Source organism: Sporosarcina sp. P29 (assembly GCF_002743265.1).
Taxonomy (GTDB): domain Bacteria; phylum Bacillota; class Bacilli; order Bacillales_A; family Planococcaceae; genus Sporosarcina.
Genome location: NZ_PDYX01000022.1, coordinates 1 through 44749, shown reverse-complemented (window position 1 = coordinate 44749; position 44749 = coordinate 1). Strand labels below are relative to the sequence as shown.

Below are 44749 nucleotides of genomic sequence, written 5' to 3'. Positions count from 1 at the left end.
ATGCCTATGGCTTTAGACGTTTCGATCACTTTAGGGCGAAAATTTTATTAAACATACAGTATAAAGAAATTGGCGTTCATTTAGGTTGAGGGGTGGATTTAAATTCACTCCACCCCAACATTTGATTTAGAACCGAAAAAACGGATCGATTTTCACTGTTAAAAAAGAATGTCGATCAACGACGACCAATTTCAAAAGGGCTTATTCGTAGCTTGAAAGAAGACTTTTTAATTAAAAATACATATCACTCCAATGCGATTGAAGGAAATAGGCTAACAGTTTATGAAACGAAAGCGGTGCTAGAGGACGGCATAGTTATTGCTGGAAAATCCATGAGAGAGCACCTAGAAGCTATTAATCATAAGGAAGCTATTTTAGTTGCAGAAGAAATAGTGCAGCAAGATCAGCCCCTCTCGGAAATAGTGATTAAAGAATTGCATGGCATCGTCTTGCATTCAATAGACAGAGCAAATGCAGGGAAGTATAGAGAGCAGAATGTAATCATATCAGGTGCCTCTTATACTCCACCTGATGCTGTAAGTAGTTCCACAGATCCATGATGAACTAATTCTACTTGCCATCGACGAAGGGCGTATCAGCGATAAATATGTCGCCTTCGATGCCACACATTTTGAGGCAAGAGATCGAGTCCAAGCCGCCAAAAAGAAAAAGAAGCAGGTACCGAAAAAGCACGGACGGAAGCCTAAGGCCGAACGTGAACAATGGTTAAAGGAAAAGCAGGCTGAAGAAGACGCACGTCCGATTAATGAGAAAGAGATTGCAATAGGAAGAATTAAAGGTTTTGCCTTTTTGAATTTGCATCCGTCAAAGGATTAATATTAATATTGTATTTTATTTTAATGTCCATCTTCTTGTAAAGTTCAATCCATTTTTTTTCATCCATTGGTTTTGAGAATGGTTTTAATGTATGAATGCCTAGCTGTAATGGATCCACATTCAATTCTTGCATCTTTTTTACTAGTTCTTGTGTTTGTTTTTCAAGATTGGATTGGATATCTTTTTTAAAATCTTCTAAATCCTGTGGGTCAAATAATTGCTTTTCTCCCCGGTATTCTTCAATTCTTGAGTCTATATTCACTGTATAGGTCATTGTAGACAAGCTTTTATTGATATCCACTTTCGTTTTAGACCTAACATGACCGAGAACAACTTGTAATTTTGGAATCGGTAAAACTGCTAAGTAGTGATCGTTGTGTAACAGTTGGAAGATACGATCATCAAAAGTTGTTAGGATTTCAACTAGTTTATCATTTTGAAACAGGGCTGTACCTTCATAGCTGATAGCGTCATTTTCTATTTTGAATACAGGTAAGAAAGGATCTGAATAAGGAGTATATAACAAATTTTTAAATTCATGTAGATTAACGACACTTAATTCTCCCTGATTTTTTTCCTCATAGTGCTTCAGCATTTGGTAAAAAGAGTAATCAAGATTTTCTTGTTTGTCCAATTGATTTTCCAAGTATTCTTCAAAATTTCCTTTTACGATAACTAAATAGATTCTCAAAGAAATATCCGGATCAGTCAATAACACATTAATAATGGACATAATCCCCTCGTTTCTTCCGAGGTCTTCATTAATTATCAGCATTCGCATTTGCCCAAATTTCATTTCCTGGTAGAAGTTTAAATTAAAACTCCTTAGTACCTCCTTTATTAAGCTTACTTCTTGCGTCACTACACTCTTTTTTTCTTTGCTTAGAGAAGGCAAAATCGTACTGATTTTTATTTTACCTTCATCCCCTTTACTAAGTGATAAAAATGTCACTGGAGTAAGCTCTTCAATAATGTTATTTTCAGTAAAAGGGGCACATCCAGTTAACCATAACGCCATAAATATGATTGACAATTTTTTAGCCATCTTCTTTCGTAGTCTCATGTTTATTAACCCCCTTTATCTTCATCACTACGATCATAGTAATTGGAACCACTAAGTAACTTAAGCTTCCTGCTAAAATTTGAAGATTAAGTAAAATAACCTGCTTTTCATCTGACTTCCAAATCCATTCATTCACAAGAATCATTCCAATTAAAATAATGAATACACTGAATAAAAAGCCTACTTGACTGGGTGGTCTCTCCATTTTCCCACTAGCTATTTTAGATGCTCCATAAAACAACAGTAGAAAAATTGAAACCGCAAAGACGATGTTAAATAATTCTAAAGAAAGCATGACCATATCAATACGTTCAATTACTGGATTTTGAAAATAACGGGCCATAGTGACAACTGGAAATTGACTTTTGCTTAAATAATTGGAACCGAAATAGAATAAGGACGCCATATATAAGAATACATACTCTATAACGGTTAGAGCATTGCCATAAGACAAATAGCGAAATGTCTTATTATTTGTTTTAAACCACGGTCCCAAAAATACCAGAAATTCAGGCCCTGAAAATGAAGATAAAATTAAAAATATTCCTTTCCAGGAATCCACACTTAATTCCATTGGAATAATCGGATACAAATCACTGAGTTGAGCTATTGGAGGAAAGAAGAAAAAAGCAAAGAATAAGAACATCCAAAATGTACACAAAAATGAAATCACGACAAAACGTATAGTTTTTTCAACGCCCTTCCATGCTACATACAAACAAGACAACAGAATAAAAAAGATAAGCCAATTTGAATCTGTAGCTGGAAACATAAATATTTGAACCATTTCCGAGAATCCTAACAAAATCACGAAAAGTTTAAGCAGGATAAAGAACAACCCGATGAATGAGAGGAGACGTACAAGTTTTTTCCCGAATAATTGGACAAATCCGTTGTATCCTTCGCTAGAAAACCGGGTTAAAAACCATTTGGATAAAAGAAGAATGTTTAGTTGAGACAATATGCCGACCGCTATAATCACCCAAATCATATATGAATGGATCAAAAACCTTGGCATAATCAAAAAAAAGTAAAGCATTTGGAGGCGATTTACCATCAACATGACATAGAACCCATTATAGGTTTCATTCTTATTAAATAATTGAAGGGCTTCCATCAGTTCATCTCCTAGTTTGATATCTCTTCATCTTCAGCGGTTTAAGATGTTCTGGACGCTCCTTCATTTTGACTAAAGGCCCTCGAATGAATAGGTCAAGCCAATCTTTTCCGTAGAAAGGGGCAACAGGAGATAAATATGGCTGCTTGAGTGAAGACAAGCCATTAAGGTGGGCTAAAATGATAATCATTGCCAAAACAATCCCTACTATCCCAAGAAACGAAGAAAATATAAGAAGAATGAATTGAATCAATGAATTCGCCTTTGTCACAAGGTAATTAGGAACAAGAAAAGATCCGATAGTTGAAATCCCTACCATGACAATTAACACCTGACTTGCCATACCAGCCTCAACTGCTGCTTGACCAATTACAATGCCCCCAATAACCCCAAGCGTTTGACCAGTCTTTGTTGGCATCCTTAAACTTGCTTCTTTTATAATTTCAATAAAAATCAACATGATAAATGCTTCCCAAAAAGGAGTGAACGGAAGCTTGCTCCTTGACTCCACCAAGACGAAAAGTGTTTGTAAAGGAATCATTTGATAGTGATGAGTTGTTAATGCCACGTAGAATGGGATCAACGTGATAGACAGAATAAAACTTACATATCGGATGATGCGCAAAAAACTGGCAACTACCCATCGATTAATATAATCCTCTGGTGATTGGAACAAATGAAAAAAAGTAATTGGGGCAACGAGAGCAAAAGGTGTATTGTCTACCAGAATCGTAATTTTTCCTGATCCCAGAGAATAAGCAACAACATCAGGTCGGTCAGTTTGCTGAAACTGAGGAAAAATACTATCTTGATGTTCCTCCATGAATTCTGCTACTTGAGAAGAATCAGATAAGAGATCATAATTAATTTCCGAAATCTTCTTTTTGGCGGTTGAAACAAATTCTGGATTGGTCAGCCCTTCTATGTACAATAAAACCACATTTGTCCTACTTAAAGAACCAACGGTGAACTTCTCTGTTTTCAGATCATGTGTTGGAAGACGCCTACGAATGAGCGTAATATTTTGTTCTAGCTGTTCACTGAAGCTGTCTTTTGCTCCTAAAAGGATGGTTTCAGTATCGGATGGTTCAATTGCTCGTCCAAGTGGATTTTCTAAAGGGATAGCGAACCAAAGATTTGACGAAGAGTCAAATAACAAAACAGATCCTTTAAACAGCTGCTTTTTTGCCTCATTAAAAGTGGAAATGGGGTTTATTGTTGAGTGAACATTGCATTCCTGAATGGATTGTTTGGAACAGTTAGATAAAGGTTTTAGAATGCTTTCATTTAATCTTTCTTGGTCAATCAGAGTTCTTACGTAGATAAGATCAACATGTTGATTTTCAGAAATGTTGATTTCCACAAATTCCGCATCATCCATTTGAACGAGGGCTTTTTTTAGAGTCTCTATTGATATTTCTGATTCTGCATTTGATTGAGAATCAGGCTTATTTTCATCTGATTGTTTTTTCCAAAACATGTACATTCCTCACTTCTATATGTTAAAAAGCATTTTGGAAGAACGGTAAAATTCGATATTAATTCCATTGTTGGCTTTTTAAGCTTGAAATATACGAAACTAAATTAATATGATGCAGAGGCACAAGTAGACATTAAAGAAGCGATAATGCGAGCGGACTCGATTGAATTGGGGCTGTTATTGTCTAATATTTTCGGTTATGAATCTGTGGAAGATGTTTGGAATTATATTCAGTAAGGGTTTAAATGAGAGTTCTCTTATGAAAAACAAGTAACTGATCTATAGTTGTGTACGAAACTGTAATTCTCCATAGCGGGTTGGAAAATACCTCCACTGATGGCAATGGAGCTCGTTTGTTGTTGAGGACGGTATTTGTGTTTTATTAGATAGAGCTCAACATAATTAAAGGTACCTGTATAACACAGATACCTTTTTGATATTAAACCTCTATCCCCGCAATCCCAAATCCTCCAGGACCAGAATGTGACGAAATCATCGCACCCGCTTCCATCCAAAGACTATTTTCAAATCCTCGTTCTCGTGCAATTTCATTGATCCGTTCTTTAATAGTCTCACTAAGCCCGATAGAGTATATAAAATAAATTTGTTGTCTATCAATGTCATATTGCTGTAAATAGTCTAGTAGCAAACTTTCAGCCACTTTGCTCATGTTCCCACGATATTTTTTAGTCGAAACAAGCTTCCCTTCCACTAATTCAATACACGGTTTGATTTTTAACAAAGCCCCGCCTAGATACGCCATATTACTGACTCGTCCGCCAGCCCGTAAAAAGTCTAAGCTACCCGGAAGGAAGGCAAGTCTCGCTTTGGGAACCTTTGCTTCGATCTTTTCTAGCAAGTGGACAGGATCCATTTCAGGTTCTTCCTCCAGCAGAGCAACCGCATACATAATCACCGCAGTTAATCCGCCTGTGACGTTTAATGCATCGATTAAATAAATATCCTCTACATCTTCCGCTGCGGTTAACGCATTTTGATAGGAAACAGACGCCTTTGATGTATAGCCTATATGAACGATTGTATGATCAGGAAATTCCGTTCGAATCTTTTTGAAAAACTCTTGGTACTCATGGGTATTTGTGGCGGCGGTGGATGGTATCTTTTTGGTGCGGTCATAAAAATCAAATATATCTTGTACGAGTAGATGACCGTCTAAATAGTCCTGACCATCCATGATGACGTGCATGGGTACTACTTGTATATTATGCTTCTTCGCAAGAAATTCCGGTAAATCGGCACCGCTTTCGGTTGTTAGGATGATTTTTTTCACTGAATGTCCCTCCAGTTTGTATTTTATTAGATGTGTGAGTTATTGGGTTTAATTTAACTATACAGGATAGATGCGCGATGTATGTTTAGATTAATGGAATATGTAAAGAGTTTTTATTCAATATACTGATTACCAAAATATCTGTGTAAGAGACAAACATGAATGTTTAAAAAAGATTGAAGGTCTTTTAGACAGGGGACTTAACTTCAAACATTTTAAGATTAATTCAACTAAAGGATATAGATATCGAAAACCTTATTTTAATTTGAAACTTATTCCAGAATTCTGCGTCTGTACGTTGCCTGAAAGAGGTATAGACAGAGAGGAAGGAATCTACATGAAAAAAATACAAATGAAAATGTTGATGACAACAATACTTTTACTGACGTTGTTCATCTCGCCAGCAGGAACGGAAGCGGCTGCCGGCAAAGCGTTCAAGGATGTTTCGAAAAACAGCCCCTATGTGGACGTCATCCATGAGATGCGGGATAAGAACATCATTAGCGGATATCCGAATGGTGAGTTCAAACCGAACGAATCGATTAGTCGGAAGCATGCAGCGGCGCTCGTCAACCGCGCTGTAAAGTTGCCGGCACGCAACAAGTTTGTGGCCTTTAAAGACGTATCAACAAAAAATCCCTATTTCACAGACATCAAAAAACTGCAACAAGCCGGCATTTTCACACCGGATAAAAAAGGCAATCTATATCCAAATCAGCCGATCACTCGCGGGGAGATGGCAAAAGTTCTAACGATTGCCTTCAAGTTGGACGTCCAGTCCGACCTGGATTTTAAGGACGTTCCGAAAACCCACCCTGCCAATGAATATGTGCGTGCCATTTATTCGAACGCGATCACGACAGGCGAGGATGGCAAGTATTATCCCGACAGACCTGTCACGCGTGCACATTATGCCGTATTCCTGCACCGGACGCTACATATGCATGATCCAGTAGATCCATCGGAGCCGGCGCAGCCACTGCGTGGGCAGTTAGGGGGCTATTCGGAAGAGGATCTGAAGAATAGCGACCGCCTTGCCTATCTGATGATGCGTCTGCTCAATCAAAAAGTGACCCGCTACCCGGCCGATTCGCTCATGAAGGAGCCACTGAATAAGGCACCACACTGGGATTATCGGGAAATCGATCTGTATCCCGCAGGCCCGAGCTACGGACAGATGACAAAAGAGAACATTCAGTACTTGAAACGGTTCGTAAGGAAGGATTCCGAAATGGAACAGATGTTGGATCGCTGGGCTGCAGGAGATTTTTCACGCGTGCAGCAAGACTATATCGAACTGTACACGATCTATGACTCCGAATATTTTGTCTGGTGTATGGAAGAGACCTGTCTAGATAGTACCACTCTGCATGTGCGGACGAAGCGCGCGGAGGAATCCTTCATCCGTACGGTATTCGGCCAAAGGGGAGTGGAACGACACAACGAACAGTGGACACCGACGAGTAATTCATTGTAAGTTACCTGTGTGAGAAACAAACGTGAATGTTTAAACAATCATGAAAGTTTCATGCACAGGTAACTTCAATGACTGGTGGCAATGGAACTCGTTTGTTGTTGAGAACGGTACATGGGTTTTATTGGCTATATCCTAACGTAAGTTAAGGTACCTGTATAACTCAGGTACCTTTTGTCGTTAAACATTTATCCCCGCAATCCCAAATCCTCCTGGGCCAGAATGTGACGAAATCATAGCACCAGCTTCAATCCAAAGTTTGATTTTTTACAAAGCTCCGCAAAGATACGCAATATAGCTGACTCGTCCGCCAGCTCGTAAAAAATCTAAGCTACTCGGAAGGAAGGCAAGTCTTGCTTTTGGAACCTTTGTTTCGATCTTTTCCAGCAAGCGGACAGGATCCATTTCAGGTTCTTCCTCTAGCAGAGCAACCGCATACATAAAAACCGCTGTTAATCCGCCTGTAACGTTTAATGAGCTGATTAAATAAATATCCTTGAAATCTTCCGCCGCTGTTAACGCATTTTGATAGGAAACAGATGCTTTTGATGTGTAGCCTTTATGAACGATTGTATGATTAGGAAATTCCGTTCGAATCTTTTTGGAGACTATTGACACTCATGGGTGTTCGTGGCGGTGGTAGAAGGTATTTTCTTTGTACGATTATAATAATCAACTATTTCTTTTACGGGCGGATGACCATCTAAATAGTCTTGACCGTCCGCGATGACGTGCATGGGTACTACTTGTATAGTATGTTTCTTTGCTAGAAAGTCCGGTAGATCGGCACTTCTTTCGGTTTTTAGGATGATTTTTTTCACTGAATATCGCCTCCAATTTGTATTTTATTAGATGTGTAGGTTATTGAGTTTAGTTTAACTATACAGGATAGATGGATGAGGGATTGGAATGAATGGTATAAAACATATGTATGAAAACAAACGTTCATGTTTCAAAACACGCTATATTGTTCAAAGCTTATAGATGATATGATTATAGTATGACAAAGACATATACAATAGCGTATTTTGGCTATCGATATTAGGAGGACATTAAAGTGATTACATCAGAAGAAATAAAAAGAAGACTATGGGATGGTGCCAATGAGTTACGTGGATCAATGGATGCCAGTCGATATAAAGATTATATGTTGGGGTTAATGTTTTATAAATTCCTAAGTGATAAAACCATTGATACATTTAGAATCACAAGTGGGATGAAACAAAATACCGAACAAGAAGTAATTGATGCGTATCGTGAAAGCTACGCACAATATCCTGAACCCCTTATAGAGATGATGTCTGGCGTTCTTGGTTACTACGTATTACCACAACACTTATACCAAAAGTGGATTAGCGACATCCGTTCAGGTGAATTTGAAGTTCAAAAAGTTACAGATAGCTTGAATCACTTTGAACGAACAATTGCCGTGACAGGTGACTCAGATGATTTCAAAGGACTGTTCTCCAGTTCATCACTGGACCTGACAGATACAGCTTTAGGCAGCAACTTAAATGAACGTAGTAAGAACATAAAAGAACTCGTTTTACTCTTTGCTGATCTCAATATGGTTGCCTTGCAAAAAGGAGACGTATTAGGGGACGCCTATGAATATTTAATTGGACAATTTGCGATGGAATCCGGGAAGAAAGCTGGAGAGTTCTATACACCATCCCAAGTGAGTGAAGTCATGGCACAAATCGTTGCAAAAACCAAGTCTATTGAAACCATCTATGACCCGACGGTAGGTTCAGGTTCTCTTCTTTTAACGGTGAGCAAGTACTTATCAGAAGACGAGAAGAAAAGCTTAGCGTATTACGGACAAGAGAAAAATACTGCAACGTATAACTTAACGAGAATGAACTTACTTCTTCACGGTGTTCGTCCTGAAAAAATGAATATGAATAATGGTGACACACTCGCAGAGGATTGGCCAGAAGATCCACAGCGTCCAAACGAAGGTGTCCAATTTGATGCGGTTGTAATGAATCCACCATATTCAGTGAAGAACTGGAATAAATCGAATTTAAAAGTGAGTGATCCACGTTTTGAACTAGCAGGCGTGTTACCACCCGATTCAAAAGGAGATTTTGCCTTTCTGTTACACGGCTTATTTCATTTAGGACAACAGGGCACGATGGCAATTGTCTTGCCACACGGCGTATTGTTTAGAGGCGGCGCAGAAGGAGAAATTCGTAAACGCTTATTAGAGAAGAATTATATCGATACCATCATCGGTCTTCCGGATAAATTATTTACGAATACAGGAATTCCAGTAACTGTCCTTATTTTGAAGAAAGGTCGACCGCTTGGCACGCCTGTATTACTAATCGACGCTTCTAAAACGTTTGTGAAAGAAGGAAAGCAAAACGTTCTACAAGAAAAAGACATTGCACGAATTGTAGATACATACGCGACACGTAGAGAAGAAGCTGGCTATAGTCACTTAGCAACGAGAGATGAAATTATTGAAAATGAGTACAACTTAAATATTCCTAGATATATTGAATCGATTGATGAAGAAATCCCGCAAGATGTCGATGCTCATCTTTACGGAGGTATTCCATATGCAAACATTGCAGATTTAAAAGTACTACAAGAATCTGTCCCAACAATTATCCAACAGGCATTGAAAGAAGTACGTCATGGATATGTTGAACTCACAGAAACTGTGGATGAGCTAACGAAAAAAGTATTGACTGATGACCATGTCATTCAAAAGTCAAAAGCAGTCGAACAACAATTAAAAGCGTATATGGACAAGTATTGGGCATTATTGAAGACAATCGATGATGTGAATGTTATCCCTGAACTACGTGATGCGATGTTAGAGGAGATTAAAGAGCTTTTGTTAGCGTTCAACCATATTGATGAATACGACGGCTATCAGATCATTGCAGAAATTTGGAAAGACAAGCTGACAGAAGATACCGAGATTATCGCATTAACTGACTTCTATACGGCTGGTCGCACACGTGTGCCGTTAATGGTCACGAAAGGTTCTGGAAAAACAAAACGAGAAGAGCAAGATGGTTGGGTAGGCAGTATCGTTCCGACTGAATTGATCAAGAAAAAATTATTCGCAGAAGATGTTTCTACTATAGAAGAAATAGAAACCAGACTTCCTGAAATCGATGCTGAATTAACTGAATTAGTCGAAGCAGCCAAAGTGGAAGAAAGTGATGAAGAAGTTGCGTTAAGTGAAGCGTTGAATGACAAAGAAGATGCTTTCACAATAGGCGCGATACGTTCGCTATTAAAAGAAACAGAAAAAGAAAGTACTGAATATACATTGTTGAAAAGAGTAGAAGGCTTATTAAATGAAAAGACAACCTTAAACCGTGACGTGAAGAAGTTAAACCAAGAGTTAAAAGAAGCAACAGAAAACCGTATCGAAACGTTGACGAATGAGGAAATAGATGAACTTATGCATGAAAAGTGGTTCGGTTCACTCATTTCTAAGATTATGCGTTTAATTGAAAATCCTTTAACAGAAGAACTAGCAGTATTAGAGCAATTACAAGACCGTTATTCTGACACGTTATCTACATTGGAAGAAGAAAGTAAGCAATTAGAGCGAGAATTAGAAGAAATGATGCAACAATTGGTGGTGAATGAGTCTTGAAAGCAAAGAAGTTAGTGCCGAAAAGGCGATTTAAAGAATTTCAAAATACTGATGCTTGGGAACAGCGTAAGTATGGCGAGGTTATAGATTTATTGTCAGGACAAGACTTTTCGCCTTCAGAATATAACGATAAGTGTAACGGTATACCCTATATGACAGGAGCTAGTTGTATAGTTGGGAAAGAGACTATCGTTAACCGTTGGACAACAGTTCCTAGATGTTTAGCAGAAAAGGGTGACGTTTTGCTTGTCTGTAAGGGATCTGGTTATGGAGCAATAGCTGTACTGGCGCAAGATAAAGCACATATTGCTAGGCAATTTATGGCTTTGCAAAATCTATCTGATTTGGATAAAATTTTTAATTTCTACCTAATAAATTCAGTAATAGAAAATATCAAAAAAGATGCTAGAGGTTTAATAGCTGGGATTGCAAGGGATGCTGTTATAAAACAAGAAATTTCTATTCCCTCATTAGCAGAACAAGCCCAAATTGGATCATTACTAAAAACACTTGACGATATTATCGCTGTTCATCAGCGTAAGTTAGAAAAATCAAAAGCTTTGAAATCTGCTTATCTTGCTGAGATGTTTCCTGCTGAAGGTGAACGAGTGCCGAAGAGACGGTTTGCAGGATTTACTGGAGAATGGAAACAAAGAAGACTTGATGAACTTGCTGAAGTTAGAACAGGTAAAGCATTTAGTAGCTTAGATTTTAATGATGATGGCGAGTATTTAGTTATTACAAATAAGGATGTAAATGATCAAAGTCAAAAGAATAACAGAGTAAATAGCAAAATAAATATTACTGATGAAAACATTTTAAGTAGATACCTATTGAAAGGTAATAATATCTTAATAACTATGGATGGTAACGTAGGTAGAGTTAGAAAAGTTACTAACGAAAATGCTGTATTAGCACAACGAGTTGCACGTTTAAACTCAGATCAACTTGAATTCGTTTATCAAATAACTAGAAATAATAATTTTCTTTTTGAAATGAATAAAGTTTCTGTAGGGAATATTATTAAACATATATCACTACAGCAAATAGCTGAGTATTCATTTTTAGCTCCTATAAGTAAAGAAGAGCAACAAGCAATCGGTGAGTTCTTTAAAAAGCTAGATGATACAATTACTAACCAACAACAAAAACTAGAAAAATTAAAAGCAATGAAACAAGCATACTTAGAAGAAATGTTTGTCTAAGGGGGTATTCTAATGGGTAATGCACCAAAGAATGTTTCAGAAGCAAGTTTTCAAGATCGTTTTGTGAAGAAGTTGCAACGCTTCAAATGGAAATCTCCTGAAGAACTCGATGGAACGAAAAAAAAAGTAACGACACAAGATTTAATTAACCATTGGCGTAGCGAATTGAATCGGATCAACGTCGATCAATTAGAAAGTGTTCCGTTAACAGATAATGAATTTAATCAAGTCATGGCACAAGTGAACCAAATTGCCAATAGTTTTGAAGCAGCGAAGTTATTAGCGATGGAAGGGTCTAAAGGAAAGATTGATGGCATTTATCGTGATCCTGACCCTCGCATTACGAGAGAACAAATCACGCTGACCATTTTTAAAAAAGCACAAGTTAGTGGTGGAGATTCTAGTTATACGATCGCAAGAGAAGTCACGACACCAAATGGCAATCGCTTTGATCTTGTTTTACTCATCAATGGCTTACCCCTGATTAATATTGAACAAAAACGAGCTGATAAAACCTTTGATGAAGCGTATAGCCAGTTCAAACGTTATTACCAATCTGGGGAATATACGCTGAATTTCATGGCATTTTCACAAATGATGGTTGTGACTTCTGAAGTTGCGACACGTTATTTTGCGACGCCTAAAACGGTGCATGATTTCAATCCGAGTTTCCTCTTTCACTGGGCGGATAAAGACAATATTCCTGTGAACAACTGGGAAGAAGTCATTAGCCAATTTTTAATGATTCCTATGGCGCATCAAATGGTCGGGGATTACTTAGTGATTGATGAAGCAAGAGAAGAAGACAATCGTCGACATATGCTGATGCGTTCCTATCAAGTGCATGCTCTACAAGCAGTCGAGGCAGCAGCGTTTGGCTGGGATAATGAGGACCGCATTCCGCACGGTGGCTTTGTATGGCATACGACAGGCTCGGGTAAAACGATTACGAGCTTTAAAACTGCCCTCTTTCTCTCTACGCGAGCAGGCTTTGACAAGGTAGTATTCCTCGTCGATCGTCGTGAGTTGGACAGTCGTACAAGCGAGAACTTCAAAGCCTATGCAGCGTATGAATCCGTTTCTGTAGATGATACAAAGCATACATATGAGTTGCGTAAAATCTTGCATTCACCGAATAACGGCATTGTTGTAACGACGACCTATAAACTAAGTAATTTAGTGAAAGATTTAATGGAAGCAAACGATACACGTCTCGCTAATAAGCGCATCGTCTTTATTATTGATGAAGCGCATCGTACAACGATGGGTCAAATGATGGGAACGATTAAACAGTATTTTAGAAATAATAGTTTATTCTTCGGTTATACAGGCACCCCCTTGTTTGATGAAAACCAAGCGAAGGGAAAGATAAATGAAAAAAGTGAACTGATTGATACGACTGAAAAATTGTTTGGTCCACTCATCCATCAGTATACGATTGATGAGGCGATTGCGGACAGGAACGTTTTAGGCTTCCATGTCGATTACATTAATACCGGTGAATTTAAAAGTTATGAAGATCTCAGAGACCAGCTTATTGAATTATTTCAGAACCAGAATCCAGATATGGAAATAAAGAAGATAGAACGAGAAATGCAACAACTATCGGACTTAGAGGTTGAAAAAGCAGCAAAAAAAGCAGGATTACTCGTTTACTATGATGAGACACATATTCCGAGAGTTGTCGAAGAAATATTAACACAATGGCACGCCCAGTCTCAAAACCGAGAATTTAATGCGATTTTAACAGTCGCGTATAAAAAACGTGTGCTTGCTTATTTCAAAGAATTTAAAAAGCAAATGGCCGAAAGAAATATTCGACTAAATATAGCTATGACATTTAGTTTTGGCAGTGAGGATGAGACGGAACGTGTAGACCCTGCTGTCATTGAAAACATGTTCAAAGAATACGCAGCGTTTACTGGAATTGAGTTCGTCGCTGGGGACAAAAAGCGCGGAGAAGACGCCTACTTTGAAGATGTAATTGAACGGGCGACAAGAGGGGGAAGTGGACGTAACCCTAAAAATATAGACCTTGTCATCGTAGCCGATCAATTACTAACAGGGTATGACTCCAAGTTGCTCAATACGCTGTATGTGGATCGTTCACTCGAATTGCATGGATTAATTCAAGCATATTCCAGAACGAATCGTGTCTATGGTTCAACAAAAGAATTCGGAACGGTGATTAATTTCCAATATCCTAAAATCACTGAAGAAATGGTCAATATCGCATTGAAACTTTACGGAAGCGGTGGAACGAGTAGTAAAGCAATTGTCGAGCCTTACCCAACAGCGGTCGGGAGGTTAAAACTCGCATTTATCGAGATGGTGAATACGTTACCTGATCCGACAGACTGGCAATCCATTGAACCGGTTGAAGAGCATAAGAAACAGTTCATACAAGTGTACAAAGAAGCTGCTGCACAATTTAACTTAGTTGAGCAGTATTATGAATATGCATGGGATGATACAGCATTTGGAATAGATGAACGCACATGGCTTCAATATACCGGTGCTTACCGCAACTTAACCTTTGAAGAAGGAGAAGAGTTACCTGGTGATATAGCTCCTGCTTTAGTAGGCAGAACGAAACTTGCAGGTTCACAGATCATTGATGCCAATCATATTCTGAACCTCATTGGATCTAAAGCAACCTCAACGAATGGTATTCAAACGGTCGATGCAGAAACATTACGCATCATCCATCAAGAGATCGAGGAGTTGAGTAACTTCGGTGAACATGAACAAGCGCAATTACTAAAAGAGTTTGTGGTGGAAGAATTACAAACTGGAAACGTGTCCAGCGACATCCATTTCGATCAGGCATTTGAAGATTGGAAAAATGATAAGAAGAGAGTACTGATTTATGAAGTTGCTGATGAGTGGGGCATAAACGGTAAAATTTTTGAAAAGTCCATTGATGCTTATTCAACCACTTCTCCACAAGATATTCCGTTCATAGATGACTTGATTGGTAGTCTGGACTTCTCAGCTGCAACGAAGAAACAAGGTGCTAATCAACTTATGCATAACTTTGCCTTAACACCCTATCTCGTAAAGGTTGTTCCGCAGATTAAATCGAAGTTTAAATCGTGAAGAGATATTAACATAGTACCTGTGTGCGAAACAAACGTGAATGTTAAACGGTCATAAAAGTTTCACGCACAGGTACTTTTAATTAATGAAGTAGATGAAGATGAAGATATTTTCACATTAAAGCGACGGTGCTTTACATCAGCTAATGATGACGCGATAGAAGCACAATCCAATACGTGGTTTGTGAAAGAGGATCAACTTCATTTATCGGCAAATCAGTACACGGTGAGATCAGACACCATTCCAAATATCAGAGGTATTCTAGACAGTAAAGAATTCGACGAGTATAAAGCTGAAAATCCTGGAGCGAAGCCGTTGAAGTATGGACCAGAAATGAAGCGTGATTGGATTCATGTGTAGAATGAGGTTATTGTTCCTTTGGGGGATGTGTTGAGGTGAAGTGGCGTTTAAAGTAGATATTAAATCTGCAGACAAATTAGGTATAATTCAAAAGATAAGGGATCTGTTTGTTTCTCACACAGGTAATTTGAATTAAATCTTGAAGAATTCTTTTGTTAGTCTACTATAGAACAGCTTAAAATTTTGGCTAAAATGATTAAACATGGCGAGGGGAGAGCGTCTACCAATTTAGAAAAGATAAGATCTGATTACTTTAAGTCATAAAAATCTGATAGCAATGTGATGAAATCTTATAGAATCGTTTTAGCTGAACAAGTATTTCGCATTAAAAATCTAGATTTTATTAGATTTAATAAAACGGTAAAGAGTTTTTAGGAAGATCTTTCTGAACATCCCTATTGTGAGATTTATGTGGTATAAAGCAATAAAATTATTCTTTGAATCGGAGGTTAATTTAATGGAGAATGTTGTCGAAACTGCACAAGAAGTCATGTCTACTTTAGATGGAGATTTAACAAGAACTGCAACTAAACATACGGCTACATATATTACTGATAAAATTAAGCAATTGAAAGGCGGAAAAGATAAAGACGCTATAATAAGAGGTTATGAAGAATTAATTAATAGTCTATTGGAAGATAAGAGTGAACTTGAAAGAATCGCAAGAAGTTACAAGGAATTATATGAAGGGGTTGAGATTAGTGCCGAAAACCTTGAATATCTTCAAAATACAATTAGAAGTGCTATAAAAATTTTAAGTAATTTCGGTGTGCAATCTCAACAAAACGACATTGCAATGGAATCTTTAGTGCAATTAATAAGTTTAGATACGTTAAGAACAATGCAATTACTTGGTTTTAACTACAAAAAAGCAATTGGTGAACCATTAACAGAACTCTGTGCAGATAAAATAAAAAGCTTAGGTGACAGTAATAATGCTAAAACAACGCAAAAAAATCGTAAAAGATAAAATGTTTGGAACAGGAGATAATAAGCGGTGTACCTGTGCGAGAGAAACAAATGTAAATGTTAAAACAATTATGATAGTTTAACGCACAGGTATCTAGTATTTACATTTAAATCTATGGGGGAATAAAAATGAAATTTAATTTAAGTAACCGTGTAATACTGTTCAGTATTTGTGCAGCTCTAGAATTTGATTTGAGACAAAAAATTATAAGTGGAAACAAAGTAATTATTTCTGATACATTAATTGATAAGGCTAAATCAAGATCTTCAAATAAAGAGATGAACTTATCGGAAATATTATATGAACTAGATTTAGGAGATTACATTGAAATAATACGTGCTAATCCTTATCAAATTGGCTTTAATAACACGCAAATAAAGGAACTGACTAATTATTTTGTTAAGATTATACCAATCAGAAATAGAGTAATGCATACTAGACCACTAGAGGTTGGTGATCGATCAACCTTATTTGAAGTATTAGAGAATATAAGCTATGATTTGAAATTGCTAGATTGGCAAGAATCTAAGCATCTTAAAATTATACTTGATGAGGACCCGACAAGAATTCTCGAATCAAGCATTAATTTAAATACAGGATTAAAAGATAGTATTTTACATAACTTACCTGATCCCGAATTTGATGATACAGGCTATATTGGTAGAAAAAATGAAATTAAGCATCTAACAGATTTAATTAACAATGACAAAGATAAAGTTATTTCTATTGTTGGTAATGGTGGAATGGGAAAAACAGCATTGACTGTAAAGATATTATATGACTTGCTCGACAGTGAGGACTCAGAATATGAAGCAGTGCTTTGGGTTTCATTAAAAACAAGAACATTGTCAGTAGGAGAATTTTTGAATATCGAAAATTCAATAAAAAGTATACCAGAGATTTATAATGAGATTGAGCGAGTATCCATTATGTCAGATTTGAAATCATCTGAAGAAAATATTATCGAATTTTTAGGGGAATTTAAAACTTTACTGGTTTTAGATAATCTAGAGACTATTAACACTGATGAGTTTATTAGCTTTTTAAAGAGCATACCAAGTAAATCAAAAGTTTTAATAACATCTAGGCATGGTATCGGGGAGTTAGAAAATAGATTTTCTCTTAGTGGGCTGAATTCTCAGGATGCAATTGAATACTTTAGAGAACTATCCAAATACTATGGATTGGATCTTCATAAACGGAAAGATGTGGATATAAGAAAAATTATAACTGAGGACCTATACTCAAACCCTTTATCAATTAAATGGTTTATTACAAGTGTGTATAAAGGCATTAGTGAAAAGGAGCTTATAAACAGAAAAGGGGATTTAGTTGAATTTTGTATGTCAAATGTTTATGACAAACTTAGTGATACTGCAAGACATATAATACAACTGTTTCTTGTGGAAAAAATTGAAATGAGTATTGGTGAAATGGATTACTTCTTACGTATTGACCCTGTATTGCTTAGGAATTCGATAAATGAGATGTTGTCTACGAACATGGTTAAACTAAAATTAGGTAAATATATTTTAGACGATATGGCGAGGGATTATTTATCGAATTTTTATCCGCCATCTAATACTTTTTTCTTGGAAATAATTAAAAAAAGAAAAGAATTAAATTCAATTCTTCAGACCGTTAATACGTTAAGAGTTAATGATCCTTACAACCCTGTCGCACTTTCCGGAACAGTTGAGGATACTGATGAAAAAATCGCAACATACTATCTGTATCAATCACTTTCAAAGATGAGCCTAAATAAGAAAAGAAGTTTACTTGAAAAAGCACAAAATATTGCCCCTAGTTACTTTGAGATTTATAAAATTAGGGCATATATAGAAAGTGAACACAGAAATATATATCAAGCTGTTGAAAACTTTGAGATCGCTGTTAATTTGACTAAAACAAAAGAAGACAAAGCTAGAATATTATTATTATATGCTACTTTTTATGTGAAAAATGTTGAGGATTATTTAAAGGCAGAAGAGATAATCGGAGAGGCAGAGGTACTGTCTCCTGAGAATGTTGATATCTTATTAGAAAAAAACCGAATTTTGATGCGGTTGGGAAAATTTGATGAATGCATTAAAAACTTAGCAGTTATAAAAAATATAAATAATCAATCAAGTCAAAATAAAGATAGCCTAATAGTGAAATCAACTGCAGAAGTATATAGAAGAAAAGCAGAAACTATTGATTCGCGCTATGACATTGATGGCAAGATCACATTATTAAAGTCAGCGATTGAAAAGATGGAAAGCCTAAAGAGTATCGATACTAGGAATGCATTTACGCTGCTAAATATAATGACAGACTTATCCTTTTTGTATCTTAGTAATTCGGCTATGATGCTATTAAAGCAAACTATGGCAAAACACTTCGATTCAATCAAATGGATTAAAAGCAATGACTTTTCTAAAATTAGAAGAAATATCGAACAGAATAAAGATGTGATAAATGTTGAAACATTCAATGAATTAATTAAATATGTAACTAATTTCAAGGATGCTTCAGAATCGATACACTCTGAAAACGAAGGAGTGATAACTAATATAAACAATCGTGACTTTGGATTTATAGCCAATTCCTCAAGTAGAGATATATTTTTTCATTTAAATAACACTCTGGAGAAGGTAGAGATTGGTGATTATGTAACTTTTGATACTTATATGAATAAGGTAGGAATTGCTGCTAAGAACGTGAAGAAAAAGTAAAAATGGTGTGCAGCACATACTTATTGTGAAATGTATATTGATGCGTATACAAAATCACTGCAATAACAGAACGTTTTGAGGAATTAGATGCGATAGAGTAGAGGAGTTATCTAAAACATTAAAAAACAATGTCACTAGCGTCGCATAAATATGTTCGAAATATTCCGTCTATAATATTCTGACCTCAAGCAAAAAAACAAAGACAGCTGAACAGAGACAGTCAACATCCATTTTTTTACTATACCTTTTGACTACTGTGACAGAAGCGGATTTCCCGCGTTACAGTACGCTTTTATCTTCAATCTTTCGAATCCAAATATGCGCTGACTTCCATAAAGAAGCCTTTAGATAGCGGCTGATCTGCAAGTAGATTCGCTTACTTTTTGTTCGTAACTGTGCCAGTACATTCAAACAGTAGACGATCATCGCCAAATACACTTGGTTGTGCACACCCTGCTCATTCTGTGCGTAGAATTTCTTGATGTTCAAATGTTGTTTCATCCATTTAAAGAACAATTCAATGGCCCAGCGAGATTTGTACAGCTCTGCGATTTCATCCGCAGACACATCGAAACGATTTGTAGCCAAGTTCAGTTAATTACCTTTGGAATCCAGCACTTACAACAGGCGAAATACATTTTCCGATCGGTTTTGCGAGGTGCCGATCACGACCATTTCATCCGACAATACCATGGTGTCGTCCGGCAGATTGAAGCGTTCGAGCGACCGGACGACTGCATTTTTTCGCAGACGAGAGACAAAGAAATAGCCCACATCCGTCATGCGGTCGAACCGTTAATAATCCAAATAGCCGCGTTCGAACACATATAGGCATTCTTTGTCATCGACCAGTACTTCTAGTTGGCCAGGATCATGTTCCTTGGCGCTTGTTAAAACCGCTTTGTCAGGGTAGGAACAGCCATTTTCCAAGCAGGTGAAGCTTGATACCGGACTTCGTTTTTCGGAATTCTGCTCAGCGGTGGTTGTTCAAATTCAAAGGCAATGTGCTGGAATCGATGATTTTCAGTGGAGTTGTCCGCTTGCGTCGTGTCTGAAAATCCGTCGCTTCATGGATCTGCGACACTAAATCGAGAAAAATAGCCTGGAAGAATTCCGTCGGCACTTGTCGAAGACGCCTGCCGAGCTGTGAGAAGCTGATGGAATCCAAGTTCGTGGCTTCCTGAAGTTCTTTGGAAAACACACTGTCACTGACGGCGCGTAAACTTTCCGTTTCATGAAGCTGCGCGTACAAGAGTAAGTTCATAAACGAAGCCATATGCAGCTTCTTTGTATAGTGATTGAGACAATGAAGCTGAACCTGTTCCGCAAATAATTTATTGGAGATAGGTTCTGCCCATAGCTTAAATGCAGTTTTCGTGTAATCTTATCCATGTGTGAATCCTTTATTTTGGATTTGGGTGGATTACTGCCTCCAAGCTATTATAAAGGATTTTTTCATGGAGAAAATAAGTAAAGAGTATTCAGAAATCAATTCCCTTTCTCGATATTTTAATGTGACGCTAGCGACTTAAGTCATAAAATAGTTTTGTGATTTGAGTGAAATTGAAAGATAAATTAGGAGGTTAAGGAATGGGGAAATCGAAAAAAACTAGGAAAGCTCCTAGAATAGTTCCAGTTAAAAAGCATACACGAAAAAATGGAGAAGTTGTACCAGCACATAAACGAAGTTAAAACAAGGTACCTGTGTGAGAAACAAACGTGAATGTTTAGACAATCATGAAAGTTTCACCACAGGTATTTTTCATAAAAACTCACGCAATAACATGTAGCTACCAGGTCGAACCACTATAATACATGGCGTATTTCCAATAACCCATCACTTCCGAACAATAATCTCATTAGAAAACTGAAGAGTAATATCAATAAAGTCTTGAATAGGAGGGGGGAGATAGCGTTCAGGCTGATAGACTAAATATACTGTTCTCTTGGAAGCGAAGTCTTTTATGAAGACAACGTTTCTTCTTTTCGATGGATTTAGGGCGAGAAAGCTTTCGGGAACAACCGATATTCCCAGTCCATTCTCCACAAGGCTGCATGCAGTTTCTAAGCTTTCTGTTTCGAATTCTACTGACGGTGAAAAGCCTACATGCTCGCACGCTTTAATAAATGTTTCTCTAATTTTAAAACTTTCCAGACTCTGAATAAATGTTTTAAACAAGGAACCTGTGTGAGAAACAAACGTGAATGTTTAAACAATCATGAGAATTTCTCACACGGGTACTTTTTTGATTCGAAATTTAATTAGAGGGATCTGTTTGGATAAGTAACAATGAGAAGTAGAATCTAACGTAAAAATATCTTAACGAGTGTATCGTGACTTATTTCTGATGTTTCGATAATATAAGAGTATTAAAAAACAAGTGCCAGTTCCTTATGCAAATCAGAAACAATTATGAATTGAACTAGAGTTGTGTGAGGACCTGGTATCTTTAAAAACTAAAAATCGTTGTTATTTAAACAACCAGGAAAGTTGCATGCACAGCTTTTTAGTTTAAGGAGTCGAGGATATGGGTGTTGTAAAAGGGGATTATTGGATGGCGATAGACGCATCTGAAATATTGAAGCGTCTGAACGAGAAGAATGTTTTTTTAAATATTGACGATGATTTATTAAATTGCTATTTAACCTATTTAGACACAGAATATACCGAAGAAGAAATAAGATTAATGAAGCGCACACTTGAGAGAGAGATGACAGCAAAAGATAATAGGCAAACAGGCTTTATCGGAGTATCTGGATTGACAATAGCACTGTTTGCCTTACTTATTAGTAGCTTAATGAGTGCAACGAATGGAGTGCTTTTTAAATCGTCATTAGTTGGAATATCTTTTATGGTCTTTTTCTTCTTTTTTACTATATTTTATTATTATTTTTTGTCCAATGACTACTTGTTGACCAAAAAAATAAAAATAATTAATATTTTGGATTTGTATCTAGAATCTAAAGGTAAAAGGTTGAGCGATAGAAATAATGTATAAGGTCCTCACACAATTCAGGTAGTAGAAAACGAAAACTGAAATGAAAAATACAACTACTCGCAACCCATAACATCTGGTGTCATATATCAAGTAATATTTCTAAAAAAGTGCCGGAAATGTGAATAGTAGAAAGCAGTAAGATACCCGTAAAATAATGCATAAATAACGTAGCACCTTCTCTATACAATCAGTGTATCGAGGAGGTGCATTTTCATATTTTCAAAAAAGTCAAAGATCGTTCTCCTCGCGTTTTGTATAAGGTGTGTGAGAAACAAACAATCATGAATGCGTCTCACACAGCTACTGTTATTTTCGCTTACATTTCACTAAATTATTCATATAAGGAATAGATAGATGAATAAAAAAGATCGAGTCCCCAATCAATCAGAAAAAGATTCTAAGTCGCCCTAGCTATTGCTCAGACCCAGCCCACTTCATTCCACCTCAAACGGTACAGCATCCACTCTGTCACACTGAAGTCCCGCCAGGAATGTAGAAAAAAACATCTTGCTTTCGGCCTCCAGATTGTACTCTTTGCCTAAAGATAGCCAATCATACAGTAGCCCGCGCATACATCGTGAAAGCATGCGGATTAGCGCTTTCCTATTGGTGGCTTCCGGCAGATCTCCTTCTTCGATTGCAGTGACGATAAAGTCATCCAGAATGGCATACAATTCTCTGTCGTGTATAGAAAAGAAATTACCTTCTCTTTCCATAAGACCGCTGACATAGACCGTTCGCATCATGTCTTTTCCCAACTCGAATTCGAGGTAATGCATTTGCCGTTCCACTAAATACAGCACTTTTTCATTGAACGTTAGCGCTTCCGGCATAACGGAAACAACTTTTTTGTAATATTGGTCGATCTCTTTGAATTTTTCCATGAAGATATCGTATTTTGAACCGAAGTGGCCATAAAAGGCACCTTTGGAACTTTCACTTTTCTTCACAATTTCATCTACGGTTACATTATCAAATCCCTTTTTCCGAAACAACTCTAGCGCAGTCTCCAATATGCGCTTCTTCGTGTGCCCCGCCTGGATTTGTCTAGTCGATTTCTTCATTGCAATACCCCCCGATCATATTATACCTTACATAAAATAAAACTATTTTTCAGAATATATTGACAAACTTGTGAACATTCAATTAATATATAGACTATAGTCTAAGACTACGGTCTATTCAAATGAACAGGAGGGATTTAATGGATTGTGTAGGCGAAAGAACACTTCGTGACCTGTTAAATGAGAAATTGCATCAGCATCCTGATAAGACATTATTTTTATTCGAAGACGCTGATCGTCATGTCTCACAAAAAACCTATAGAGAATTTGAGGATGAAGTGGATCGGCTGAGCCGATATTTCCTTCACTTGGGAATCCGAAAAGGGGAGCATGTTACATTACACATTCCGAATAACTTGGAGTTTTATACAATTTGGTTTGCTTTGGCGAATATAGGGGCCGTCATGGTGCCTACAAATATTTTATCTCCTGCGAGCGAGATGAACTATATTATCTCTAATTCCCATTCTGTCATGTTGATTACAGAACAGCCTTATCTAGACAAGTTCGCGGATGTGGAAACACACTGTCCCGCTATTCGTTACAGAATGCTTACAAGAAGTCAGCCTGTTGATGGTTACTTATCCTACGATGATGCACTGGTTTTTGAAAGCGGTTACAAATTTGCGTTACCTGAGCTTCATAATGAAGATACCGTTGCCATTCTATACACTTCAGGCACTACTTCAAAACCTAAAGGTGTGTGTGTCACGCATGCCAACTATTTATTCGTCGGTGAACAGATGGCGTTAAACTTACAGCTGACTGCCAACGACCGGACTTTTATCGTGCTTCCGCTGTTCCACGGCAACGCTCAATATTATTCTACCATGTCGGCTTTAACCGTTGGCGCTTCAATAGCTTTAACTGAAAAGTTCAGCGCATCCCGTTATTTTGAGCAGGCCAATCAGCTACAAGCTACAGTCGGTTCACTGTTCGCTGCGCCTATTCGCATGATTTTAGCTAAAAACGAAACAAAGAACGTAATCAAGAACACTCTCCACACAATTATCTTTGCGCAAAATGTCGCTGCAGAACAGTTGAACCGCTTTGAAGAACTCGCCGGTGTCAGATTAAGTCAGCTGTACGGAATGACAGAAACGATAGGTATTCCGCTAATGAATCCGCTACACGGCGTATGCAAGAATGAAAGCATTGGCAGACCGACGCTCGGGTACGAAGTGAAGTTGGTCGATGAACAAGGTAATGATGTTCAAAAAGGTGCTTCAGGACAGATCTTGATCAAAGGCCATGCGGGACGCACCATTATGAAAAAGTATCTGCGGAATCCGCTGTCGACCGAAGAAACGATACAGGACGGCTGGCTACGCACAGGCGATAATGCCCGTATTGGGGAAGATGGATACTATTATTTTGTAGATCGCGTAAAAGACATGATCAAGCGATCTGGGGAAAATGTGGCTACCATTGAAGTGGAAAGTGCCTTAGCCTCCCATACAGCTGTGTACGAAGCAGCAGTGATCGGTGTGCCGGACGATATGCGCGATGAGGCGATTAAAGCTTTCGTCATTTTGAATGAAGAAATGTACGTTACGGAGGATGAGCTGCTGGCTCACTGCCAAGCACAGTTGGCTAAATTCAAAGTTCCTGATTCTATTGATTTTTTAGATGATTTTCCACGAACTTCCGTCGGCAAGATTCAAAAAAATAAGTTGGCAAATTACATTCCAGTTAAATAGAGGGGAGACTTTTTATGAAAAAGATTAAAATATTGTTGGCAAGTTTGTCAGGTTCCATTATTGAATGGTATGACTTTTACTTATACGGAACAGCCACTGGAATTGTATTTACCACACTTTTCTTCCCGAATGAAAATCCCGCCGTTTCTATTTTGATTGCATTTGCCACATTCGGAGCGGGATATGCAGCACGACCGCTGGGCAGTATTATATTTGGCCATATGGGAGACCGGATTGGACGGAAAGCTTCCTTGATGATCACGCTCATCGGGATGGGCGGTAGTTCTTTCTTGATTGGATTGCTACCGACCTACGCGGCAGTCGGTATCCTGGCACCCACCATGCTAGTCATACTACGGTTGATTCAGGGGATTTCTCTTGGGGGAGAATGGGGCGGAGCTGTCCTTCTTGCTACGGAGAATGCAAGCAAAGGAGTACGCGGGTTGTTCGGTTCCATCCCACAGCTGGGCGTACCGATCGGGCTAGTGCTTGGCACATTCAGCTTCACAATTATTAACAGCTTCACTACGGAAGCACAGTTCATGGCATGGGGCTGGAGAATTCCGTTCCTGTTCAGCGGCGTCCTCATCGTACTGGCGCTCTGGATACGGAGTAGCATCGAAGAAACCCCGGAATTTCAGCAACGCAAAGAGTCTGGCAATATCGAGAAGATGCCAGTACTGACGCTGTTCAGAAATAATTCCAAGGATATGTTCCGAATCATCGGACTGAAACTGGGCGACGGCTTTTTCAACGTATTCCTTATGTCATTTATTCTGGTGTACGCTACAACGTATATCGGTTACTCACGGGACACAGCACTGCTTGCACTTTCACTGAGCTGTGCAACGATGCTGATCACGATACCGATTGTGGGATACCTGTCTGACTTCATCGGACGTAAAGTGATTTATATTTCGGGTCTAATCGGCATGTTGGTGCTGACAATCCCTTATTTCATCGGTATTTCCATCAGTACGTCCACATTCTTTATCATGCAGATCGTATTGCTTGGTGTCGTCTGGGCCGCGATTTTTGCGACACAAGGGACGTTTTTCTCGGAGCTGTTCCCCGCGAATGTCAGATATACAGGGCTATCCCTTGGCTATCAAATAGCCGCTGCGATTGTTGGGTTCGGACCGATGTTATGGACTGCCATGGCGGCTAATTACGGTCCATCCCCATGGGTTTTCGGCGGATTCATGATAGCAGCCCTTCTCGTTTCGCTAGTTTTGGCCATATTCTCGCCGGACACGAGAAAAGTTTCGCATTACGATGAAACTGTCCATGAGGAAGAAGAGGTCGTATCGCGTGTATCAGCGGAACCTTTGCTCACTACTGCAGCGGAGGTACGTGAATAATCAATTATCTACGAGCTCCCGACATGTTGACTGTCGGGAGCTCGTATTCTTCAGCCGCATTATACAGTTGTGTGCCATCACCTAAACTTCATAATCCGCAGGAACCTTGATTCCTGCTAGATTTTATTCGCCAAATATTTTTTAAAAGACACAGAGTAGTGGGGTCTGATGTTGAAAAACGGTACCTGTGTGAGAATCTAACGTGAATGTATAAACAATCATAAAAATTTCGTACAACTATATTGCTGTATTAATTATGAAAAGCATCAACGCCACTTATATGACGTTGATGCTTTTCACATATAAAACATAGTAAAATGAATGTAGCTTTAATTTATCATACGCCAGAAAAATAGTCAGGAGGATTCCATATCACTCCCCAAGGAAACTATACTACTACTCGAACAATATATAAATGACAATTACGTAGATGAAGTTGTTATATATTCACAAGCTGTATATTCCGAAGTACTCGAATCAGAAGTGCAGATGCAAGAAAGTACACGCAGCTTGGAAGACGTACTAGATCAAGTGCACGAAACATTTTCAGAAATGTTGTTGCGTACAATTGATGAAATGGGAATGACGGATAGTGAGACACATAAAAAAGCACAAATTGATCGAAAGTTATTTTCGAAAATCCGGAATGATAAAGAGTATAAACCGAGTAAGTCCAACGTGCTTGCCTTGCAATTAGATTTGGATGAAACGCAAGATATGTTGCTGCGGGCGGGATTCGCTTTATCTCCTAGCAGTAGTGGAAAGTACCAGGTCCCCACACAAATAAGAAATAATACTTCTTAATAGGGTGTTCAGAAGAGTGAAGTCTAATGAATAAAGATATCTCGAATGTACAATTACAATGTTTAAAGGTTTTACTCCCTCCTTTGTCGAATATTGTATAAGGTAGAATAGGAGGGTATTTATGACACAAATTCAAATAACAGAAATTAAAACAATTAAGGGTAGACCGTACACACTATCAATATCTGGCTACATTGGACAAAGTTCTTTTAGAGGTCATTATGAAGGTGTTAATTTAATAATTAATGAAACGCCTTACTTCGCTTTAACAAAACATCAACAAATTGCTTTTGAAGAAAAACTACAAGAGTTGATACCTTTACCTTTTAACGGAAAGTATACCCAAAAGGAAGTTAATGAAGCTATGAAAGACGGCATCTTAATGTTTGGTGTTTGAAAAAATGAGAACGTCCTTATTAGGATGTTCTTTTTTCGAAAGAATAACTTTGGATATAAATAAGGTTATAATAACTATGTGTCGAATTATCCAGACATGAAGGTGTAACCGTCAAGTAGAATTCAACAGTTTTCATCAATTAAGACCCAACACTTCATTCTGTAAAAAGGGTTTTTCTGTATAAAAGACGGTACCAGGTCCCCACACAACTTCCACACAATTCGTGTAGTAGAAAATGGGAAACAGAAAATAAATATGGCACCTGTGCAGGAAATAATCATGAATGTTTAAACAATCATAAAAGTTTCATGCACAGGTGCCTTTTACCATCCATCCACTCCTTCGATTGAAATAAATGATTCAGGGTATACAGTACATAAAGTACAAGTAACCAAATCATGTAAGCGTACTAATCAGAAGGAGTGTATTTGAAATGAAAGCAATCGTAATTGAACAATATGGTGGGTCGGAACAGTTAATAGAGAAAGACCTTCCTAAACCGGAGATCCAAGATCAGCAAGTATTAATTGAAATGTATGCTACTTCTATTAATCCGATTGACTGGAAAGTACGGGAGGGCTATTTGAAAGACGCCATGCCTTTTGAGTTTCCGTTAATTTTAGGTTGGGATGCAGCAGGAATCATTAGTGAAGTTGGAAGCCAGGTTACGCAGTTCAAAAAAGGGGATGCGGTATTCGCGCGTCCAGCCATGGAGAATGGAACATACAGCGAGTATGTGGCGGTCGATGAAGAGTTAGTGGCGTTAAAACCAGATCATCTCAGCTTTGAAGAGGCAGCTTCCGTTCCGTTGGCAGGCTTAACGGCTTGGCAATGCCTTGTTGACTTTGGGCAAGTGAAAAAAGGTGATAAGGTTCTCATTCATGCGGGCTCTGGCGGTGTGGGTAGCTATGCCATACAGATTGCCAAAAGCTTCGGCGCTTACGTTTATTCTACGGCGAGCAGCAAGAACGAAGCATTTTTGAAAGAGCTCGGCGTGGATGAATTCATTGATTATAAAACGACTGATTTTGCAGATGTGGCAAAGGACGTTGACTTAGTAGTGGACACAATGGGTGGAGAAATTTTAGAGAAGAGTTTAGATGTTGTAAAGAAAGGCGGTCGTCTCGTTTCAATTGCAGGTGAACCAAATGCAGAGAAGGCGAAAACGAATGGCATTACCGCGGAATCTTTATGGCTGAATCCAAATGGGAAGCAACTTGCAGAACTGGGACAACTGATGGAACAAGGAGAAGTCAAACCTCATATTGGTCATACGTTCCCGTTAACCGAAAAGGGATTGCGTGAAGCACATGATTTAAGTGCAACGCATCATGCAAAAGGTAAAATTGTGATTACGATTCAATAATTGAACAGCTAGCCTGTACACATATAACTTCCATGCAATTTTTTCGTGTTGAAGTGATATGCTGTGCAGGTTTTTTCTAGTTAAATAAAATCTCATGTTATAATTAACATAACCAAACAAATTAAAAAACCAGAAAGCGGGCGATTATTCTGTTTACGATTAAAAACTTTGAAGATAATGAGAATGTAAAAGTCAGGGAGGAACTAGGCCCTTTTAAAGTAGTAGAGTTTCAAAGAGAGTTAAGTATCGGTCATGCTACGGCCCAATCGGCATATTATGCTTCTGAGATGAATGTAAGAAGAAGACAGCTAGTTTGCGATGTCAGTCAGTCCAATATTACGATTCAGGCAGGGGCCATGCAGTGGATGGCCGGAGATGTGAAAGCGACGACTGGCCTTAAGGGCGTAGGAGACTTTATTGGAAAAACGATAAGGGGCAAAATGACCAAGGAATCGAGCATCAAACCGGAGTACACAGGAACTGGTACACTTGTGTTAGAACCAACATACAAGCATATTTTGCTGCTGGATGTAGACGAGTGGGATCAGTCACTTATCATTGAAGACGGACTCTTTTTAGCTTGTGATTCAGGATTAAAACATAAGGCCGTGATGCGCTCCAATCTCTCTTCTGCAGCACTCGGTGGGGAAGGTCTTTTCAATTTGGGACTTACCGGTAAAGGAACGATTGCACTGGAATCTTCTGTAGCGAGAGAGGAACTTATAGAAATCGAGTTAGAAAATGATGAGTTGAAAATCGATGGGAATATGGCGATTGCTTGGTCAGGCGGTTTAGAATTTACTGTCGAACGCTCTGGGAAAACACTTATGGGTTCGGCTGCTTCAGGCGAAGGATTGGTCAATGTTTACCGCGGAACAGGAAAAGTATTAATGGCGCCGTTCCTTCAATAAATTCGGAATACTAGATTCTATTAAAATAAGATGCCTGTGTAAGAAACTCTCATGAATGTTTAACCATTCATAAGAGTTTCGTGCGTAGGTATTTTTCATATCAAGGAATATGTTAGGATAAAGTAAAAAGGGAAGGGGAGTTTGAATTGAAAAAGATGAATAGTGCATTGGGTTCGTTTGTTATCCTTGGGCTATTGTTAGCGAGTTGCGGAACGGATGAAGAAAAAACGAAGCAAGTCGATTTACCAATGCAACAAGTCGAACCGGCACAAGACAATGAGTCAAAAGTTGAAGTAATGGAACGTCCACCAATGGTCAACGAATCCAAAGAAGAAACCGAAGACCTCGAAGAAGCATTCTTCTCGGAATTTTCAAGCGTGAAAAGTTTTGTTGAAAGCTCCGTAAATGACATGAAAGAGGGCTCCGACTATCGAGAGAGATTTGCGCATGCGGAACAATTTCTTGCTGAATCGACCATTACGTATATCGGATATTTCCACGAAGAAATTGAAGAACTTGGCATGACTGAAGACTTCGAAGAACTAAAGACGGCCGCAGCAGAACTAATTGAGAAGTTTGGGACAAGCGGCGAACATCTTGAAGGGTATGAAACGAAGTATATGGAATTCGAAAACAAAATGAAGGATGTCTATTCAAAAATGTAAATAGACGTTCATTTTAAAATAAGGTACCTGTGTGAGAAACCTACGTAAATGCTTAACCATTCATAAAATTTCCCTGCGCAGGTACCTTTATTATGCGATTCTCTTTCGTGTTATACTAAATAAATGGCTCGAAAAGAAGATTGGACACCCGATCTTCTTTTTAGCGTGAAAAATGATAATCGCTTAAAAATGCATTATGAAGGGACTAATTATTATAAAAAAGACATTTGCTTATAAAAATAAATTACCATCTTTACCCATACCGCCATTAACGAATACAAAAGAGAAACTTCTTGAATGGGTTGAACCTCTTGTAAACGATGAACAACTTGAAGAAACTACAAAGGTTGTGAACCATTTCTTCAAAGTGGATGGAGACGCAGAAAAACTTCAAAAAAAATTATGCGAATTGGATGGCAAAATGGAAGGTAGTTGGCTAAAGCCTTTATGGGAAGATATGTATTTAAAGTTCCGTGAATCTTTGCCAACGGGCATGCATTTCAATATTTTATTAGATAATAAACAGCATGAAAATCGATATACGCGTGCGGAACTTGCGGGAAGGGTAAGCCGTTTAGTCACGGAATTCTATCATTTAATAATGGATGAGGAAGTAGCGCCAGTCGTAAAAAATGGTGTACCACAAGATATGAGTCAATATAAGAAGTTTTTCAAGTCCATTCGCATTCCAAGAGTAGAAAGAGATGAATTTAGACTAGCGGCATTCGAGAAAAGAAATAACCATGTCATTATTTTATATAAAAGAAATGTGTATAAAGTGAACGTAACGAATGGTGAAGGTGAAATGTATCAAAGCAGTGAAATCGCACATGCTATTGAAAGAACTTTTCAAGAAGAGCAAAGTGAAGGCGCCAACATAGGGATTTTTACAACTGCGAAAAGAGACGAAGCTGCGAAGATATATGATCAACTCATCGTATCTAAAGTGAATGCAGATCATCTACAAGCGATAGCGGATTCGCTCATTGTCCTATCTATGGATGAAGAAAGTAGTAATTCAGAAGAAGCGATTGAGAATTTAATGTTAAATGGAACGAATAAATACTTTGATAAAACCATCCAAGTAATCCTCACTACAAAAGGTGAATTGGGTTATAGCATTGAGCATTCATCGGTTGATGGTACGACGATATTTGCTGTCATTAGCTATGTAAATGAAGGCCTAGAAAGTGATGAGCCTGAAAAAATATATACGACTGAACCTACTCTAATGGAAAAACAACAATGGGAATTATCTGCGGAGATGGAGAAGTCGTTAATGAGATTTGAAAAAGAGAATGCAAGAGTCAAAAAAGAGTTTTCTATTAAAACGACAATCTTCAATAGTTTTGGTTCAGATGAAATCAAAAAGATGAATATTAGTCCGGATGCTTTTTTCCATATGGCTTTACAAATTGCACAGTACAGAACGTTTGGCACATGTAGAAGCGTTTATGAACCTGTTTCAGTCCGTGCATTTTATGAAGGAAGAACGGAATGTGCGAGAGCGACGAGTATGGAAAAGGTCGACTTGGTGAAAGCGCTAGAAAACGGTGAAGAGAGTCATGAAGTGTTGTATGACTTGATGCAAAAGGCGAGCGCGGCTCATACAGATCGAATCATCAGGTGCCGTAAAGGATTCGGTGTTGAAAGGCATATGTACGGCCTGGAGCAAATGTATACATTGCACGGGGAAGACCTCGGTATGACGGATAGACCTGCACTCTTTAGCGACACTGGTTATTTGACAATGCGTCATGATTTTATTTCGACAAGTGGTATGGCGTATGACAATGTAAAGTATCGGATATTCGGCCCAGTCGTTGAAGGTGGTTTTGGACTCGCTTATATTTTATTGGATCAATCGATTTCTATTAATATCTCCTCCGGTGCGGATGAAGCACATCATGCGCAGAAGTTAACAAATCATTTGCGAGATGCATTTTTAGAATTACGACAGATTGCGAACCGTATTATTTAAATAAGGTACCTGTGCGGGAAACAATCATGAAAGTTTCATGCACAGGTACTTTTTTTACATACATCCGTACCAAAATCCCCCAACAGACAAAATCCGCAACCTTCAAACACCCCCATCGTCAATACTTATGCTGTACTGAACCAATAAAAATTCGCAGCATAAAGCAGGTGAAACGTATATGAAAAGATCCGAGTATAAGGCATTACAACATAAAAAAGCACCTAAAAAGAAAAGAAGCCTGAAGAACAAGATCATCCGTTTCGTATGGATCAGTGCACTGCTTGCCGTTCTTAGTGTACTACTCGTACTGAATGTCTTCATCACATTCAGTGACGTAAGTAAACTCGAAGAACCTGCACCCAGATCGACAGTGATTTACGATCCGGACGGAGAAGTGATCAGTAAGGTTTCAAATTCGAATATTGAAGGTGTATCGATCGACCAAATTCCGAATACGTTGATCGAAGCAGTCATCTCCGTGGAAGATCAACGATTCTACAAACATCACGGCATTAATTATTTCAGGATGGGACGCGCCTTACTCGAGAACGCGTTCAAAGGCAAAATCGTGGCGGGGGGCAGTACCATTACGCAGCAGCTCGCGAAAAATGCGTTTTTGACGCAGGAGCGTACGTATTCGCGTAAATTCAAAGAACTGATCCTTGCAAAGAAGATTGAACGGGTGTATTCGAAAGAGGAGATCATGGAACGTTACCTCAATCAAATCTATTTCGGTGATGGGGCGTGGGGTGTTCAACGTGCGGCGCAGACCTATTTCGGTAAGGATGTCAGCGAATTAACGTTAGGCGAATCTGCGACAATAGCAGGCGTCATTAAAGCACCATCGCATTTAGCGCCTACGAAAGATATAGAAAAGTCGTTGAAGCGGCGCAATCTGGTGTTATCGTTGATGCTGCGTGAACAGTATAGTAGTCAAGAAGAATTCGATGAAGCGATAGGACAGAAAATAGAACTAGCGGATTCGACAGTACCAGATAATAAAACGGAATATCCGTATTATATTGACCGTGTAGTGGACGAAGCGGTCAATATGTACGATTTGACGAGAAATGAAGTGCTGTCCGGCGGGTTGCATATTACGACAGAAATCAATCCGACGGTCCAAAATGCGCTAGAAGACGTATATGCGGATGATAGATATTTTCCTAAGAGCACGCCAGATCAGCTTTTGCAGAGTGCCTCTGTTTTCTTGAACCCTAAAACAGGTGGAATCCTAGCGTTAGTCGGTGGAAGAGGAGAATATACGCAGGGACGCTTCAATAATGCGACTGACCTCATACGGCAGCCTGGATCTGCGTTAAAGCCGCTTGCCGTCTATACTCCGGCACTTGAGCAAGGGTACCATATGTCGGATTTGCTTGTGGATGAACCGATAGATATGGATGGGTACTCTCCGAAAAACTTTGATCAGACATATAGAGGGAACGTGACGATGTACGATGCACTCGCACAATCGTATAATATCCCTCCCGTTTGGCTATTGGATGAGATCGGCATCAAAAATGGAGTGCAGGCTGTTGAACGGTTTGGAATTCCATTAGAAAAAAATGACCGTGCACTTGGATTAGCGTTGGGAGGAATGGACAAAGGTACTTCTCCTTTGCGGATGGCTCAAGCGTTTTCTGCGTTTGCGAATGATGGTGTGATGGAGGAAGCGCATGCGATCACCGAAATTAAAGATTCGGAAGGAAAAGTGCTTGGGAAGTGGAAGGGTGAGTCTGTACGCGTGACAGATGCAGAAGTTGCCCAGCAAATGACCTATATGCTGCAAGGGGCTGTAAATGAAGGCACTGCCAAAAAAGCACAAGTTTCCGGTGTGGACGTGGCGGGAAAGACGGGCACCACACAGCTCCCGATTGAAGGAGTGGACGGTTCAAAAGATCATTGGTTCGTTGGCTATACACCGGACATTGCCGGTGCGGTATGGCTTGGATATGATAAAACAGACGCCGACCATTATTTAACATCTACTAGCAGCTTTACTGCACCACCCATTTTCGCACAAGTTGTTTCAAAATCAGCTAGCGAATTAACAGCAAAGGAATTTGATTTGTCGTTAATTGATGAAGAAATCAAAGAGCTGAAGAAGCAGAAGAAAAAGACGAAGGAAGAAAGAGAAAAGAAAGAGAAGAAAAAAGAGAAGGACGAGAAGAAAAAAGAGTTTTGGGAAGGGATTGAAGAGTGGGGACGGAAATGGTTTACAGATAAAGAGGAATAAAGGCAAAGGAAATAAAGTGCCTGTGTGAGAAACAAACGTGATTTTTTAAACAATCATGAACGTTTCATGCACAGGTACTTTTTTTGTTAGCTAGAGTATCGTGACTTTTTTCTGATATTTCGATAATATGGAAGTATATAGTAAATAGATTAGTTGTAGAAAGTGAGCGAATACAATATGGAGTTATTTTTTGCCACCCTATTATATATCCTGAAATTGAAAGCCTTCTGGTTTCTGGTGGCCATGGTGGTTCTTACAACTGTCGTTCAGTTGCAGCTGCCGAAATGGCGCGGTGCTGTCGGCGAGCGAACCGTTCGGAAACGCCTTGAAAAACTTGGCGAAGAGTACCGTGCCTATCATGATCTCTACGTAGAGGACGCACAGTACGGATTGACGCAGATCGACCACGTAGTCGTCTCCAAATATGGTCTGCACGTCATTGAAACAAAACATTATAAAGGATGGATATTCGGCAGTGAACATCAGAAATACTGGACGCAGGTCATCTATAAAAACAAACAGAAATTCTATAATCCGATACGGCAGAACTATGGTCACATAGAAGCGCTCAAAAGCCGTCTGAACTTGCCGAACCTGCCTGTACGCTCCATCATCGCCTTCTCTAATGAAGTCGAATTCAAATTCAAAGAACCGTTCCGGTCAGCTGATGTTGTTCACTATCGTGGATTAGTGAAAGCAATCAAGCAAGACGATAGACCGCGGCTCACTGACAATCAGATAAATGCCATAATTAGTAACTTGAATCAGCTTGTAAATCTTCCGAAAGAGGAAAAGAAGTCGATCAGGAAAACGCACTTGCAACAGGTACGGATGAAGTATAACGACACGCCGGGCAAGAAAGTAAAGTAGAAGAGTGGCAGAGACAGTGAAGGATGTAGTTGTAGGAAAATAACATTAGGTATGAAGCAAATGTGAATGTTTAAACAATCACGAAGGTTTCATCCACACGTACCTTTAATCAATATCTACTTATCTCGCATTCATGGTAGTATAAACCTATACGCGGTAATAAGGAGTGGATGAATGTGCAGGTAATCGAATATATTCAGGGGCCGTGGAGGGCAGTGGCACTGCTTATTATCACTTTGGTCCCTTTTTTTCGCATTGCGCTCAATTCGTATAATATGAGGCCCATTGAAAAATTACGTTTAACGGTGAGTGAGCGATTCAATGTGTATTTTGCACAATGGCTGATTCTGTCCGCTTTGACTGGAACAGCTCTGTTCATGCTGGTGGTTGGCGGTGTGAGCGGGATGAAAGAAGGAGGGAAGGATCCGCTTGCAGGGGTATCCTGGGAACTACTGGCTGGGCAGTCGTACTCTCTTGCGGGGATCTTTGTGTTTTTGCTGCTGTTCATCGTGTATGGCTTCTTTTCCATGGTCAGTGTGAAGACATCATTTCATATAGTGGATGAAGAGCCGCTAGAGATTGTGAAGAAAGTGAATAAGCATATATTCCTACTGCAGGCGAAGGACGGTCAGTACTTATTTTATTCGGAAGAGCGGCTGCATCATGTGAAGTTCTATGAAGAGCTGTGCGATCCGCCGAAGAATATGTCGTTGCTCACATGGTTGTATGGCTGGAAGATACGATGGTTCGTGATCACGGTTGTACTTTTGGTAGCAGGAGCTGTATTCGGGTTCTTCAACTGGATTACTGTAGGGGGATGGCTGATCGCAATCGCGGTATTAGGGTTGCTGGTGCTTGGTGCAGTGGTGAAAAACTATGAGGATATTCAGAGATTGAGTAGTGATGAACCAGAAAGGAATTGTTAGTGAGTTGCCAAGTCCAAAAGTAAATCGTGCGGAAATTTGAAACGTATTAAATTCATGTTCGGACCTAATATCTATATTGTACTTTTATTTAAAACAGTGTATCCATAATACATAAATAATCGACAGGTTTAAGGGGGAAGAAATGTTTTCAAATTACTTCGTAAAATTATTGTTCTTAATCCTGATAGTGTTTTCGTACCCGCTTTCCCAGCAGCTGAAATTTTCATTTGTATTGAGTCTGGTCTTACTATTTTTTCTGTTAGTTTATGTCTGGTTAAAAAGACGATTAAAAAAAGATATTCAGCACAAATTTGCAGAAAGACTGACCATAGAAGTTCTACTACCTTGGATTGAATTCTCTAGTATATTTCTTCTTATTTATATGTTTTTGGGAGCATTGATTAATCTTGAAGTTCACTATTCTAAAGGGGTGATTATAGCATTCTGCTGGGCTCTTCCGCTAGTGGGTTTGTATGTAGTCATCAGGAATATAGTGACGATTATTTCTGAGGCGAAAAGGTTTAGCGGGAGTGACAGCCTGTTGAATAAAATCAAGTTTGTGTCGATACTGTTCGGTGCGATGATTCTTACATTAGTAGGTCCTAGCATGGCGTTCGGGTTTGGATACGATTTTTTTTTCAAAAATATATTGGATGTTGAAATCGGGAGCAAATTTGAATCTTTTTATTTAAGTCTGATGTTAACGAACACGCTACCTGTCAGTGATGTTAAGTATTCCGAACTAATTAGTCTGGTAAATAAACACACAACGTTATCGTACTTCCATACCTTTCAGCTATTTTTCACCAAGCTGGTAGACGGCATCTTGCTCGTAGCGATCTTCAATCTGCTGAGCGGAGTTTTGAAGATTACGAGAGTTTAAAGAAGGTACCAGGTCTCGACAAAACTTTCACACCATTCGGATCATTGTCATGAGGAATTAGTGGAGAGTCATATAGCTCTTTGCAATACATATTATGGGGTGCTAGATTCTACGGAATACTTTCCATTACGTTCCAGAAGTGTCGATCAATGAACAACAGTAAAGCTCCTATTAATAAATTAAAATGCAGCACCTTCTTGATACAATCCATCTATCCATTTCAAGAGGTGCTTTTTCATGTCTTAAAATATGTTCAAGATCATTTCTCCTCTACTTCAATCTTTACACAACTACGCATTGTCTACTCTAAAAGATCAGCCTGGTATTCCACTATCAACTACACTACTTCAATAGTTAGTTACCTTAGATTAATCCCTCACCACTATTAAAATCGAGAACTGGTGGAATGTATAGTTCTTTTTCCGGTTCCCTTGCTACAACCAGCTCATTGACATAGTTTTCGAAGTTTGTTGCGTTAAACAAAGTCGATGGTCTAAGGAACGTATTAAATTCACGGTGGTTCAACCACTGCTTGGCCTTTAGATCAATGACACGAATAAAGTCTTCCTGTGTGTAGCCTTCTTTGATTCGACCGTTGATGAATTTACGGGTAGCAGCGGACTTCGCTTTGAAATGTTTTCCGGTTTTGTCATTCAGGTACTGTATCACAGAATGTGCGACGTCGAGATTCTTCTCGACAATGGTTTTATTATTGTTCTTCTTAAGTTCTTTGGTTATAGGCCGTCCCATAGTGGGATACGCCGTCGTACCAGTGTGGGTTTGCACAGCGTCCAATTGTGAGTTGATTGACGTTTCATGTTGAGCTGGTGGAGTGTCCGGTTTTGGGTCGGCTGTTATCTCATTTGGCGTATACGAAAATGGCAGCTTTTCATAATCGATTCGGTACCATTTGGTGTTGTCGATTTTCATCTTATTGTGCTTGGAAGTGGAAATCAAATAACCTTTTTGCTCTAAGTCGTACGTGATCCGTTTAATCGTGTTTAACGACCAAAACGGAAATTCTTCCATCCAGTCGTCGTATGTATTAAACACCCATTTATGACCTTCACGGATGTTTTTTGAAATGTTCAAACGGTAGTGAAGTTGTTGCAAGAATAGCGCAGCATTCAGTCCTACTTTCATTGCGAGTGAAGGTAATAATGGAATCGGATCTTCGTTAATTAATAATTTCATATGGTGGTCCCCCTAGAGTAAAGTGTTGTAGGCGTATTCATTTAGTGCTCCTCATACTTCATATAGAGAGTATTCCTAAAAAGGATACATCGTTTTTTAAAAAAGATGAAAGGGCGCATGTAGTATTTCTGAATGAATGCTGCAAGTACCTTTTGGAAGACGCGTTAATAATTAAGGTACCTATTAACTAAAACGATAGAAAAACTGTGGGAGTCAGGTGCTTTATCGTTTGTTTATAGAGTTATGAGAACACCTGGTAGCTTAACAAAACTCCGGTGGTTTGTATTAACTCGTGGGGTGAAGGGGGATCATCGATAGGTAGGTCAGTTTCTCCACAGAAAGACAGTTTAGGGAATTATAAAACAGGAGCCAATGCAAAATCAGTTTGGGCTGATTTCTGCTTCGGCTCCTGTTTGTGTTATCCAATCTTAGGCTAAGGTTTAGACAGTTTCAGCAGTTAGCGAACGAAATGGGTCATCACTTAGTCCTGCTTCTACAACTAATTTAGCATATTCTTGTGCCGCGAATAGTGAATGATCGCGGTAATTTCCGCATTCGAGTGCAGAAACAGCGGGAATATGTTCTGTTTCAATTACTTTTTTTAGAACTGTTGTAAGTGCCGCAGCAACATCTTTTGGTTCATGTTCATTCCAGATAATCATATAAAAACCTGTTCGACAGCCCATGGGAGAAATATCGACGATTCCTTCTAGTTGATCGCGCAAGTATGTGGCAAGTAAATGTTCTAGTGTGTGTATCGCTGAAGTAGGGATTGAATCGTGATTAGGTTGTAAAAAACGTAGATCGTATTTCTGTAATACACTCCCTTTTTCATGTTGTTCTGTGCCAGCCAATCTTACATATGGAGCCTTTACTTTCGTATGATCAAGTAAAAAACTTTCGACTAATGCCATTGTTATCATCCTTTCCGTAGTTGATATATAAACTATCACAACTTCACTAGTGTTGTAAATCAATATTTAATAATATTTAGAAAAGTGAATTATTTCGTTGACAGACTCTAGTTGCTGGGATATCATAATAACAATTCCGATATGACTTATTGGTATTGTTTAAATAAACGTCCTATTAAAATTGTTTTTAGGAGAATTAAAGATTTGTCATACAAAATGAATTGAGGGAGGATTTGGAATGACCGTAAAAGAAGTGAAGAAAGGAAATGCATTTGCACTTTTACCATTAATTATTTTTGTAGCACTCTTTATTGGCGCTGGTGTATTGACTAAGGACTTTTCGAATATGCCGCTGAACGTAGCGGTGATTATTGCTTCTGCAGTTGCTTTACTAATGAATCGAAAAGAAAAATTCGAGAATAAAGTGAGTATATTCACGAAAGGCGCAGGTCATCCAAATATTATGTTAATGGCAATTATTTTCATACTGGCAGGTGCTTTTGCGACGGTAGCAAAAGGCATGGGCGCAGTAGATTCTACTGTTAACTTAGGATTGTCTTTACTCCCTGCAAATCTATTGATGGTAGGACTGTTTGCCATTGGCTGCTTTATTTCAATATCAATGGGAACTTCAATGGGGACAGTTGTAGCTTTGGCGCCAATCGGAATTGGTATCGCAAGCCAGACGGATATCCCTGTGGCACTGACGATGGCAACGGTGATCGGCGGGGCGATGTTTGGAGATAATTTATCGATGATATCAGACACAACAATCGCAGCAGTTAGGACCCAACATACAAAAATGAAGGATAAATTTAAAGTAAACTTTTTCATAGTATTGCCGGGTGCCATTTTAACAGCGATTATTCTGGGTGTTATTACACGGGGAAACAAAGCTGTAATCGGTGCGGATTTTGATTATGAACTGATAAAGATTCTTCCGTATATTGCCGTATTGGCTGCGGCATTAGCGGGAGTGCATGTACTAATCGTTTTAATTGGCGGCACGATTTTTGCCGGTGGTGTCGGATTGGCTGACGGGTCTTACAGTTTTGGCGGCTTCTTAAAAACGATTGGTGAAGGAATAATGAGTATGGAAGATTTAGCAATTATTGCACTCTTGATCGGTGGTTTGGTGGAGGTTATTCGGCATAATGGTGGGATTGATTATCTACTGTATACTGTAAATAGTAGAATAAAATCGAAAAAAGGTGCCGAATTTGGGATTGCCGGATTGGTCAGTGCGGCAGCAATTGCTACTGCCAATAATACCATTTCAATTGTTGTTACAGGTCCATTAGCAAAAAGTATTGCTGACGAGTATGAAATTGATCCAAGAAAGTCAGCAAGTCTACTCGATACATTCGCTGGCAGTTGGCAAGGAATTCTGCCTTATGGAGGGCAAATGCTTGCAGCGGCAGGACTTGCAGCGATTTCACCGATAAGTATTATCCCCTACTCGTTTTATCCGGTTTTAATGGGTGGTTGTGCAATTCTTGCGATTCTTATCGGATATCCGAAACTAGGAAGAAAGAGTAAAGAAGTGAAACAGATCGTTACATTGCCTGTAGAGGAATGAAATAAATCACTTATGCATTTTGTTTTACTATTTTATAAAAAGAAGGCATCAGGAAAACAACAGTATACTCGTATACTTCATAATTAGTAGAGAATGTAACCACTCAGTCAGCTAAAGTGGTTACATTTTTACGGATATGAATTTTTCTTTAAAATTTGTTAGTAATTCCTGTCTATACGCTGCTAAGAGAATAGTGTGTTTAGAGAGGACGAAAGAAATGAAGAAGTTATTTGCAGTAGTTGGTGTATTACTACTGGCATGTAGTTAATATATGGTACCTGTGTATGAAACAATCGTAAATGTTTAAACAATCATAAAAGTTTCACGCACACGTACTTTTTTGAAAGATATGGGCTTAATCCAGCGAGTGGCTATTGCAGGGAATGAGCTGTACGGATTGTTGAAGCAAGCACACGGACCAGCTCCTTTACTAAACGAACCATGTATACATGTCAGATTCCTGTCCATACTAAATAACGCAAATGAACTCTCTTTCCAAAGTAGCTCAGCGGTAGAGCAATCGGCTGTTAACCGATCGGTCGCAGGTTCGATTCCTGCCTTTGGAGTACATAAAAACTCTCCCGACCGGCTATGTGCGGTCAGGAGAATTTTTTGTTTTGCATGGACATACATGGTGGTTGCGCAGGCACCTCATTCATCATCCCATGCTGTTCCGTTGACACGTTTTTCACTCATCAGTTCACTGACGGTCCCAAGTTGAAAGCCTTTCTCTGTGATTTGTGTAATCATAGCTTCCATTCCTTCAGCTACAGGTTTTGTCGGGTGCATTAAAATCATCGTGCCGTTCTCCACTTGAGATACGACTCTGTTCACCATTTCATTCGTCGCCGGCTTTTTCCAGTCGACTGTATCCACCGTCCATAAAACCGTATACATTCCTAGCTTGCTTGCGGTTTCCACGGTTTGCTGATTAAAACTGCCGCTTGGCGGACCGAACCACTTGGGCGTTGTAATCCCGAGTGTTTTTATGATGACCTCATTTGTCTTTTTTAACTCTTCCATTGTTTCTGCTTCTGATTTCTGCTGTAAATCGGGATGGCTGTATGCGTGGTTTCCAATTTCATGCCCTTCACTATGAATCAATTTAGCTAAATCGGGATTTTTACTAACCCAGCTACCGTCGAAGAAGAAGGTGGCTTTCGTTTTATGCTTCTTTAGTGCATCCAAAATATCAGGAATGTATTCATTACCCCAGGCAACATTAATTAAAAAAGCCACCATCGGTTTATCGGGATTTCCTTTGAATATGGGGTGGGGACCTAGTTCTTTCAAATGAACGTTGGGAGTAGTTTCTTTGTAAACGATTTTTGATTCATCCAATTTACCAGTCGCTTTCATTTTCTTGTAACTGGCATCCAGATCCACTTCTAGTCCATTGTAGCCGGGGATAGCTTTCCAGACTCTGTCGACCTTTGCATCAACCGCGGGGATATGATGCGTCTTGCTGAATGATTCCAATTCTGTCGTCAGTCTGTCTTTGCTATTTTTAGATGCAGAGGCCGTGCTTACTAGATCCGTATCTGCTCCCCACTGATTGGTGAAAAGCGCTAGGTAAAGTATTCCTATACAAGCAATGAAAGAAATAAGCCAGAAGCGTTTCAGTTTATATCACCTCTTCTCTAGTCTGTAGTATTTCCTGTACTTGAATAAGTATGCTGGTACTCAAGGTGAAATCTCTTTGCGTATACTTCCACACTAAATTGCGATACTAAGCACAGTATCATTTATTTTATATGTGGGAGGCGAAGTATATGGGAAAGGAATTTGGCCAGAGTTGGAAAAAACAACACCCAGGCACATTCTTTCGGAATTCAGTAGAGAAAGCAGATCGTGCAGTGAAACAAGCAATGTCTCATCCAGAAGAGATAGCCATCGAGCATGCGTTTAATGCAATTGAGCGCGCAGAAAATGCGTTTATGAATGTGGAGCAATATGACAATGAGTTAGATACCATTCAGCAACATAAGGGTCAGTTAGATTCGATCAAGCAGCAATTGAATGAAGCTCGAATGAAAAAAGGCGAGTAATCCATCATGGACCTAAGTCATCTCATTACTTTTAAAAGCAGGTATCTACTATCACAAGGAGAAAGCTGATTTATCAGTACTTTTCATGCTTGATAGGCGTGACCTTTTGTTAGATGTACAAGTCGCTGAATTTATAGTAGTACTGCAATCCACAAAAAACTCCAACCGACTTTAAGGAATGGGATAGTATGGCGGTCACTATCATGCAGGAGGTTTTTTTATGTCCAGAAAATTAGTAGCCTCTATTAAAGAGCAGGCGATTCCGCTGGATGACCCGTCTGCATTTGACCGGCTTCTGAAAGATGTAGGGGATACACAGATTGTGATGATCGGTGAGGCGACACATGGAACTTCTGATTTCTATCGCTTGCGCGCCGAGTTTTCCAAACGTCTCATACAGGAAAAGGGTTTCGCTGCCATTGCTGTGGAAGGTGACTGGCCGTCTGTACAGAGAATAAACAGCTATGTCAAAGGCTACGATGATCAGCCGTCCCTCAACGAGTTGCTGTCGCGTTCATTCAGCAGATGGCCGGCATGGATGTGGGCGAATGAAGAAATCGAAGCATTTGTCACGTGGTTGGCCAATGAAAACAGGCAACGTGATTCAGACTCCTTAGTCGGCATGTACGGCATCGACCTGTACAGCTTATACGATTCTATCGATGAAGTCATGAACTTCCTGGAAAGCCATCCATCCTACGGTGCCGATCTGGAACTTGCCAAAAAAGCATTCTCCTGTTTTGAACCGTATAATCGAATGCCCGAACACTATGCCTTGTCTTCTGCCCACTTCACTGACGAATGCATAACAGAGGTAACGAGCCTTCTGGAATCCATCCGAACCAATGAAGAGCGCTACCCCCGCGTGAATGAGCAAGATTTGAACCTGACAATGAACGCTTTGGTAGCGAAAAATGCGGAAGCTTATTACCGGGCGATGCTTCAGGAGGATGCACTGTCATGGAATATTCGCGACGCCCATATGGCAGAGGCAATCAAGGAAGTACAAAGTTATTACGGCAAAGACGCCAAAATTATTGTGTGGGAACATAACACCCATATCGGTGATGCATCGGCGACCTCGATGACAGACCATGGAATGACAAACGTCGGTCAGCTGATCCGAGACCAGTATGGCAGAGACAATACGTACGCGATTGGTTTCGGCACATATGAAGGGACAGTCATTGCAGGAAGCCGTTGGGGAGAGACGCCGGAAGAAATGGTCGTACCGCCTGCACGTTTTAATACATGGGAAGGTCAACTGCACGCAGCGGGCGCACATGACAAATTGCTGTTGTTCAATGAGGAGAACCGGTGCCAGTTTGACGAATGGATCGGCCACCGCGCAATCGGTGTGGTCTACAATCCCGAGTTTGAAGCCCATGGCAACTTCGTCTCCTCGCGTATTAGCGAACGTTACGATGCTTTTATATATATCGACCGCTCTACTGCTTTGAGGCCGTTGGGTTGGTGAGATATGGTAGATACGGTACCAGGTCCCGACACAATTAAGATACGGTACCAGGTCCACACACAATTCGGAAACTATTCTGAATTGAACGGAATTTGTGTGTGTACCTGGCACCATCTACGAAAAAAACAGCGCA

The 44749-nt window shown here is 39.2% G+C and carries 34 protein-coding genes, 1 tRNA gene and 2 pseudogenes; 25 read left to right on the top strand and 12 right to left on the bottom strand.

Translation table 11 applies throughout. The features are described from left to right. Nucleotides 1–212: 212 nt before the first annotated feature. Nucleotides 213–560 (top strand): Fic family protein, encoded by a 348-nt coding sequence (locus CSV68_RS14325; protein ID WP_099662487.1) that lies wholly within the window; start codon nt 213–215, stop codon nt 558–560. After that, nucleotides 559–780, top strand: a pseudogene (locus CSV68_RS17465) (IS5/IS1182 family transposase); the annotation flags it as partial. The gene CSV68_RS14325 and the pseudogene CSV68_RS17465, both read left to right, overlap by 2 nt. Nucleotides 781–793: 13 nt before the next feature. On the opposite strand, the gene CSV68_RS14315 reads toward CSV68_RS17465, so the two are convergent. The 4 genes from CSV68_RS14315 to CSV68_RS14300 all read right to left on the bottom strand — a co-directional run bounded on the left by CSV68_RS14315 (nt 794) and on the right by CSV68_RS14300 (nt 5788). Beyond that, nucleotides 794–1900, bottom strand: coding sequence for a Ger(x)C family spore germination protein (locus CSV68_RS14315; protein WP_099662486.1), 1107 nt, complete (start codon nt 1898–1900; stop codon nt 794–796). Beyond that, complete coding sequence (locus CSV68_RS14310; RefSeq protein WP_233192937.1) at nt 1875–3017, bottom strand: GerAB/ArcD/ProY family transporter; 1143 nt, start codon at nt 3015–3017, stop codon at nt 1875–1877. The genes CSV68_RS14315 and CSV68_RS14310 overlap by 26 nt, the downstream gene beginning before the upstream one ends. Before the next feature lie 4 nt (nt 3018–3021). Then, nucleotides 3022–4497, bottom strand: a complete 1476-nt coding sequence (locus CSV68_RS14305) for a spore germination protein (protein ID WP_099662484.1) — start codon at nt 4495–4497, stop codon at nt 3022–3024. 439 nt (nt 4498–4936) lie between these two features. Continuing rightward, nucleotides 4937–5788, bottom strand: a complete 852-nt coding sequence (locus tag CSV68_RS14300; RefSeq protein WP_099662483.1) for a DegV family protein — start codon at nt 5786–5788, stop codon at nt 4937–4939. A 337-nt stretch (nt 5789–6125) separates the two neighbouring features. Between CSV68_RS14300 and CSV68_RS14295 the strand changes: the two genes are divergently transcribed. Then, the gene (locus CSV68_RS14295; RefSeq protein WP_099662482.1) at nt 6126–7265 is read left to right on the top strand and encodes an S-layer homology domain-containing protein; all 1140 of its coding nucleotides are present in this window, start codon (nt 6126–6128) and stop codon (nt 7263–7265) included. Nucleotides 7266–7529: 264 nt separating this feature from the next. Here CSV68_RS14295 and CSV68_RS17660 read toward each other — a convergent pair whose 3' ends face one another. Next, complete coding sequence (locus CSV68_RS17660) at nt 7530–7880, bottom strand: DegV family protein (RefSeq protein WP_368665187.1); 351 nt, start codon at nt 7878–7880, stop codon at nt 7530–7532. Beyond that, entirely contained in the window at nt 7871–8083 is a 213-nt protein-coding gene (locus CSV68_RS17655; protein ID WP_368665186.1) for a DegV family protein, read from the bottom strand. Before CSV68_RS17655 ends, CSV68_RS17660 begins: the two co-directional genes overlap by 10 nt. Nucleotides 8084–8319: 236 nt before the next feature. On the opposite strand from CSV68_RS17655, the gene CSV68_RS14285 reads away from it, so the two are divergent. From CSV68_RS14285 to CSV68_RS14265, 5 genes are all read left to right on the top strand, one after another. Continuing rightward, the gene (locus tag CSV68_RS14285) at nt 8320–10887 is read left to right on the top strand and encodes a type I restriction-modification system subunit M (RefSeq protein WP_099662481.1); all 2568 of its coding nucleotides are present in this window, start codon (nt 8320–8322) and stop codon (nt 10885–10887) included. Next, nucleotides 10884–12092 (top strand): restriction endonuclease subunit S, encoded by a 1209-nt coding sequence (locus CSV68_RS14280; RefSeq protein ID WP_099662480.1) that lies wholly within the window; start codon nt 10884–10886, stop codon nt 12090–12092. The genes CSV68_RS14285 and CSV68_RS14280 overlap by 4 nt, the downstream gene beginning before the upstream one ends. A 12-nt stretch (nt 12093–12104) precedes the next feature. Beyond that, nucleotides 12105–15191: a type I restriction endonuclease subunit R gene (locus CSV68_RS14275; protein ID WP_099662479.1), complete on the top strand. Its 3087-nt coding sequence runs from the start codon at nt 12105–12107 to the stop codon at nt 15189–15191. A gap of 817 nt (nt 15192–16008) precedes the next feature. Continuing rightward, nucleotides 16009–16521 (top strand): hypothetical protein, encoded by a 513-nt coding sequence (locus CSV68_RS14270; RefSeq protein WP_099662478.1) that lies wholly within the window; start codon nt 16009–16011, stop codon nt 16519–16521. A gap of 128 nt (nt 16522–16649) precedes the next feature. Beyond that, the gene (locus tag CSV68_RS14265) at nt 16650–19238 is read left to right on the top strand and encodes an NB-ARC domain-containing protein (RefSeq protein ID WP_099662477.1); all 2589 of its coding nucleotides are present in this window, start codon (nt 16650–16652) and stop codon (nt 19236–19238) included. Nucleotides 19239–19517: 279 nt separating this feature from the next. On the opposite strand, the pseudogene CSV68_RS14260 reads toward CSV68_RS14265, so the two are convergent. Then, nucleotides 19518–20630: pseudogene (locus CSV68_RS14260) on the bottom strand (IS4 family transposase). A 445-nt stretch (nt 20631–21075) separates the two neighbouring features. Then, entirely contained in the window at nt 21076–21417 is a 342-nt protein-coding gene (locus tag CSV68_RS17650) for a LysR family transcriptional regulator substrate-binding protein (RefSeq protein ID WP_099662476.1), read from the bottom strand. Nucleotides 21418–21766: 349 nt separating this feature from the next. On the opposite strand from CSV68_RS17650, the gene CSV68_RS14250 reads away from it, so the two are divergent. After that, the gene (locus CSV68_RS14250; RefSeq protein WP_099662475.1) at nt 21767–22237 is read left to right on the top strand and encodes a hypothetical protein; all 471 of its coding nucleotides are present in this window, start codon (nt 21767–21769) and stop codon (nt 22235–22237) included. A 434-nt stretch (nt 22238–22671) separates the two neighbouring features. On the opposite strand, the gene CSV68_RS14245 is transcribed toward CSV68_RS14250, so the two are convergent. Continuing rightward, nucleotides 22672–23301 carry a TetR/AcrR family transcriptional regulator gene (locus CSV68_RS14245; RefSeq protein ID WP_099662474.1) on the bottom strand — a complete coding sequence of 210 codons (630 nt, stop codon included), beginning with the start codon at nt 23299–23301 and terminating at the stop codon, nt 22672–22674. A 140-nt stretch (nt 23302–23441) separates the two neighbouring features. Here CSV68_RS14245 and CSV68_RS14240 point away from each other — a divergent pair, with 140 nt between their 5' ends. From CSV68_RS14240 to CSV68_RS17080, 12 genes are all read left to right on the top strand, one after another. Then, nucleotides 23442–25001, top strand: coding sequence for an AMP-binding protein (locus CSV68_RS14240; protein ID WP_099662473.1), 1560 nt, complete (start codon nt 23442–23444; stop codon nt 24999–25001). 14 nt (nt 25002–25015) lie between these two features. Continuing rightward, entirely contained in the window at nt 25016–26362 is a 1347-nt protein-coding gene (locus CSV68_RS14235; RefSeq protein ID WP_099662472.1) for an MFS transporter, read from the top strand. Nucleotides 26363–26851: 489 nt separating this feature from the next. Continuing rightward, entirely contained in the window at nt 26852–27166 is a 315-nt protein-coding gene (locus CSV68_RS14230; protein WP_199175037.1) for a hypothetical protein, read from the top strand. Between the two features lie 121 nt (nt 27167–27287). Further along, a complete protein-coding gene (locus CSV68_RS14225) occupies nt 27288–27563 on the top strand; it encodes a hypothetical protein (protein WP_099662471.1) in 276 nt (91 codons plus the stop codon). A gap of 433 nt (nt 27564–27996) precedes the next feature. Next, nucleotides 27997–28929: an NADP-dependent oxidoreductase gene (locus tag CSV68_RS14220; RefSeq protein ID WP_099662470.1), complete on the top strand. Its 933-nt coding sequence runs from the start codon at nt 27997–27999 to the stop codon at nt 28927–28929. Between the two features lie 287 nt (nt 28930–29216). After that, nucleotides 29217–29840 (top strand): AIM24 family protein, encoded by a 624-nt coding sequence (locus CSV68_RS14215; protein ID WP_233192935.1) that lies wholly within the window; start codon nt 29217–29219, stop codon nt 29838–29840. A gap of 146 nt (nt 29841–29986) precedes the next feature. After that, on the top strand, nt 29987–30505 hold the full coding sequence (locus CSV68_RS14210) for a hypothetical protein (RefSeq protein ID WP_099662468.1): 519 nt from the start codon (nt 29987–29989) through the stop codon (nt 30503–30505). A 196-nt stretch (nt 30506–30701) separates the two neighbouring features. Further along, entirely contained in the window at nt 30702–32486 is a 1785-nt protein-coding gene (locus tag CSV68_RS14205) for a choline/carnitine O-acyltransferase (RefSeq protein ID WP_099662467.1), read from the top strand. 178 nt (nt 32487–32664) lie between these two features. Next, on the top strand, nt 32665–34725 hold the full coding sequence (locus tag CSV68_RS14200; protein ID WP_099662466.1) for a transglycosylase domain-containing protein: 2061 nt from the start codon (nt 32665–32667) through the stop codon (nt 34723–34725). 246 nt (nt 34726–34971) lie between these two features. Continuing rightward, nucleotides 34972–35595 (top strand): nuclease-related domain-containing protein, encoded by a 624-nt coding sequence (locus tag CSV68_RS14195; protein ID WP_158232213.1) that lies wholly within the window; start codon nt 34972–34974, stop codon nt 35593–35595. A gap of 176 nt (nt 35596–35771) precedes the next feature. Continuing rightward, nucleotides 35772–36521, top strand: a complete 750-nt coding sequence (locus CSV68_RS14190; RefSeq protein ID WP_099635320.1) for a hypothetical protein — start codon at nt 35772–35774, stop codon at nt 36519–36521. Between the two features lie 541 nt (nt 36522–37062). Beyond that, nucleotides 37063–37404, top strand: coding sequence for a hypothetical protein (locus CSV68_RS17080; protein WP_143561008.1), 342 nt, complete (start codon nt 37063–37065; stop codon nt 37402–37404). Between the two features lie 363 nt (nt 37405–37767). Here the strand turns inward: CSV68_RS17080 and CSV68_RS14180 are convergent, their stop codons facing one another. Both CSV68_RS14180 and CSV68_RS14175 read right to left on the bottom strand, forming a co-directional pair. Beyond that, nucleotides 37768–38598, bottom strand: a complete 831-nt coding sequence (locus CSV68_RS14180) for a conserved phage C-terminal domain-containing protein (RefSeq protein ID WP_099662463.1) — start codon at nt 38596–38598, stop codon at nt 37768–37770. A 440-nt stretch (nt 38599–39038) separates the two neighbouring features. Continuing rightward, on the bottom strand, nt 39039–39512 hold the full coding sequence (locus CSV68_RS14175) for an S-ribosylhomocysteine lyase (protein WP_099662462.1): 474 nt from the start codon (nt 39510–39512) through the stop codon (nt 39039–39041). Between the two features lie 238 nt (nt 39513–39750). Here CSV68_RS14175 and CSV68_RS14170 point away from each other — a divergent pair, with 238 nt between their 5' ends. After that, on the top strand, nt 39751–41091 hold the full coding sequence (locus CSV68_RS14170; protein ID WP_099662461.1) for a Na+/H+ antiporter NhaC family protein: 1341 nt from the start codon (nt 39751–39753) through the stop codon (nt 41089–41091). A 494-nt stretch (nt 41092–41585) separates the two neighbouring features. Further along, a tRNA-Asn gene (locus tag CSV68_RS14165) sits at nt 41586–41657 on the top strand. An 85-nt stretch (nt 41658–41742) separates the two neighbouring features. On the opposite strand, the gene CSV68_RS14160 is transcribed toward CSV68_RS14165, so the two are convergent. After that, complete coding sequence (locus CSV68_RS14160) at nt 41743–42672, bottom strand: polysaccharide deacetylase family protein (RefSeq protein ID WP_255407215.1); 930 nt, start codon at nt 42670–42672, stop codon at nt 41743–41745. 191 nt (nt 42673–42863) lie between these two features. Here CSV68_RS14160 and CSV68_RS14155 point away from each other — a divergent pair, with 191 nt between their 5' ends. Continuing rightward, a complete protein-coding gene (locus tag CSV68_RS14155; RefSeq protein ID WP_099635314.1) occupies nt 42864–43139 on the top strand; it encodes a DUF2564 family protein in 276 nt (91 codons plus the stop codon). 220 nt (nt 43140–43359) lie between these two features. Beyond that, nucleotides 43360–44616: an erythromycin esterase family protein gene (locus CSV68_RS14150; RefSeq protein ID WP_099662459.1), complete on the top strand. Its 1257-nt coding sequence runs from the start codon at nt 43360–43362 to the stop codon at nt 44614–44616. The last annotated feature ends 133 nt before the right edge of the window (nt 44617–44749 follow it).

Bases quoted from the DNA above. Each gene is read 5' to 3' on its own strand.
- CSV68_RS14315 (WP_099662486.1), bottom strand. From the start codon at position 1,900: ATGAGACTACGAAAGAAGATGGCTAAAAAATTGTCAATCATATTTATG.
- CSV68_RS14310 (WP_233192937.1), bottom strand. From the start codon at position 3,017: ATGGAAGCCCTTCAATTATTTAATAAGAATGAAACCTATAATGGGTTC.
- CSV68_RS14305 (WP_099662484.1), bottom strand. From the start codon at position 4,497: ATGTTTTGGAAAAAACAATCAGATGAAAATAAGCCTGATTCTCAATCA.
- CSV68_RS14295 (WP_099662482.1), top strand. From the start codon at position 6,126: ATGAAAAAAATACAAATGAAAATGTTGATGACAACAATACTTTTACTG.
- CSV68_RS14275 (WP_099662479.1), top strand. From the start codon at position 12,105: ATGGGTAATGCACCAAAGAATGTTTCAGAAGCAAGTTTTCAAGATCGT.
- CSV68_RS14270 (WP_099662478.1), top strand. From the start codon at position 16,009: ATGGAGAATGTTGTCGAAACTGCACAAGAAGTCATGTCTACTTTAGAT.
- CSV68_RS14265 (WP_099662477.1), top strand. From the start codon at position 16,650: ATGAAATTTAATTTAAGTAACCGTGTAATACTGTTCAGTATTTGTGCA.
- CSV68_RS14250 (WP_099662475.1), top strand. From the start codon at position 21,767: ATGGGTGTTGTAAAAGGGGATTATTGGATGGCGATAGACGCATCTGAA.
- CSV68_RS14245 (WP_099662474.1), bottom strand. From the start codon at position 23,301: ATGAAGAAATCGACTAGACAAATCCAGGCGGGGCACACGAAGAAGCGC.
- CSV68_RS14240 (WP_099662473.1), top strand. From the start codon at position 23,442: ATGGATTGTGTAGGCGAAAGAACACTTCGTGACCTGTTAAATGAGAAA.
- CSV68_RS14235 (WP_099662472.1), top strand. From the start codon at position 25,016: ATGAAAAAGATTAAAATATTGTTGGCAAGTTTGTCAGGTTCCATTATT.
- CSV68_RS14230 (WP_199175037.1), top strand. From the start codon at position 26,852: ATGCAAGAAAGTACACGCAGCTTGGAAGACGTACTAGATCAAGTGCAC.
- CSV68_RS14225 (WP_099662471.1), top strand. From the start codon at position 27,288: ATGACACAAATTCAAATAACAGAAATTAAAACAATTAAGGGTAGACCG.
- CSV68_RS14220 (WP_099662470.1), top strand. From the start codon at position 27,997: ATGAAAGCAATCGTAATTGAACAATATGGTGGGTCGGAACAGTTAATA.
- CSV68_RS14215 (WP_233192935.1), top strand. From the start codon at position 29,217: ATGAATGTAAGAAGAAGACAGCTAGTTTGCGATGTCAGTCAGTCCAAT.
- CSV68_RS14205 (WP_099662467.1), top strand. From the start codon at position 30,702: ATGAAGGGACTAATTATTATAAAAAAGACATTTGCTTATAAAAATAAA.
- CSV68_RS14200 (WP_099662466.1), top strand. From the start codon at position 32,665: ATGAAAAGATCCGAGTATAAGGCATTACAACATAAAAAAGCACCTAAA.
- CSV68_RS14180 (WP_099662463.1), bottom strand. From the start codon at position 38,598: ATGAAATTATTAATTAACGAAGATCCGATTCCATTATTACCTTCACTC.
- CSV68_RS14175 (WP_099662462.1), bottom strand. From the start codon at position 39,512: ATGGCATTAGTCGAAAGTTTTTTACTTGATCATACGAAAGTAAAGGCT.
- CSV68_RS14170 (WP_099662461.1), top strand. From the start codon at position 39,751: ATGACCGTAAAAGAAGTGAAGAAAGGAAATGCATTTGCACTTTTACCA.
- CSV68_RS14155 (WP_099635314.1), top strand. From the start codon at position 42,864: ATGGGAAAGGAATTTGGCCAGAGTTGGAAAAAACAACACCCAGGCACA.
- CSV68_RS14150 (WP_099662459.1), top strand. From the start codon at position 43,360: ATGTCCAGAAAATTAGTAGCCTCTATTAAAGAGCAGGCGATTCCGCTG.